Raw genomic sequence first — 56192 nt, forward strand, 5'->3', positions numbered from 1 at the left:
GCGGCCGCCCGCGCCTCCCGCCGCACCGGTGCCGGGCCCGAGGACGGTCACCGTCCCGCGCAGGCCGCCCTCGGCGGTGGCCCGTGTCAGGGGAACGTGCCCGGCCGCGGGGTCGACGGCGTAGCCCGCCGCGTTGGTCGCCTCGAGGGCGTCCTCCAGGGCACGCGCCGCCTCGCGCAGTGGCAGGGTCGTCCAGCGGGCGAGGTCGGCGGCGGTGACCGGACCATGGCTCGTGGCGTAGCGCCGGGCGATCTCCGCCAGCGCCGGACGGTGGGAGTCGGTGTCGTGCGCGCCCCCACCGGCTCCCCCCGGGCCGGTGTCCGCATCCGGCAGGCCGCGGGCATCGACAACGAGGTGCTCGTTGCCGCGCTTGGGCCCTTGGACGAGCACGCCCTCGAGCTGGAGACGCACGAGGAGGTGGCGGCGCCGGTAGGTCGAGACGTCCTCGCCCTTGAAGGGCTCCATGAGGCCTGCCCTCTCCCAGGCCTCGAGGAGGGCCGCCCGGGCAATGCCACCGCCCGCCACCGCTGCCAGGGCGACGTCGGCGGCGCGTTCCAGCATCCGGTCATCCATGCCGAACTGCTCCTGCGACTGCCTGACCCACGTGCGCATCCGGTGCCTGAGGGCCACACGCAGCCAGTGGTGGTCCTCGGCGGTCGTGATATGGACGGTGCCGCGCATCGGCCAGGAGCGCACGAGGAGGCCGGCCTCAAAGGCCTGTTCGACCTCGGCGCGGGTGGCCGAGCCGACCCGGCAGACCAGGGCGTGGGGAACCGCCGAGGGCTGCTGCCCCTGGATGGCCAGCTGACGGCGCACCGCCTCGGCCGGGGTGGGGGCCGTCGTGCCCGGGACCAGGCCCTGGGCGACGATCCGCAGGAGGGACAGCTCGCGGGGGGCGTGGACGGGGCGGGCCGCCGCGGCGGCGCGGGCCGAGGCGTAGGCGGTCGAGGGCATCGGTGTCCTTACTGGTGGGGCGGGGCCGGGTCTGGTGGGGCGGGGCCGGGCGCGGCCTGAGGGCTCAGAACAGGCGGGAGCCCGGGTCGTCCATGCCGCGCATGGCGTCATAGTCGAGCACGACGCAGCGGATGCCGCGGTCCTCGGCCAGGACGCGGGCCTGCGGTTTGATCTGCTGGGCGGCGAAGACGCCCTGCACCGGGGACAGGAGCGGGTCCCGGTTGAGCATGTCGAGGTAGCGCGTCAGCTGCTCGACGCCGTCGATCCCGCCCACCCGCTTGACCTCGACCGCGACGGCCGCCCCCTGGGGGTCCCTGGCCAGGATGTCCACCGGCCCGATCGGGGTGGGGTGCTCCCGCCGGACCAGGCGGTAGCCGGGTCCCAGGACCTCGATCTGCTCGGCGAGCAGCTCCTGGAGGTGGGCCTCGACGCCGTCCTTGGTCAGGCCGGGGTCGGCGCCCAGGTCGACCGAGGAGTCCGAGACGACCTCGAAGAGCCTGATGACAAGGCGGTCCTCGGTCTTGGCCGCGCGGACCTCCCACAGGGCTACGACCCCGGCCTCGCGGGCGTCGTGGTCGGGCTCGAGCTCGGCCAGACGGGCCGGTGGACTCATCCAGTTGAGTGGCTTGTAGGAGCCGCCGTCGGAGTGGACGAGCACCGACCCGTCGGCCTTGACCATGATGAGGCGGGTGGCCCGAGGCAGGTGGGCGTCCAGACGGCCCGAGTAGTCCACGGAGCAGGAGGCGATGACGACGCGCATTCGTGCAGCCTACCGGCCCCGGTCGTGCCCTTCCTGTCGCGCCGGAACCCGGACCCTCGCTCCGGGCGCATCGGCGTCATTCCGGCGGAGGATGCCTGCGCCGTCGTCAACCATCCATCCGGCCCATGCCGCACCGGCGCCCCATGGGCCATGATGGTTCCATGCAGCGCACTGGCCCGATGTCCCCCGACCCGGCTCCCGAGCCCACCGACACCGGATCCTCCCCCACGGCGCCGAGCAACGGGGCGGGGGCGGCGCCGTGGACAACGCCGGACGGTGGCACCGCCGACCGCCTGGCGCAGGAGGTCGCCGAGGCGGCACGGCTACGCGCCGAGGCCGGCGCGGCGCAGCGCGAGCGCCTCATGTACTCCTGGCGCCTGCCGATGCGGCGGGGACCCTACCTGACCGGGACGGCCGGTCCCCGCCGCATGGGTGGGCTCGACGCGGCCCGCGGACTGGCCCTCGTGGGCATGATGGCCGTGCACATGGCGCCGGCGGCCTGCGGGCTGACCTCGCTGCCGGGGATCCTCCACCAGGCGCACGGCCGGGCCTCCATCCTGTTCGCCGTCATCGCCGGCTTCTCCCTGGGCATCATCTCCGGGGGGCGCGAGCCCCACGGCGGTGACCGGCTCGTGCGCACCCGCCTGCGGCTGCTCGTGCGCTCGGCGATGCTCCTGGTCCTGGCGGGCCTCGTGTCCGTCTTGGGGACACCGGTCTCGATCATCCTCGGCTTCTACGCCGCCTGGCTCGCGCTGGCGCTGCCCTTCCTCCGATGGTCCCCGCGCCGCCTGTTCATCCTGGCAGCCGTCACCGCGCTGCTCGGTCAGGCGGTGGTCATCGCCCTGCCCATCGTGCTGACGGCCCTGGGCATGAGCCCTTACCCGGTCATGGTCGACGGCAACGCCGCGATGGTCGACTTCTTCATCATCGGAACCTATCCGGGCGCGGTGTGGATGGCCTTCATCTTCCTGGGACTGGGCCTGTCCCGCCTGGACTGGAGCCGGGCGCGCAACCTGTGGCGGCTCGTGGCGGTCGGCGCACTGTGCGCCGTGCTGGGCTACGCGGGGGGATGGGCCGCCAGCCAGACCAACCCCAACGCCCTGCCCGACCCCTACCACCTCGTCTCCCCCGCCGACCCCCTCGTGTGCAGCGGGGTGACCTGGTCCCAGACCCCCTCGAGCAGCGCCACGGGCCCCGTCCTGCCCGATGCCGTGGCCTCGTCCCTGGCCACGCCGTCGGACTCGCCGTCCGCAGCGTCGTCCCTGCCGCCGTCCTCCATTCCCTCGCCCTCCGCCCCGTCGTCGGAGGCGACGGGCTCGGAGCTGGAGTCCTGGGGGTCCGAGAGCTCCCGGACCTCCGGGGAGGTCGGGAAGGACGAGCCCAGGGTGGTCGAGAGCCTGGCCACGATCCTGCCCTCGCTGTCGACGGCGGCGCCGCACTCGGGCACGCCCTTCGAGGCGCTGGGATCGGCGGGGGTGGCGATGGCCGTCATCGGGCTGTTCCAGCTCATCTCCCGCCGGCTGCGCTACGCCCTGGCCCCGCTGGCCGCCCTGGGCTCGATGTCCCTGACGGTGTACTGCACGCACCTCGCGGCGATCTGGCTGGCGCGGGGCGTCGACTATCAGGCGTCGACGACGTTCTTCCTGTCGGTCACCGCGATTCTGACCGCCTTCGCGATGCTCTGGCTCATCGTCTTCGCCCGCGGCCCCCTCGAGCACCTCGTGCACGTCGTGTCCGTGCGCGCCACCCGGGCCAAGGACTGATCCCCCCTCTCCCTCGAGATCGGGACATATGGCACCTCATATCTACCGATCTCGAGGTGTCACAAGTCCCGATCTCGGCGGGAGGGAGGGTTAGAAGAGGGTCGGTTGGGTGGGGGCGGCGGACTCGAGCCAGGCGACAAGGGCCGAGTGGGAGTCCTCGTGCATGGCCAGCCACACGACGCCGTCACTGTACCGGCACTCGACGTCGACCACGGTCCCGTCCCGCCCACGGCGCCGGACCCGCCCCAGCTCGATCTCGGCGCGCCGGATCCGGTAGCGCGGACGCAGCCCCAGGGAGACCAGCCGCACCCACTCGAGGGAGTCGTTGCCGAAGGTCGCAATACCGCTGGTCCAACGGCGCCTGCCGGGCAGGCGCCGGGCGCACTCGAAGGAGCCGACCCTGCCTGCCAGGTAGCGCACGCGCGCCAGGAAGGCGACCGCCAGGACGACAACGAGGGACACCAGGACCATGACCGTCCAGACCCCCGAGCCACCCATGGTCAGTCCCGCGCCGTCATTCCGGGCAGCTCGACGGCCTCGGCCAGAACGTCGCTGACCTCACCGGTGCCGTCCGCCGCATCGCCCCCGGCGACGTCGGCGGCCACGGTCACCACGTCATGGTCGACCGAACAGAAGCCCCCGGCCACCGGCACGGACACCTCCTGGCCCTCGGTCGCCACAATGCGCACCCGCCCCCGGCCCAGGATCGCCAGGATCGGCTGGCGTCCGGGCAGGACGCCGAGCTCGCCGTCGACCAGCGGCACGGAGACCCGCAGAGCGTCACCGGACCACGCCTCCCCGCCGAAGCGGGAGACGACCTCGACCCTCAGCGCGCCGGCCATGTCAGGAACCCGCGATCTCGGCGGCACGGCGCTCGAGGTCCTCGATGCCGCCGATGTTGAAGAAGGCCTGCTCGGGCAGGTGGTCGTAGTCGCCGTCGGCGATCCTCCGGAAGGCCTCGACCGTCTCGTCCAGGGGCACCGTCGAGCCGGGCACGCCGGTGAACTTCTCCGCCATGTAGGTGTTCTGGCTGAGGAACTGCTCGATGCGCCGGGCACGGTTGACCGTCACCTTGTCCTCCTCGCTCAGCTCGTCGACACCGAGGATCGCGATGATGTCCTGGAGCTCCTTGTTCTTCTGGAGGATGGACTTCACGCGCGTGGCCACGTCGTAGTGCTCCTGGCCGACGTACTGGGGGGCGAGCAGGCGCGAGGTCGAGGCCAGCGGGTCGACCGCCGGGTAGATGCCTCGCGAGGCGATCTCACGGGACAGCTCGGTGGTGGCGTCCAGGTGGGCGAAGGTCGTCGCCGGCGCGGGGTCGGTGTAGTCGTCTGCGGGCACGTAGATCGCCTGGAGGGAGGTGATCGAGTGGCCCCCCGCCGAGGTGATCCGCTCCTGGAGCTGGCCCATCTCATCGGCGAGGTTGGGCTGGTAGCCCACCGCCGAGGGCATGCGTCCCAGGAGGGTGGAGACCTCGGATCCGGCCTGGGTGAAGCGGAAGATGTTGTCGATGAACAGCAGCACGTCCTGGTGCTGGACGTCGCGGAAGTACTCGGCCATCGTCAGGGCGCTCAGGGCCACGCGCAGCCGCGTCCCCGGCGGCTCGTCCATCTGGCCGAAGACGAGGGCGGTCTTGTCGAACACACCCGCCTCCTCCATCTCGACGATGAGGTCGTTGCCCTCACGGGTGCGCTCACCCACGCCGGCGAACACCGACACACCGCCGTGGTTCTGCGCCACGCGCTGGATCATCTCCTGGATGAGCACCGTCTTACCGACGCCGGCGCCGCCGAACAGGCCGATCTTGCCGCCCTGGACGTAGGGGGTGAGCAGGTCGATGACCTTGATGCCCGTCTCGAACATCTGCTCCTTGGACTCCAGCTGGTCGAAGGCGGGGGGCTGGCGGTGGATGGGCCAGCGCTCGGAGACCTCGAGGGTCTCACCCTCCTTGAGGTTGAGCACCTCCCCGGTGACGTTGAAGACGTGCCCCTTGGTCACGTCGCCCACCGGCACCGTGATGGGGCTGCCGGTGTCCCGGACACGCGATCCGCGCACGAGGCCGTCGGTGGGCTTGAGCGAGATCGTGCGCACGATGTTGTCGCCGAGGTGCTGCGCCACCTCAAGGGTGATCTCGTGGGGCTCCTCGTCCCCGCCCGTGGCCTGGATGGTGGTCTTGAGGGCGTTGTACATCGCGGGGATCGCGTCCGGCGGGAACTCGACGTCGACGACGGCGCCGATGATCCGGGTGATGCGACCCGTTCCCTGGGTGGTGGTGTCAGCCATGATGCGTTCTTCCGTGTCCGTGTGGGCCGGTGCCGGTGGGCCCCGGGGTGTGTGCGTGGTCGGTGGCCGAGGGCGGGGCTACTGCGAGCCCAGCGCGTCGGCGCCCGAGACGATCTCGGTGATCTCCTGGGTGATGTCGCCCTGACGCGCGGCGTTGGCCAGGCGGGTGTACGTGGTGATGAGGTCCTCGGCGTTGTCGGTGGCCGTGTGCATCGCCTGCTGGCGGCTGGCCAGCTCGGAGGCGGCCGCCTGGAGCAGGGCGTTGCGGATCCTGGAGCGCACGTAGCGGGTGAGCAGCGCGTCGAGGACGGCGTCGGCGTCGGGCTCGAACTCGTAGACCGGCTGGGCGGCCGCCTTGTCGATGCCCGCACGCAGCTGGTCGGCGGCGATGTCGTCGCGGACGAGCTCTCCGGGGCCCTCGACGTCGACGACTGTCAGCGGCAGCATCCTGCGGACCTCCGGGACCTGGGAGACCATGGAGACGTAGCGGGTGAACACGACGTGCACCTCCGCCACGCCCCCGGCGGAGGCCGGGGCGAGGAAGAACTCGAGGAGGGTGGCCGCCACGGCCTCGATCGAGGCGTCGGTGGGACGGTCGGACTCCCCGGTCCAGGAGAACTCCACGGGCCGGCCCCGGAAGGCGAAGTACGTGGCTGCGCGTCGTCCGAAGGTGAAGATGACCGGGTCCTTGCCCTCCTCGACGAGCTGGTCGAGGAGCTTCTCGGACTCGCGCAGGATCGTGGCCGAGTAGGCACCGGCCATGCCGCGGTCCGAGGTGACGATGAGGACCGCGACGCGGGCGGTGTCGCGGCGCTCGCGGGTCACCGGGTGGTCGAGGTGGCCGTAGGTGCCCACGGCGGCGACCGCCTGGCTCAGGGCGTGGTCGTAGGGGCCCGCCCCCTGCGCGTGGCGGCGCGCGGCACCGATCCGGGAGGAGGCGATCAGCTCCATCGCCTTGAAGACCTTCTGGAGGGTCTGGGTGGACCGGATGCGCTGCTTGTAGACGCGCTGGTTGCCTGCCACGTCAGCCCCTCTTGACGACGATCTGCTCGTGGGTGCGCTCGGCGGTCGTCTCCTCCTCGGCCAGGTCGACCTCGCCCGAGAGGATCCTGCCGCCGGCCAGGTAGGTCGTGCGGAAGGCCTCGACCGCCGAGCGCAGGGCGGCCTCGGTGTCCTCGGTCAGGGCTCCGGTGCGACCGATGGTCGTCAGCACGTCGGTGTTGCGGCGCAGGTGGTCGAGCAGCGCCGCCTCGAAGGGCAGGACGTCGGCGACATCGAGGTCGTCGAGGTAGCCCTGCGTGCCCGTCCACACGGCGGCCACCTGCTCCTGGACGGGGTAGGGGGTGAACTGGGGCTGCTTGAGCAGCTCCATGAGCCTCTCGCCCCGGGTCAGCTGGGCGCGGGTCGCGGCGTCCAGGTCGGAGGCAAACATGGCGAAGGCCTGCATCGAGCGGTACTGGGCCAGCGTGATCTTGAGCGTGCCGGCCACCTGCTTCATCGCCTTGATCTGTGCGGCACCACCGACGCGGGACACCGAGATGCCGACGTCGACGGCGGGCCGCTGGTCGGCGTTGAACAGGTCGGACTGAAGGAAGATCTGGCCGTCGGTGATGGAGATGACGTTGGTGGGGATGTAGGCCGAGACGTCATTGGCCTTCGTCTCGATGATCGGCAGGCCGGTCATCGACCCGGCGCCGAGCTCGTCGGAAAGCTTGGCGCAGCGCTCGAGCAGGCGCGAGTGCAGGTAGAAGACGTCGCCGGGGTAGGCCTCGCGGCCCGGCGGGCGGCGCAGCAGGAGGGAGACCGCGCGGTAGGCCTCGGCCTGCTTGGACAGGTCGTCGAAGACGATGAGGACGTGCTTGCCCCCGTACATCCAGTGCTGGCCGATGGCCGAGCCGGTGTAGGGCGACAGGTACTTGAAGCCGGCGGGGTCGGAGGCCGGGGAGGCGACGATCGTCGTGTACTCCAGGGCGCCGCGCTCCTCCAGGACGGCCCGGACCGCGGCGATCGTCGAGCCCTTCTGGCCGGTGGCGACGTAGATGCAGCGGACCTGCTGGTCGGGGTCGCCGGTGTCCCAGGCGGCCTTCTGGTTGAGGATCGTGTCGAGGGCGATGGCCGTCTTGCCGGTCTTGCGGTCGCCGATGATGAGCTGGCGCTGACCGCGGCCGATCGGGATCATCGAGTCGATGGCCTTGAGCCCGGTCTGGAGGGGCTCGTGGACGGACTTGCGGGCCATGACGCCGGGGGCCTGGAGCTCCAGGGCCCGGCGCCGCTCGGAGGGGATCTCCCCCAGGCCGTCGATCGGACGCCCCAGGGGGTCGACGACCCGTCCCAGGTAGCCGTCGCCGACGGGCACCGACAGCACCTCGCCGGTGCGGCGCACGGTCTGGCCCTCGTCGATCCCGGCGAAGTCACCCAGGACAACGACGCCGATCTGCCGCTCGTCGAGGTTCATCGCCAGTCCGGCGGTACCGTCCTCGAAGGTGAGCAGCTCGTTGGCCATGACGCCGGGCAGACCCTCGACATGGGCGATGCCGTCGGCGGCGAAGACGACGCGCCCAACCTCCTCGGCGGCCACCTGTGCGGGCTTGTAGGACGCGACGAACTCGTCCAGGGCGGAGCGGATGTCCTCCGGCCTGATGGTCAGCTCAGCCATCTGTCGTCTCCTTCGCTTGTGTGTGGCGGGCCCTGCCTGCTGGCTCCCGCCGCGGTGGGGTGGGTCGTGGGGCGGGCTATCCCGCCAGGGCGCTGCGTACCGCGTCGAGACGGTGGCGCACCGTGGAATCGATGACCTGGTCCTGGACGACGACCCTCAGGCCGCCGATGACCTGCGGGTCGAGCTCGGCGTTGATCTCGACATCCGTGCCCAGGCGGGCGACGAGCACCGCGCGCAGGCGGGCGAGCTGGACGTCGGACAGGGGGACGGCCGACACGACGTCGGCCACGACGCGGCCCTGGAGCCGTGCCGCCAGCTCGGCGACCCGGCGCAGGTTGCGCGGGACGCCCCCCTCGGTGCGGTGGCGCACGCACCACACCACCAGGCTCATCGTCGAGGAGGTCAGGTGCGGGCCGAAGACCCGCTGGGCGAGGAGCACCCTGTCCCGGCCGCGGGAGCGCCGCGAGGGCTCGAGCGCCCTGCGCAGCTCGCGGTCCCGCTCGACCGCAGCGCTCACCCCGAAGATCTCCTGCTCGACCTGCTCGAGGGTGCCGGCCGAGCGCGCCCCGGTGAGGATGGCCTCGATGCCCAGGTCGTGGAGGGCCGTGATGAGGTCGACCGGCGCCGACCAGCGTCCCCGCACCAGCGCCTGGAGCAGCTCGACCACCCGGTCGTCGACACGGCCGTCGAAGAGGCGGTGCGCGAGCTCGGCCTTGTCCTGGCCGTCGCGGCCGGGGTCGGTCAACGGCCCGCTCAGGGCGCCGACGGCGATCTGGTGGGCCACGGCGAGGATCTGCTCGCCGAGGTCGAGGCCCTGGGCGCCGGCCAGACCGAGGACCGGTTCCCAGGCGCTGGCCGCGGCGGCGCGGCTGGCGGCGGATCCGGTGCTCACCCGCGCCCCCGCTCGGCGCTCGTCGCCACCGCATCGGCCGGCGCCTGCTCGAGCTCGTCGAGGAACCTGTCGATGACGGAGCTGGACAGCTCGGTGTCGGTCAGCTGGGCGCCGATGATCCTCTCGGCCAGGTCGCTGGCCAGCAGACCGACGTCGGCACGCAGAGAGATCTGCGCGGCCTGCTTGTCGGCGCGTATCTGACGCTCGGCCGCCTCCATGGCGCGGGCGGCCTCACCCGAGGCGGCCTCGCGCGCCTCGGCGAGGATCGCCTTGGCCTCGGCCTGCGCGTTCTCGCGGATCCTGGCCGCCTCGTGGCGGGCGTCCTCGACGAGCCGAGCGGCCTTGAGCTCGGCATCCTTCTGGTCCCCCTTGGCCTTGTCGGCCAGGGCCAGGCCCTCCTCGATCCTCCGGGTGCGCTCATCGAGCACGGCGTTGAAACGCGGCAGGGCGTACTTGATGAGGACGACGGCGATGATGACGAAGCAGACCGTGCCCCACACGAGGTCGGCCAGCTGCGGGATGAACAGGAAGATGCCCTCCGGCGTCGAGGCGGCGGGCATCACCGCGGTGCCCACGGACATGGGAGCCGTCCTCAGAAGGCGAAGCCGGCGGCGAAGCCGAGCAGGCCCAGAGCCTCGATGAGGGCGGCGCCGATGAACATGTTCGTGCGCAGGGCGCCGGCGACCTCGGGCTGGCGCGCCGTGCCCTCCTGGGTCTTGGCGACGAGCAGGCCGATGCCGATCGCGGGACCGAGGGTGGCCAGGCCGTATCCGATCGTGGCGATATTGCCGGTCATGGGGTTCTCCTTGTGGGTGGGCGGCACCGCGTGGACGGGGCCGGTCGGTGCGGACGGTGACGGGCTCCGGCGGCTGCCGGAGCCCTGCGAGGCTCAGTGCATGTGCATCGAGGAGTCGATGTAGACGGCGGTGAGCAGGGCGAAGATGTAGGCCTGGAGGGCGGCGACGAAGGCCTCGAAAAGGACGAAGGCCAGTCCCGCGGCGAGGGTGACGACCCCGATGGCCTTGAACTGGGCGGAGGCGTAGAAGAACAGCGCGTTGGTGGCCACGAAGCACAGGACGAGCAGGAGGTGCCCGGAAATCATGTTGGCCATGAGTCGGATGGTCAGGGTCAGGGGGCGCAGGACGAAGGTCGACAGCAGCTCGATGGGGATGATGAGGGGGTAGAGGAAGCCGGGCACTCCGGCCGGGATGAGGCTGCCCCTGACGAAGCGCAGGGGGCCGTGGGCCCGCACCCCGGCGTAGACGAAGGCGACGTAGGCCACGGCGGCGAAGACCAGCGGCATGCCCACGACACCGGTCGAGGCGATCTGGAGGCCCGGGATGATCCCGGAGATGTTGAGGAAGAAGACGCCCAGGAAGATGGTGGTCAGGATCGGGGCGAACCGGCGGCCGTGGACGGGTCCCAGGATCTCCTCGGCGATGTTGGTGCGCACGAAGTCGAGGATCATCTCCAGGGCGTTCTGGAACCGCCCGGGGACCAGGCGCGCCCGAGCGGCTCCGATCCCGAAGACGACGACGAGTACCACGGTCATGATGATGCGCACCATCATGACGCGATTGATCTCGAAGGGGCTGCCCAGCAAGGCGAAGGCGGGCGGGAAGAAGTCGTCGATGGACGGCGGGTGGAATCCCCCCTCGGAGGACTCCGACGACGCCGGGAGCAGGGCCGACAGGCGTGCCGCCAGGGACGCGCTCGTGATCACCGGATCTCCTTCGGATGAGGAACGACATGGACAGGATGGACAGGACGGACAGGACAATAGTGCCCAGGACAACGGGGCCGGTCGCGGGCACCCGGCACAGGCGCCCAGCCTAGCGCACAGGATGTGTCACGGTGGTTTCTCAGGTCTCCTCCGAACCGCCGGAGGGCTCGATGGTCAGGGCCCGGCCGCGTGCCAGGACGAGGATCTCGGTGATAGTGACGGGGATGAGGACCAGGGCGAGGGTCGCGAGGAACCAGCCCGGGCTGAGGCTGTCCTTGCGCGGGCCCGCCAGGAGGACGACCCCGACCATGGTGATGATCTTGCCGAGGAAGGACAGCATGACCCCGCCGGAGGCGATGAGCGGGTGGCGTTCCCAGGGGTAGGCCAGGGCGGCGACGGTGATGGCGGTGATGAGGGTTCCGGCGCCGGTGCCCCACCGGGCGCCGCTGAGGGCCGGACCCCCGGCCAGCACCCCGGCGGCCAGACCGGCCAGGACCGTGACGGCGCCGACGACGGCGACGCGGGCGGCGGCGCGCCGGAAGACGGCGGCGTGAGTCTCGTGGTTCATCGGCGTGCTCCCTTGGCGTGGCGGGCGCCCGAGCGGGTGACCCAGCCCCGCAGCCCGGGCATGAGGTCGACCGTGGCGGCCACGGCCAGGGCCACGGCCGTCGTCGCCCCCACCAGGACGTAGTGGAGGGGGAAGAAGGCCATTGCGGCCATGGAGAAGGCGGCGACGGCGGCCCACATGTACATGACGAGCACGGCGCGGCGGTGGGAGTGGCCGGCGTCGAGCAGCCGGTGGTGCATGTGCATGCGGTCGGCGTGGAAGGGGCTGTGCCCGGCACGCACCCGCCGGACGATGACCTGGATCATGTCGGCCATCGGCAGGAGGAGGACGGCCAGCGGGATGAGCACGGGCAGGAAGACGGGGATGGCCTGGGACCCGCCGATGCTGCCGGGGTCGATCTGCCCGGTGACGACGATGGTGCCGGCGGCGGAGACCAGGCCGAGCTGCATCGAGCCGGAGTCGCCCATGAAGATCGTCGCCGGGTGGAAGTTGTGGGGCAGGAAGCCCAGGCATATCCCGATGAGGGCTGCCATGACGGTGGCCGCCAGGGAGGTGTAGGACTCCGGGGAGGTGGTGCGGGTCAGGACGTAGACGTAGAGGAAGAAGGCGCTGGCGCCGATGCCGATGACGCCGGCGGCCAGCCCGTCGAGCCCGTCGATCCAGTTGACGGCGTTGATGGCTGCCAGGACGACGACGACGGTGGTGACCAGCGACAGCCGCGAGGAGCCGATGGTCACCCCGGCGATCGGGAAGGTGATGAGCTGGACGCCCTGCCAGGCCATGACAACGGCGGCCAGGGCCTGCCCGGCCAGCTTCGTCATCCAGTCCAGCTCCCACAAGTCGTCGACGACCCCGAGCAGACAGACGAGACCGGCACCCAGGACCACCGCCCAAGCCGAGGAGTCGATGACGTTGGACAGGTAGGGCACGCGGGAGGCCACGCACATGGCCGTGGCCAGGCCCAGGAACATCGCCACCCCGCCCAGCCGGGGGATGGGGGTGGTGTGGACGTCACGTGTGCGCACCGGGGTCAGGGCGTTGGACACGAGCGCGATATGGCGCACGATCGGCACCGAGATGTAGGTGACGGCCGCGGCGACGAGCAGGATCATGAGGTAGACCTTCACCGGCCCACCCCCGTGGGTCGGCGGTGCTCCTTCGCCGGGCGGGTGCCCGGACGCAGCGGGCCGACGATCTTCTCGAGGACCTCGGCGCTCAGGACGCCCTCGCGCAGGAGGCGCGGGGCCTCGTCGTCTCCGGCCACCGACACGATGGTCGAGGGCACCGGGCCGGGCGTCGGTCCGCCGTCGAGAAGGAGGATGTCGCCCCCCGGTTCGGCGCGGTCCCCGAAGGCGGCGGCGGCCTGGGCGGCGTCGGTGGCCGGCGGCCTGCCGGTGCGGTTGGCGCTGGTCACGGCCAACGGGCCGCTGCGCCTCAGCAGCTTCAGGGCCAGGGGGTGGTCGGGCATGCGCACCGCGATGGTGCCCTCGGTCTCCCCCAGGTCCCAGCCCAGTGCCTCGGCAACGGGGAGCACGAGGGTCAGACCTCCCGGCCAGAAGGCCTCGGCCAGGTCCCGCGCGGCGGCGGGGAGACGCGCGACGAGCCCGGTCAGGTCCGCCACCGAGGCGATGAGCACCGGCGGAGGCATCTGCCGACCGCGCCCCTTGGCGGCCAGCAGCCGGGCGACGGCGGCGCTGTCGGCGGCGGCCGCGCCGATGCCGTAGACGGTGTCGGTGGGGAGCAGGAGGAGGCCCCCGTCGTTCAGGTGCGCGACGGCGCGGTCCAGCCCGTCGCCGGGTGTGGCGCCGGGCAGGGGGGCGGGGGGATGCCGATGGGGCTGGTCGGTCACGACCCCCATCCTCGCACGGATCCCACTCGACCCGGCGCGGCGGGCGCCGTAACCGCTTCGAGGCCGAATCGGAACCGCGCGGTGCCCCGGCACCAGTCCCCGGTTCACTACGCTGCTGGGGTGCTGGATCCCCATCCTCGCCTCGGTTCCCTTTCCCTTCCTACCGCCCCCCGCCGCGCGGACAAGCCCCGTCCACGGCGGGGGGCGGCCCGGCTGGCCGTTGTCGTCCTGGCCGTGCTGGCCTGCCTGAGCACCGTCGTCGTCCCGGTCCGGGCGGTGGCGGCGGGGACGGTCGACCTCATCGTCCAGATGTCCGTGCCCGCCACCGCGGGGGCCGGCTCGGCCTTCGAGGCGACGATGACCATCACGAACCGGGGCGCCGACGCCGCCACCGATGTCGGGGTGTCCCTGGCCATGGACGCCGGGACGACCTCCATCGTGGCCACACCGGGCACGGCGACCTCCGGTGCGAGCCCCGCCGAGCAGCTGACGGTCTCGGGGACGACCGTGAGCGGCACGATCCCGACCCTGCCGCCCCTGGGCACGGTCACGGTCGTGGTCACCGGCCGCTACCCGGTCGCCTCCTCGGCCGCCTTCCAGGCCACGGCGACGGCGGGTCCCGCGGACACCGAGCTCGACCCGTCGACGAACTCTGTGACCCAGAACACCGCACTGGACCGGGGGGCCTCGGTGTCGGTGTCCAAGACCCAGGACCTGGCCACCGTCGCCTCCGGCCAGACCCGCACCTACACCGTCACCTACACCAACACCGGCGCCATCGACATCACCGGCCTCCGACTCACCGACTACTACACCCTCGGGGCCGCCCAGACCGGCACCACCTACTCGGTGTCCTGCGCCCCCTCCTCCACCGCCCCCTGCCCCAGCTGGGCCAACGGCACCACTCGAACATCAACCAACTCAACGGTGGTCTACATGTACTCCGACGGCACCGCCGACCTGCCCGTCGGAACCAGCCTCGTGCTGACCATCCCCATCACCACCACCATGGCCTGCCTGCCCACCGGCACCACCACCGCCACCAACTACACCAACTTCACCGCCCCTGCCGATGTGCAGCTCGCCCCCGGCGCCACCTCAGCCCGAGTCACCGGCAATTTGACCGCCCCGGTGTGCCCCACCGCCTCGGTGTCGGTGTCCAAGACCCAGGACCTGGCCACCGTCGCCTCCGGCCAGACCCGCACCTACACCGTCACCTACACCAACACCGGCGCCATCGACATCACCGGCCTCCGACTCACCGACTACTACACCCTCGGGGCCGCCCAGACCGGCACCACCTACTCGGTGTCCTGCGCCCCCTCCTCCACCGCCCCCTGCCCCAGCTGGGCCAACGGCACCACTCGAACATCAACCAACTCAACGGTGGTCTACATGTACTCCGACGGCACCGCCGACCTGCCCGTCGGAACCAGCCTCGTGCTGACCATCCCCATCACCACCACCATGGCCTGCCTGCCCACCGGCACCACCACCGCCACCAACTACACCAACTTCACCGCCCCTGCCGATGTGCAGCTCGCCCCCGGCGCCACCTCAGCCCGAGTCACCGGCAATTTGACCGCCCCGGTGTGCCCCACCGCCTCGGTGTCGGTGTCCAAGACCCAGGACCTGGCCACCGTCGCCTCCGGCCAGACCCGCACCTACACCGTCACCTACACCAACACCGGCGCCATCGACATCACCGGCCTCCGACTCACCGACTACTACACCCTCGGGGCCGCCCAGACCGGCACCACCTACTCGGTGTCCTGCGCCCCCTCCTCCACCGCCCCCTGCCCCAGCTGGGCCAACGGCACCACTCGAACATCAACCAACTCAACGGTGGTCTACATGTACTCCGACGGCACCGCCGACCTGCCCGTCGGAACCAGCCTCGTGCTGACCATCCCCATCACCACCACCATGGCCTGCCTGCCCACCGGCACCACCACCGCCACCAACTACACCAACGTCGTCGCCCCCACCGGCATACAGCTCGCCCCTGGCGCCACCTCAGCCCGAGTCACCGGCAGCTTGCGCACAACGGACATCACGACGACGACAAGGGTCTCGACCAGCTCGCCCGAGCCGGGCGAGGAGCTGACCGTGTCCTCGGAGATCTCCAACCGATGCGGTGCCACGACCAATGTCCCGGTCACCATCACCCTTCCCGAGGGCGGATTGACCGTGGCCGACGGGGCGACCCCCGTGTGCACGGCCGCCGGGGGCGCGACCTGCCCGACGGACCTGCTCTACGATCCCGCAAGCCACACGGTGACCGGGACGGTGCCCTCCGTGCCCGCGGGCGGCTCCGTCGTCATCTCGCTGACGGGTCGGGCGGGGGTCATCCAGTCCCTCGGCTCCTCACAGCTCGTGACGACAAGCGCCCCCGACCCCTGGGACCTCACGCCGACGACGAACACGTCCTCGACGACCTACGCCTACCGCAACACCCGCACCGATGTCACGGTCATCCACCGGGTCGAGGGGCTTCCCGCCACCGGGGCACCCGAGTCGATGACCTTCACCGGAACCCTGTCCTGCCAGGCCTCGGGCACCCATCCCGTGTCCGTGACCATCCCGGCGGGCTCCACCGAGGCCCGCACGACGGTACTGGCCGCGGTGTGGCTCAAGGACACCTGCACGATCACGGTCGAGCACCCCGAGGCCCCGACAGGACTGTCCTGGGTCACGGGCACCCAGGCGAGCGTGACCGAGTCGACCGGGGAGGTGAGCGCTCCGGTGGAACGACGCTACACCTGGGTGCTCACCGACCAGCCGCAGAGCTTCCCCCTCGTGCCGCCCCTGCCGCTGACCGGCGGCACCCCGGCGGACACCCTCACCATCGTGGGGGCGGGCATGGTCTTCCTCGCCCTCGTCCTGGCCGCCCTGCGGCGCCGCGCCCCTCACCGAGATCGGGACTAATGACACCTCGAGATCGGTGGATATGGCACCTCGAGGTGCCATATCCACCGATCTCGGCGAGGGGGTGGGGCCCCGACTCGTGGCGGCGGGCTGGCACGCTCAGCCGACGATGAGCGCAGCCACCCAGGCGGTGGCCGCCACGAGGCACCCGCCGAGCTCCAGGACGATGGCCAGCCCCTGGGCCTTGACCGCCTCCCAGGCGGCGGCACGGGCGGCGCGCTCCTGGCCCAGGCGCTGGAGCTCCCACAGGTAGACCCCGAGGGTGAAGCCCAGGGGCAGGCCGACGACCGGGACGAGGAAGAAGCCGAGGACACCTGCCGCACCGCCCACGAGCAGGGAGCGTCCGGGCACGCCCGCGCGGGTGAGCCGGCGCCCGACCAGCACGTACTTGCCGACGCCCGTCACGATGATCGCGGCTGCCGAGACCGCCAGGGCCGCCCAGGCGGCGCCTCCCCCGGTCAGGACGGCCCACACCGCCACCGCCGCCAGGACGAGCAGGGGGCCGGGGTAGACCTGGGTCAGCGCACCACCCAGCCCCACGAGGATGACGAGTGCGACGACGACGTTGAGCGCAATCTCCACGACCCAAGGCTCCCACACCGGCCAGGGCGATCACACCCGACCGGCACCCGGTTCGTATGCGCCCCGCGACCGGCTCACACGATGCGCCGCGCCGCCGCCCACCGGGTCAGCTCGTTGCGGTTGGACAGCTGGAGCTTGCGCAGCACGGCCGAGACGTGGGTCTCGACGGTCTTGACCGAGATGAAGAGCTCGGAGGCGCACTCCTTGTAGGTGTAGCCGCGGGCGATGAGGCGCATGACCTCGCGCTCCCGCGATGAGAGGCGGTCGAGCTCGGAGTCGGCCACCGCGAGCTCCCCGGCGCCGGTCCCGAAGGCGTCGAGGACGAAGCCCGCCAGGCGCGGGGAGAAGGCGGCGTCACCGGCGGCCACCCGCCGCACGCCCTGGGCGAGGTCCTCGGTCGAGATCGCCTTGGTCACGTAGCCGCGAGCGCCCGCCCGGATGACCCCGACGACGTCCTCGGAGGCGTCGGAGACCGACAGCGCCAGGAAGCGGGTGCCCGGGACGTCGCGGCAGGCGCGGACCACCTCGGCCCCGCCCCCGCCCCCGCCGCCGGGCAGGTGGACGTCGAGCAGAACGACGTCGGGTCTCAGGGCGTGGACCGCGGCGACGGCGCCCTCGACGTCGTCGGCCTCGGCCACGACGTGCAGGTCCGGGGCGTGGGCGGTCAGCTCGGCGCGCACGCCGGCGCGCACGAGGGCGTGGTCGTCGACCACGAGCAGGTTGAGCGGCTCGCTCATCTCACGAAGACCTCCGTGTCCTCAAGGTGGTGACCGGCTGCGGTGTGCCCGGGCGGGGCTCCGGCGGGCAGGGACAGGTGAATCTCAGTGCCCTGCTCGAGGCGTCTGAGGAGGGCGGCGCCGCCGTGGCGCTCCATCCGGCCGATGATCGACTCGCGCACCCCGTGGCGGTCGGGGGCCACCTGCTCGAGGGTGAAGCCCGGACCGCGGTCGCGCACGAAGACCTCGAGGCGCTCGGCGGTGATCTCGGCGTAAACCGACACCGGCGCCCTGCCGTGCCGCACGGCGTTGGACAGCGCCTCGCGGGCGGCCGCGACAATGACCTCCGTGTCGCGGTCCGGGGCGCGGTCCCCCACGATGACGAGGTCGATGGGGACTCCGTGGAGGTCCTCGATCTCCCCGATGAGGTCCCGTAAGGCGTCCCCCACGGAGGTCCCCGCGGCAGGGCGGTCGCTATAGAGCCAGGCGCGCAGCTCGCGCTCCTGGGAGCGGGCCAGACGGGCGACGGTCTCAGGCTCATCGGCCCGCTTGCGGATAAGAGTGAGGGTCTGGAGGACCGAGTCGTGGAGGTGGGCGGCGATGTCGGCGCGCTCGGCCTCGCGCGCCTCGGCGGCCCGTGTCGCGGCCAGGGCGCGGTTGGTGCGCAGCCACAGGGGTGCCAGGACCATGCCGATCCCCGCGACGAGGACACCGCCGATCAGGGCGCCGGTCAGCAGGTACCGCAGGGAGATGTCGGTGCCGATCCAGGCGAGGATGCCCAGGGCGGACAGGGCGACGCCGGCGGCGAGGCGGACCATCGCGCCGCGGTCGCGGTGCGGGCCGGTGACGGCGTCGACCTGCGCCCAGGACAGGGCGGCGCCCGCCGCGACGACCATGGCGGGCAGGAACCATCCCGAGCCCTCGAGCAGTCCCCGGCGCCACAGGACGACCGCGCCGGCGGCCAGGAGCAGGGCGGCCCCCGCCAGCAGGAACCGCAGCCGGGGGGAGGAGGCATTACGCATGTCGATGCTGCCGACCCCGAGCCGGCCGGCGAGGCGGGCGCGCGCCGCGGGGATGGTCCCGGCGGCCTCGGCCCGCGGGTCGCCGACCGGAACGACCAGCCACAGCAACGCGTAAAGCAGGAACCCGCTCGCCCCCACCGCCGAGATCAGGACGAAGGCCAGACGCACCCTGGCCACGGGCAGCCCGAGGTGATCGGCGAGCCCCGCGCACACCCCGGCCAGGACCCTTCCGCCGGGGGGCCCGCCCTCGGGGCGGGTGCGCGCAGGGCGGCGCAGCGGCAGCCGCGGCGCTGCGGGCCGACCGGTCCTCCATGAGGCGGCCTTCGGGGCGCCGGTCGTCACGGTCTGCGGGGTCGTCATGGGGACATCGTGGCACGGGGGCAGGCGCTGCACGCCGGTCCCCGACCCCGCAACCAGGGGCCGTCGCGGTGATAGTCCGGGACCGTTCAGGGGAACCCCTGATCCCGTCGGGACGAGCCCGGGGGCGACCATGGAGGCATGCACGACGCCACACACGACCCCGAGCCCGGCTCCCCCACGGACCCGCCTGCCGGTCCCGGCCCCGCCGAGGTGCCGAGGCCCGCCGAGAGCGGGCCGGCCGGCTCCCACCAGGCGCCGCCGGCTGCGCCACCCGGCTGGCAGGGCACCGCCGGCCCGCCTCCCGTCTCCCCGCCCCCCGGGTGGCAGGGCGCGCCCCGCCAGAGCACCACCGAGGGCTTCTTCGCCTCGATCCGGCGCACGGGCATGGTGCGCACCGATCAGCGCTGGGTCGGGGGCGTGGCCGGCGGTGTGGCCCGCCGCCTCGGGGTCGACCCGGCGCTCGTGCGCTGCGTGTGGGTCGTCGTCACGCTCCTGACCGGCCTGGGTCTCATTGTCTACGGCCTCGGTTGGGCGCTCATGCCCGACGAGCGCGACGGGCGCGTCCACCTCGAGCAGGCGCTGACCGGCGACGTCGACGCCGGACTGGCCGGCGCCATCGCGGCGTTCATCGCAGGTATTGCGCTGCTCGACACCTCCCTCATCCCGCATTGGCCGCTGGTCTTGTGGGACAGCTCGGGCCTCATCGCCGCCTTCTGGGCGGTGCTGTGGACCGGGGTGATCCTGTGCCTCGTGCTCTGGCTCGTCCGACGCTCACGCCGGGCGCGCTCGGGCCGGCACGGAGCCGGTCCGGGGATGCCCCCGCCCGGCACGACGACGGGCGTCCCGGCCTCGACGCCTCCTCCTGCGGGCTGGCAGCATGCCGCCTGGGCCGAGGGTGCGATGGCGGCCGGCGCACGTGGCGCCCAGGGGGCGGCACCCGCCACCGATCCGGCGGCCCCGCCCGCCGAGGGGCCGCCGGCGGCCGACGCGGGAGTCCCCGTGGGCGCCGGGACGACGCCGCGGGCATCGGCGCAACCCGGGTGGGCGCCGCCGGCTCGGCCCGCGCCCTACACCGCCTCCCAGCCGGTCCCGGTCGTCGCGCCGCGCCCCGCCCCGCCCCGCCCCCGCGTGCCCGGGCCCGGCCGCGCCCTCGGCCTCGTTGTGGGCGGTTTGATCTTCTTGACGATCGCGGGCCTGGGGCTCGCCGACCGGCTCTCCCTCATGCACCCCGCTGTCACGGCGTTCCTGTACGTCGCCGGGATCACCGCGCTGCTCGGTCTGGGGGTTATCATCTCGGGGCTGCGCGGCCGCCGGGGAGGCTGGATGACCGGGGCGGGCTGGCTCGCCGCCTCCGTCTGCCTGCCGCTCATCGCCGTCGGCTCCTTCCTTCCTCCCGGCGACATGCCCACCTCGCTGCGTGTGGGGTCGACGACCCTGACCTGGCAGGACATCTCCGCCGAGCTGGCGGAGGCTCCCGCCGACCCCGACGCCGTCGTCGACCTTAAGGACTACGCGGCCGGCGACATCACCCTCGACCTCAGCGACATGCCCGCCCAGGCGCTCGGCACCGACCGGACGGTGCGCCTCCAGGTCGGTGCGGGGACGGTCACCGTCCTGGTCGGCCCCGACCAGCCGGTCGTTGTCGACGCCTCGGTCGGCGCCGGTCAGATCACGACCGCGGTGACCCAGGGGTGGATCCTGGACGGGACGCCCGTGGAGGACGAGGGCGGCGTCATGTCCTGGAACGACGGGACGACCGTGGACGGTGAGGAGGTGATCCGGTACGACACCTCCGTCGATGGCACGAACACGACCGCGCGCCTGGTCTCCCCGGCTGCCCAGGACGCCACGGGCGCCCTGACCGTGAGCGCCGAGGTCGGCACCGGCATGGTGACGGTCAGCTCCCTGCAGGGCGTCGTGACCTGGGAGGGCAACGCCGACGAGACTGTCTGGATCGTCGAGGGCTGGACCAGCGCCTCGGGCCGCTGGTCCGAGGCCGTCGAGGGCATCGCGGCGCCGGGGATGACGCACAGCGTCATCAGCGACGACAGGGTCGAGCAGTGCCTCGAGCGCGCCTGGGCGCAGGAGGATGCCGACCCGGAGGACAACCACGGGCTGTCGTTGAGCACCGAGGAGCGCGCACGCTACGACGAGTGCGTCAACGAGGTCCTGGCCTCCGGGCGGGGAGTGTCCGCCCCAGCCGCCTCGGCGAACCCGACGGCGACCGCGCCCTCGGCGGAGCCCTCGCCGGCGCCCTCAGGCACCCCGACTCCCGCGGCCACCGCCTCGAACAGCCCGGCGACCGCCTCGCCCACCGCGACCAGCTGACACCTCAGGAGGACCCTCATGACCTCGACGAACGACCCGGCTCTCGAGCCGGCTGACAACCCGACCAACGACCCGGCTGAAAACCCGGCTGACAAACCGGCCGACCCCGCCGCATCGGACACCGACCCGGTCGACCGGGTGTGGAGCGCCTCGAGCCTGGAGGCCGAGCCGCCCGGCGCCCCGAGCCGGAGACCCCGCCGCGGCACCGTGACCTGGGGCTTGCTCCTGTGCCTCCTTGCCGGACTGCTGGCCGCCATCAGCCTGGGCATGCGCATCGACATCGTGGCCGTCGGCATCATCGTGCTGGCGGGTGCGGGCATCGCCCTGCTGGCCATGGCGCTGTTGCCCGGCAGCCGGTCTCGGGGCTGAACGACCGGGGGCGCGGGTGAGGCGGTCGGACCCGCCTCACCCGCGCCCCGCTGCACGGTGCGGCGTCTCAGCCCTGGTGGACGATCGCGGCTTTGAGGCGGTCGACCGCCTCCTCGTCGAGCAGCATCCGGACGATCTCGAGGCCGAAGTCGACGGCCGTGGCCATGCCTCGGCTCGTGACGAGGTTGGCGTCCACGACGACGGGCTCCTGGCTCGTCACGGCGCCGTGGGCATCCAGGACGTGGAGGAAACCGGGGTTGGCGGTGGCGCGGCGGTCGGTGAGCAGGCCGAGCTCGGCGAGGATCGAGGGGGCGGCGCAGATGGCCGCCAGCGGGAGGTCGGCGCCCATCCTGCGGGAGACCTCCTCGACGACGACCGGGTTGGAGCGCAGGTTGGGCGTGCCCGGCAGACCCCCGGGCAGGACGAGCATCGTGTAGGAGGCGAGATCAGCCTCCGACAGGAGGGCGTCGCAACGCACCGTGATGCGGTGGGAGGAGGTGATCTCCAGGTCCTCCCCGACGGCGAGCATGTCGACGTCGATCCCCGCGCGGTACAGGACGTCGACAACCGCCAGGGCCTCGACCTCCTCCAGGCCCGGGGCGATGAGAACGGCGACGGTGGCCTCGGTGGACAGCTGGTCGGGGGTGGGCACGGTTCCTCCTGCGGGCTTGCGGGGGCGCCCGGTGCGGGCGCCTGGAACGACCCTACTCGCGCCTGCCACGGCGGGGTAGCGCCGGCCCCGGTGCGGGGAAGGGCGGGCCCGGACTCAGCGCACGGTGGTCAGCAGGTGGAGATCCCGGGCGAGCAGCGGCTCGGCGGCCTGCGGGACGTAGACCGACAGCCCGCCGTCGGACACCGGCAGCTCGAGGGTGCCGTCCTCCTCGACGACGACCGCCCCGTGCCCGCCGATGACGCTCACCCAGGTGCCACCGGCGTGCCTGACGCCGACCTCGACCCGGCAGGTCGCGGCCCTGCGGTCCGAGACGACGACAGCCACGCCCGAGGCGGGGTGGTCCTGGTCGCCCTCGCGGGCGAAGGCGATGAGGTCGGGGGCCGCGAAGGCGTCGTGCTGGGGGCCGTGGGCCAGGCGCCGACGGGCCTGCATGAGCATGGGCAGGTCGGTGACGGCCGGGATGTCCCCGGTCTCGGGGGTCCCGAAAAGGTCGCCCCAGAAGACGCAGGGGGTGCCCTGGGCCCGCAGGAGGATGAGGGCGTAGGCGGCAGGCTTGAACCACGGTGCGACGGCCGACTGGAGGGACTGGCCGGGCTGGGTGTCGTGGTTGTCGACGAAGGTGACCGCGTGGGCGGGGTCCTGCTCAACGAGCGTGCCCTCGAAGAGGCGCGACAGGTCCACCTCTCCCCCCGAGCAGGAGGCCCGGTGGAGCTGGAAGTGCAGCGGGGTGTCGAACAGGCTCATGACCGGGTCCGGGCCGAGGTAGGCGCGCAGCTCGGCGACGTCGCCCGACCAGTACTCCCCGACCGCGGGCAGCGCCGTGCCGGTGGAGCGGCGCATCTCGGGCAGCCAGCTCCGGTAGAAGTCCCAGGACATGTGCTTGAGGGCGTCCAGGCGCACGCCGTCGACCCCGGTGGTCTCCAGGAACCACCGGCCCCAACGGGTCAGCTCGGCGATGACCCGCGGGTCGGCCAGGTCGACATCGACGCCCATGAGGTAGTCGAAGTTGCCGTGCTCGGCGGTGACCTGGTCGTCCCACTCCTTGCCCTCGAAGAGCCACACCCCCGCGCGCCCCTCGATGTCGTCCCAGTCGGCGCCGGTGAAGCAGCGCCAGTCCCAGGTGGCCTCGGAGTAGGCGCCACCGCGGCCGGGAAAGATGAAGCGGGTCCATGCCTTGACCGTCGTGGGTCCGGACAGGCGGCGGGTGCGGTCGGCCGGGTCGACCTCGACCGCCATCACCTCCTCCAGGGCGTCGGCGCCCATGCGGTGGTTGAGGACGATGTCGGCCAGCACTGTCATGCCCGCCTCGTGCAGCGCCCGGACGGCGGCGAGGTACTCATCCCTCGTCCCGTACTTGGTGGCGATGGTTCCCTTCTGGTCGAACTCACCCAGGTCGTACAGGTCGTAGACCCCGTAGCCGACGTCCGCGGCGCCGGCCTGCCCCTTGTAGGCCGGCGGCAGCCAGATGGCGCTCACCCCGGCGCTGGCCAGGAGGTCGGCGTTGTCGGTCAGGAGCCTCCAGTGGGAGGAGTCGGCCGGCAGGTCCCAGGCGAATCCCTGGAGGAGGATGGGGTTGTCGGCCGCCGACGGCGGCGGCAGGGGTCCGGCCGGCGGCTGCGGGGGACCAGAAGGCGGCTGCGTAGATCCGGCTGGCGCGGCTGGGCGGTCGTTCACAGGAACCGATCCTCCCACGCCCTCCTCCCCCGCGAGATCGGGCCTTATGTCACCTCGGGTTCGGGACATATGACACCTCCAGATCGGGAGATATGGCACGCCGGGCACCAGCCACCGATCAGTCCTCGAGGACGCCCGCCCAGGACAGGAACTCGGCCGAGGCCTTGACTGCCGACTCGAAGCGCTCCCCTCCGAAGCCGTGCCCGGCGCCGGGTACGGGGATGAGGCGAGCATCCGGCAGGGCCCGCAGCGCCGCCTCGGAGACCTCGATCGGCACGTCACGGTCGAGCTCGCCGTGGACGAGCAGCACCGGGCGGCGCAGGGCCGACAGCTGGGCATCGACGTCGAGTCCCCACATGTCCTGGGCGTACCGGCGTCCCAGGACCATCTGCCCGTTGTCGACGGCGTGGCTGAAGGTCTGCGGGACCGCCGCGGGGGTGGCGAAACGGGCCCGCAGTCCCGCCGGTGCACGCAGAGCCGGGTACCACAGGACGAGGGCCGCCACCTGGGCGGGGCGACGGGCCGCCGCGAGAGTGGCGACGAGGCCGCCCAGGGAGCGGCCGAACAAGGCGGTACGGCCGGTGTCGACGAACGGCCATGACCAGGCCGTGGCCAGGATCGCCTCGAGGTCGGCCAGCTCGGTGAGCACCGACATCCCGGTGGTGGCCCCGGCGGTGGGGGCGCCCCCGCCGCGAAAGGTGGGGCAGACGGTGACGGCGCCTGCCGCCGCCAACCGTTGGGCAACCGGTGCCACGCGCAGACCGGACTCCCCCAGGCCGTGGCAGCACACGACCAGCGGGGCGCGGGTGCGCCCGGCGGCCGCCGCGCGGGGGACGTAGACGAGGGCCTGGACCGTGGGCCCCAGCACTCCGGGTTCACCGGCCCCGGGCACCGGCGCGCTCATCTCGCGGGTGAGGTAGTCATTCACCCCGGCATTGTGCCCCGCGGCGGGCCCGGGCGCTCACCGCGCTGGGGCCCGGTGGTGCGCGAGGCCGAGGCTGTCGACGGCGACGGTCCGTATTTCGGTACATCGCATCTCAGGGCGCCAAACGACCACCCGGGCCGCCCGGTGTGATGGATCATGGTTGCTGCGGTTGCTCTCATGCGATGGCACCTGGTCGGTGCCTCATCGTGCCCCGCACCCCTGCATCTGTCCACGATCCCAGACATCCGACACCCGCCCTCGTACCCGACCGGGCCCCTGCTCCGGGGACGGGCCAGACCGACCACACCCCGGTACCCCGCCACAACGCTCCGCACCGCTGGGTTTCGTTCATCCCACTGCCACCTCGCTTCCTTGATCAGGAACACCGGCGACCGGTGACACGACCGCACCCCACCCACCCGAGCTATCCGAGATACACCGTCTCAACGAGGAGACCCCATGACCACGCACATCCCGTCGAACCGGGGCACCGCCGCGACCCGGGAAGAGATCGACGAGTACTTCGCGCCGCCGACCAAGGCCGTCCGACCGCATATCGTGGCGGCCTACCTGCTGGCGCAGCTCTTGTTCTTCATCGCCCTCATGGGACCCGCCATCGTGGGAATTCAGGTCAAGGCGATCAATATGTTCCCCGATGACACCGCCGCTCAGGCCTCCGCGATCTCGACGATCGCGGGCCTGGGGGCGCTGGGGGCGGTCGTCGCCAACGTCGTCTTCGGCCAGATCTCGGACCGCACCACCTCGCGGTGGGGACGGCGCCGGCCCTGGTTGGTCATCGGCATCCTGGCGATGACGGTGGGCCTGTGCATCATGGGGCTGTTCAACACGGTGCCGCTCGTGGCCCTCGGCTGGCTCACCGCCCAGATCGGCGCCAACGCCACCCTGGCCCCCTTCGTCGCCGTCCTGTCCGATCAGGTCCCCGCCTTCCAGCGGGCCCGCATCTCTTCGTGGATCTCCATCCGCGGTTCTCGTCGCCACCTTCCTGGCCGAGGTCCTGCGCGACCATCTCACGATCCTGTTCATCGTTCCGGCGATCCCGGCCGTCCTGTTCATGGTCTACTTCGCCTTCGTCCTGCCGGACAAGCCACTGCCCGTGCGCCCCGCGCCCTTCCGCCTCATCGACATGCTCCGGACCTTCTGGGTCAACCCGGTCGCCCACCCCGACTACGCCCTGGCCTGGTGGGGCAGGTTCCTCATCACCTTCTGCTCCTTCGCCTTCACCACCTACCGCCTCATGTACCTCATCCACCGGGTCGATCTCGACATGGCCCAGGCGACCCGGGCAGTGACCATCTCGGTGTTCATCTACTCGATCGCGCTCATCGGAGCGAGCTTCGTCGGCGGGATCCTGTCGGACAGATTCCGCCGTCGTAAGATCTTCGTCCTGCTCGCCTCGGTGCTATTCGGCATCGGCGTCGTCATGCTGGCGCACACGACAACGCTGCCCATGTTCTACGCTGTCGAGGCCGTCATGGGGCTCGCCTACGGCGTCTACATCGCTGTGGACCTCGCCCTCGTCGTCGACGTCCTGCCCAACCCGGACAACGCCGGCAAGGACCTCGGGGTGTTCAACATCGCCAACGCCCTGCCCCAGTCGCTGGCACCCTACCTCGCCCCCTTCTTCCTGGGGATCGGGTCGGCGGACAAGACCAACTACCCTGCCCTGTGCTATATGGCGGGGGTCTGCGCGATCATTGGCGGCCTCCTCGTCATCCCGATCCGTAAGGTCAAGTAGCCCGGGACGGTAGACAAAAGCCGGGAGGCGAAACCCGGGGGCCGAGGGCCAGGAGGGTTCGGGAATGTACCTGGCCCGGGCCCCCGGGACGACAGGCTCAGCGTGCAAGCCTCCAGGACATGCGCACGACGCGGGCCGCCTGCCGTTCGAGACGCTCGCGGGTCAGCCTCGCCCCGGACTCCGAGCCGCCGGCCAGGGCTGCGAGGACGTCCTGGCGGTCCTCCTCGCAGCCGGGCATGAACAGCTCGTTGCCGGCGGCGACGGTGGCGCCCGCGGCGGCGCGCGGGTGCTTGAGGTCGGTGCGGGTCATGGAGTACACCACCCAGTCGGTCATGACCAGGCCCTCGTAGCCCCACTCCTTGCGCAGGATCGTCTCGAGCAGCTCGGCCGACTCCGAGGTGTGGACGCCGTTGATGAGGTTGTAGGAGGTCATGAGGGCGTGCGGCTGGGCCTCGCGGACGCAGATCTCGAAGGAACGCAGGTACAGGTCGCGCGCGGCCCGCTTGGAGATGAGGCTGTTGGAGTTGAGGCGGTTGGTCTCCTGGTTGTTGAAGGCGAAGTGCTTGACGGTGACGCCGCGACCGGGGTGCTGCTGGAGGCCGCGGGTGATGCCGGCGGCGATGCGGCCCGACAGCAGCGGGTCCTCGGAGAAGTACTCGAAGTTGCGTCCGCACAGGATCGAGCGGTGCAGGTTGAAGGCGGGGGCGAGCCACAGGTGGGCGCCGAAATGCTCCATCTCGGCTCCCACGAGGTCGCCGTAGACGGCCGCGAGGGCGGGGTTCCAGGTCTGGGCGATGGCGGTGCCGATGGGGATCGCGGTCGCGTACTGCTCGTAGGTCGAGTCGGGAGTGCGGTCCTCCTCGACGGCGCCCAGGGCCGCCAGGGAGTCATCGTCCATGAGGTCGCCCATGAGGCCGCCAAAGGCGTTGCCGATCGGGAAGGCTCCGCGCTCGTCGACACCGACCTCGGGGGTCAGGCGCAGGCCGGCAGGGCCGTCGGGCATGACCAGCGGCGGGACGCCGTCGACGCGGGTGCTGGTCTGGCCGGCGGCACCGATGAGGGAGGAGGCGGCCTGGCCGATGATCGACTGCTTGTCGGCCGCCTCGGCGTAGTCGCCCAGGACGAGGTAGGACAGCTGGTCGTCGGTGAGCCCGCGCACGAACTCGAGCTCCTCGGCCAGCTCGACGGGGGGCTGGGTGTCCTCGCGGCGCAGGTCGACCGCCGCCACGGCCAGACGGACGGCGTCGGCGGGCAGGTCGACGGCGACGGGCGACTCCGGGCGCCAGTCGGTGAAGCCGGGGTCGCCCAGGACGTCGTGAAGCTCGCGCACGACGGCGGTCTCGGCGAGCTCGACGACTCCGGCAACCGTGGTGGCGCGGCTCGAGCTGCCCACGCGGACCACGTAGTCGCCGGCCTCCAGGACGGTGGCGGCCTTGGCCTCGTCGTAGGAGGCCAGGTCGGTCAGGTCGAAGGAGACCGTGGCCTCGGCGGTGGCGCCGGCGGCGATCTCGGCGGTCTTGGTGAAGCCGGCGAGCGCCTGGTAGGGCTGGTCGAGGTCGCCCGCGGGCACGGAGACGTAGACCTGGACGACCTCCTTGCCGGGGTGCGTGCCGCGGTTGACCACCGGGAGGGTCACGGTGACCGTGGAGCCCTCGATCGAGGCCGTGGCGGTGCCGAGCTCGAAGGAGGTCCAGCCCAGACCGTGGCCGAAGGGGAAGAGAGGCTCGGTGCCGACCGAGTCGAGGTGGCGGTAGCCGACGTAGACGCCCTCGCGGTACTCGGTGTCGTCGGGGTCGCCGAAGGTGCCAACGGCGGGGTAGTCCTCCCAGGCGGCCCAGGTCGTGGCGAGCTTGCCCGAGGGGTAGGCCTTGCCCAGCAGGACGTCGGCGAAGAGATCGCCGGTGGCGGCGCCGAGCTGGGAGACGATGAGGATGTTGGCGACGTCCTTGACGGGGCCCAGATCGACGGGGCCGCCGACGTTGAGCACGAGGAGGAAGGGCTTGTCGGCGGCCTCGAGCGCGCGAATGTCGCGGATCTCGGAGTCGGTGAGCAGGACGTCGCCGGCCTCCGGCCGACGGTCGGCGCCCTCTCCGGAGTCGCGGGACAGGACATAGATCGCGACCTCGCCGTCGCCGTCGAGGGGCAGGTCGACGACGGGCGCCGGGGCCACGGCGCCCATGCCGAAGAAGATGGCCGGTTGGCCGGCCTCCTTGGCCCGAGCCTTGAGGTCGGCGACGAAGTCGGTGTAGACGGCGTCGGCAAGGGCGTCGTAGCCCTCGAGCCAGGCCCCGGTGGTGATCTCGAAGCCGGCGTTCCTCAGCCCCTCCTCGATGGTGACGACGTGGCGGGAGTTGACGTCGCCCGAGCCGGTACCGCCCTTGACAGTGCGGCGCACACCGGCGCCGTAGGCGTCGATGCGGCAGGGCTCCGCCAGTGGAAAGGTCCCGTCACCCTTGAGCAGGACCATGGACTCTGGGGCGCCCGCCCTCACAATCGCGAGGTGGTCGATCTCGAACTGCTTCACGTGTGGCTCCTTGTCAGCCGTTGCTTCTCAACCGCCACGTCGACTGTGCGTCGGTGGAGACGCCGTCCCGATCGTTGGGTCTCCCATGAGGTTGGAGTGATCCTCCTCTCATCTGGCATGCCAGTCAACACCGTGTCCCGGAAGCTGCTGGATCGAGTGCGTCCCAGATCCGGGGCCCAGCCCCAAGCTATCGAGACGAGGACTGCTCCGTGGGCATGACGAGCCTGCTCCCCACCGCCATGAGCACCACCGCGAGGAGGAATGCCGGGCCCGGGGCCGTGCGGAACAAGACCCAGGACAGGCCGGCGCCGATGAACGGGGCTACCGCGTAGAAGGCGGCGGTTCGGGCGGCGCCAAGCCCTCGCTGCGCCGCGACGTACAGGGTGATGGACAGCCCGTAGGCCAGGAATCCGAGCAGCAGACTGATACCGATCGTGCTCGCACCGGGGACCCGCTCACCGGCCAGGGCGGCGACGACCAGCGCCCCACTCCCCGACCCCAGGCCTTTGACGATGACGATCTGGACGGGGTCCTTGTCCGAGATCCGCTGGGTGCAGTTGTTCTCAAGCCCCCAGCAGGAAGCGGCTGCCAGCACGAGCACCGAACCCGTGGAGAAGCGCAGCGCTCCACCGCCGTCGAGCGACAACAGGGCGCAGGCGGCGGTGATCGTGCCGATGCCCACCCACAGCCGCAGGTCGTGACGCTCGCCGAAGAGCAGTGCCGCGATCACCGTCGTCGCTACGATCTCGAAGTTGTTGAGCAGCGCGACGTTGGCCGCCTCGGCGCGATCCAGACCGAACAGGAGGAGGATCGGGGCGAGGATGTCGAGACCGACCATGACGACGACGTAGGGAAGGTCCTGCCTGGACAGGGATCGTGCGCCATGGCCCTGCCGACCTCCTGCGGGCAGGGCACGCAGAAGCGCGATGACCGCCATGCCGCCGCCCGCACCGAGGTAGAGCAACGCGGCCAGGACACCCGGTTCGGCGTCGTCGAGGAGCGTCTTGGCCACCGGAGTGCTCAGGGCGTACAGGGCGGCGGCGAGCAGCGCCCAGACGACATACCGCCGCAAAGACGCAGGACCGGGCGATGAACGCGTGGCGGGCCGACCGTCTGACACCATGGTCTCCATGGACCCGACGGACTCGACCGACTCGACCGACTCGACAGACTCCATGGGCATGGTCTACCGCGCGGCGGCCCTCATCTCCACGCACAGATGTCCCCTGCCGTCCGTCACCGGACACCAGGGGCGTTTTGTCCGCCACGTGCCACCGCTCCACCGCACCACCACCAAGGCGACTCCACGTGACCCCCATCGACAGCCCTAGGCGTCCGGACCGCCGCCGTGCGCGCACACGTCGCGCCGTCGAGCGAGCCTTCATCGAGCTGGTCGGCGAGAAGGGCTACGCCGGACTGACCGTCCAGGAGATCCTCGACCGTGCCGACGTGGGCCGGTCGACCTTCTACACCCACTTCCACTCCAAGGAGGATCTCCTCGGCCTCGTCGTCGTGTCGATCTGCGACCACGTCCTGGCCCCGAGCGCGCCGGAGGTCACCCACGACTTCACCACCCGACGGGCACCGGTGGACATCGTCGAGCACATGCTGACCCACGTGGCCGAGGAGGGCTCGGCCGTGCGCGCGCTCCTGGCCGGAGGGACCGGCGCTCCCCTCGTCCAGCGCCTGCGACAGGCACTGACCGAGCGCGTCGGCACGATCTTCCCCGACGTGCTGTCCTCAGGCGGACCGCGCCCTCCCGGCGAGGACTCCTTCCTGCGCCACCACCTGGCCGGGACGGTGGTCGAGGCGATCCTGTGGTGGTCTGACGAGGGCTTCCGCACCCCGGCGGGCACTGTGGCCAGGCGTTGCCTGGCGGTGACCGAACCGCTCAGGCACCACCGCTGACCGGGCGTCGGCGATCGGCCGCACCCGGCGGCCGGCAGCAGGCGTGCTCGCCCCCGGGAGGCCGCCTCAGACGCCGGCCGGCGCCGCGGAGGCATCCCCGCTCCCGTGGGCGCGGAACTGGCCGACGGTCGTCCCCGCCCAGGTGCGGAAGGCGCGGTGGAAGGAGTTGGGCTCGGCGTAGCCCAGGAGGAAGGCGACGTCCTCGACCCCGCAGTGCCCCGAGGCAAGGAGCTCGACAAGAGCAGCCCCGACGCGGGCCGATGTGGTCTCCCCCGGCCCCATGTCCGCCAGCCGCCGCCGCATCTCGGGCTCGACATAGGCCCACATGGCGTCGTTGCGGGTGATGAAGGGTGCGGACATGTCCTGCTCGGCGAAGGAGACCGTGTCCTCCTGGCCGCGCCGAGCCACGGTGCCGAGGAAGGCCGCGACCTGCCCGTCCGGGGCGCCGGGGTCGCGCATGGTCACGGCCAGCGGGACCACCGGCAGGCCGGTGGCCACGCGCAGGAGGGCGGTCGAAGACGCGTGCCGGCAGCACCGCGTGCACCGCCACGAGCGGCTTGGCTCCGAATCCCACGAGGTAGCGGGTCCGCGGCCTGCGGGAGCGCACCGCCCTGGAGACGGCGGGCCTCGGCCAGCGGCACGTCCTCGATGGCCCCGTAGGAGCCGTAACCGGCGTTGTTGACCAGGATGTCGACTCGGCCCTCGGCGGCGACAATGGTCTCGACGGCCCGGGTGCAGGAGTCCTCGTCGATGACGTCGAGGGCGAGCGGGGTCACCCCGAGGGCGCGCAGCGGCTCCATCCGCTCGACGCGGCGTGCACCGCCGTAGACGCGGTGCCCCTCCCGGGCGAGTCCCGAGGCGATCTCGTAGCCGATGCCGCTGCTCGCCCCGGTGACCAGGACGACCTTGGTGTCCGTTATGTGTTCCTCTCCTGGCCCGTCGCCGGGCCGTGTTGCTGGTGATGGCGATGACGCTATCGGGCACAACGCGCCAGCGGATCACCGCGGATCTCCAAGGCGCCCCACGTCGTCATCCGATCGTGCCACCGGCCGACTCCGTCGGCGCCTCCGCCAGAGGCTCACCGGCCGCCCGCAACCGCCGACCCCTGTGGAACCGATCATCTAGGTTGGAGTCTGACGACGGAGGAGGACCACCGTGATCCACAACATCCATGAGCGCGTCATCGCCGCACCGGCCGACCGCCTCGGCCCGCTCCTGGACGGTCTGGGCCGTCCGGGCGACCGCCTGTGGCCCTCGGAGCGGTGGGATCCGATGGTCCTCGACCGCCCGGTCCAGGTGGGGGCCGACGGCGGGCACGGCGCGATCCGCTACGTTGTCTCCGAGCACGAGCCCGGGCGCCGGGTGCGTTTCACCTTCTGCCAGGCCACCGGTATCGAGGGCTTCCACGAGCTGAGCATCACCGAGCTGGACGCCGGGCGCTGCCGCGTGCGGCACGTGCTGCACGGGCGGCCCACGGGGCGGATGCGACTGCTGTTCCGCCCCGTTGTCGAGCCCCTGCACGACGCGGTGGTCGAGGATCTTCTCGACAACGCCGAGAGGGTGTCGACCGGGACCGTGAGCCGACCCGGCCGCCGGACATGGCGGGCCCGGCTCTGGTCGCGGCTGGTCGAGCGGCCTCGAGGCGGGGGCAACACCCGGGGGTGACGCTCAAGGCCATCGAAGGCCCAGCCGGCACGGCCGCGTTAATAATTCCACCCATACCTCCACGGGCACCGAGCCGCCAGATTACTGGACGGCGACGAAGACCGTGTCCTCCAACAGACCGGGTTCCACCGCGATAACGCCGTCCGTGGCGCGGTCCGAGGGGATGGACAAGACAATATTGCCCTCCACAGTACCACCGGCATAGAGAGTAGTCATCGTGTCAATGGCATCGGGCGCGACCGCCATCGTGTCGAGACCATCAATGGTCACTCCGTCGGGAGACACGTAATTCACCGTGACCCATGCCGGAACCTGACCCTCGGGATCATCTCCGATGTAAGTCACAGTATAATTGATGAGGATGTACTCCTCGCCCGCCGGAGGCTGCTCATTAAACATGTTCTCGGAAAGCACGGCGTCGTTGGCGGCGAAGGTGACGGAGTTGACGACCACCTTCCACTCCGCGCTAGAGATCTCAGTCCCCAACGGCAGTGGGTTCTCGCGGGTGCCGGCCTCAGCCTCAGGCGACGCCTCGACAACGTCCTCCGTCTCCGCCGAGCCCGCAGCAGCGGACCCCACGTCGGCCGCGTCCTTGGTCCGGACGACGGCGACCGATCCCTCGGAGTCACCACCCGCGGCATCGTCGACAGCATCCGCCACGACGACGAGGAACACAACTCCGCCCACGACCGTGCCCAGGACGGACACGATGATGGCAGTCACGCCCTGCCATTGGCTCTCCCCGCGACGGAATAGGGACACGATACCCAAGATGAAGGAGACCGGGAGGAGGATCCATCCGATGATGAGCGCCCCGGGAACGCAAGCGAAGAGGAAGCCGACGGCAGCCATGACCAAGGCGACAACACCGAGGGTATTGCTGCGCCTCCTCATCGCAGGAGGAGCGGGAACGGGGGCATGTAAGGGAACACTCATGTCGAGTCCTAACGATCATCCTTGACGTGGGAACAGCGCTGGGTACGCCACAGGCAATACTACTCCGAATCTCCGGCACGGCGGTCGGAACCGGCTGACCGTTGACGCCTCACTGGTTACAATTCGATATCCCTTGCACAAAGCCCGTCACTCAGCAACAACCGACCACCAGGACGGGGCGCTCGTTCCGTGGACCGGAGGTCAGTGCGCCGGGCAGCCAATCTCCCCGCTGCCCCGGCACACGAGCTCGGTGGGCACGACGAGGTGCTCAGGGCCCTCGGTGGACCCGGCCAGTCTGGCGAACAGCCGCTCGGCGGCCTGGCGCCCCATCGTCCGCGGTTGCTGGCGCACGACCGTCAGGCCCGGGTCGAGCACGTCGGCCAGCGGGAGGTCGTCGAAGCCCACATGGGCGACGGTGCGGCGCAGACCCAGGGCGCTCAGGGCGTGGACGGCTCCCTCGGTCAGGAGGTTCTGCCCGCTGAACACCGCGGTGGGAGGCTGCGGCGAGGCCATGACCTCCTCCAGGGCCGCGCGAGCCGCCTGGGCCCCGACGAGCCCGGACAGGACCAGGGCCCCCGAGGCGTCCAGGCCGGCAGCGGCGTAGGCGTCGAGAAAGCCCCGGCGCCTCTCGACGGCGGTGGCCACGTGAAGCCGCTCGGTGAGCAGGACGATCCGGCGGTGGCCGCGCTGGAGGAGATGGGCGGTCGCCCGCTGCGAGGCCGATCGGGTGTCGGAGGTCACGCAGTCGACGGCGGGGCCGCTCGGGGTCCGGTCGACGAAGACGATGGGCACATCGAGACGGGCGACCCGGCGCAGGGCCGAGCCGTCGGCGGTCGTTGTGTTGACGATGATGCCGTCGACATGACGGCGGATGGAGTCCTCGACCGCCGCGACCTCCCGCTCGGGCTCCTCGTCCAGGCTCGAGGCGAGCACAGCCACGTCGTGGGCGCGCGCGACATCCTCCACCCCGCGGTGGATCTCCCCGGCGAAGGGGTTGTCGACGCTGGCCACGAGCAGGGCGATCGTGCGCGTGGCCCGACCGCAACTGCGGAGCGCCCCACCGCCGACCATCCGCCTGCGCGCCCCGAGGCGCGCCGGCCGGGCCGGCACCGCCACGCAACGGAGCACAGACATGGCACAACAAGCACGACCAGACCCAGGGCCCCCTCGACTCCGGCTCACCGACGTCTCCAAGACCTTCCCAGGGGTCACCGCGTTGATCGGGGTCTCCTTCGATCTGCGACCGGGAGAGGTCCACGCGCTGGTCGGGGAGAACGGCGCAGGCAAATCGGCCCTCGTCAAGATCCTCACCGGCATCCACGCCGACTTCGACGGGACCTACGAGTACGACGGCGTCCCGGCGCGTTTCCGGTCGATCCGGGACGCCCAGCAGGCCGGGATCTCGATCGTCCACCAGGAGCTCAACATGATGGCCGACCTCACGGTCGCCCAGAACATCTTCATCGGCCGGGAGTCCGACTCCCTGCTCATCTCGGACCGGGTACTCAATGAGCGCGCTGGCAGGCTCATCGAGGAGCACGACATCGGGGTCTCGCCCCGGGCGCTGCTGCGCGACCTCAGCGTCTCCAAGGCCCAGCTCGTCGAGATTGCCCGCGCACTGTCCTTCCCGTCCCCCCAAGTGCTCATCCTCGATGAGCCGACCGACTCCCTGTCCGAGGCCGACAGCGCCGAGCTCCTGCGCCGGGTCGGCCGCCTGCGCGACCGGGGGGGGTCTCGATCATCTACATCTCCCACCGCATGCACGAGGTCATGAGCATCGCCGACCGCATCACCGTCCTGCGCGACGGCGCCAACGTCGGGACCCTCACGGCCGGCGACACCAGCCTCGACCAGATCATCGAGCTCATGGTCGGGCGCCAGGTCATCAACGCACCCAAGGCCCGCTCCTCGGTGCCGCCCGACGCCGGGGTCGTGCTCGCCGCCAGCCACCTGACCTCCCGCGTCGTCAAGGACGTGTCCTTCGAGCTACGGGCCGGGGAGGTCCTCGGCTTCGCGGGCCTCGTGGGCGCCGGGCGCACCGAGACGATGCGCCTGGTGGCGGGGGCCGACCCGGTGGCATCGGGCTCGATCACCGTCCACGGACGCCGGGTGTCCTTCCGCAGCCCCCGGGACGCCATCGCCGCCGGCATCGCCTACCTGTCGGAGGACCGCAAGCGCTACGGGCTCGTCACCGGGCTGTCGGTCGCCGACAACACCGCACTGGCCTCCTACGACCGCCTGAGCCTGGGGCCTATCGTGCGCGAGGGCAGGGTCCAGGCCACCGCCCGCCGCTACATCGAGTCCCTGCAGATCCGAACCCCCTCCCCGGGCCAGCTGGTGCGCAACGTCTCCGGAGGCAACCAGCAGAAGGTCGTGCTGGCCAAGTGGCTCCTGCGCGATGTCGAGATCCTCATCTTCGACGAGCCGACGCGGGGGATCGACATCGGCGCCCGCGCCGAGATCTACCAGCTCATCCGCGACCTCGTCGCGGCCGGCAAGTCCATCCTCCTGGTCTCCTCGGACCTCGACGAGGTCCTCCACCTGTCCGACGGTGTCGTCGTCATGCGTGAGGGGCGCAAGACCGGCGAGGTCGACATCTCCCAAGCATCCCCCGTCTCAATCATGGAACTGCCGACCAAGCAGGAAGAAGGTCAGGCCGCATGAGTCTCCACCTCCCCACCATCAGACGCTCCACGCCCCTACCGATGCAGCAGATCATGGCGCTGGCCGCCCTGCTCATCCTCTACGTGTTCTTCTCCATCTTCGGCAGCCACTTCCTGTCCACCGGCACCTTCGTGTCCATCCTCGACTCCTCCTACTACATCGGCTTCCTGGCCATCGGGATGACCTTCGTCATCATCACCGCCGGCATCGACCTGTCCTCGGGCACGGTCATGGTCGGATCGGCCCTCATCGGCGGAGTCGCCTACAACGTCTGAGGCCTGCCGATCCTCCTGTCCCTGCTCATCGTCCTGATCACGGGCACGGCTTTCGGCGCGGCCAACGGCGTGCTCGTCGGATTCTTCCGACTGCCACCCTTCATCGCCACCCTGGGCATGCAGTTCGTCTCGCTGGGGCTGTGCGCGGTCTTCTCTCAGGTCCAGACCTACCCGAGCCTGGGATCCCAGGACGGCTGGTTCAAGACCGTGCTGTACAAGGCGGACAACTTCCCCATCGGGGTCCTGTGGCTCGCCGGATTCTTCGACATCGCCTGGTTCATCCTCACCCACACCTGGCTCGGCCGGTACACCTACGCCATCGGATCCAACGAGGAGGCCGTCGAACTCTCCGGCGTCGTGGTCTCGCGGTGGAAGTTCCTCGTCTATGTCCTCAACGGGTTCTCCTGCGGGCTGGCCGGCGTCATCTACGCCGCCACCTTCTCCTCGATCACGCCCCAGACGGGCAACGGCCAGGAGATGTACGCGATCGCCGCCTGTGTCATCGGCGGCACCTCGCTGGCAGGGGGCATCGGGTCCCTGTGGGGGACCATCATCGGGGTCTTCGTCATCTCCGTACTCAAGACGGGTCTGCTGTCCATGGGACTTCCCGTCCAGTGGCAGCAGGTCCTCATCGGCGTCGTCGTCGTCCTGGCGGTGCTGCTCGACGTCATCCGCTCCCGGCGATCGCGCCGCAGCTGAGGAGCGCGCCATGACACGAACAAGCCTCATGACTCCTGCCCCGGCGACTCCGGCCCCGGCCGCCCCGGCCTCGGCGGCCCTGAGCCGGCGGGGAGCCCTCACGGCGGCACTGACCACGACCGCGGCCCTGGCGCTGGCCGCCTGCTCCCAGGACTCCGGCAGGCGGAAGGTCATCGTCATCTCCAAGAGCTACCAGAACCAGTTCTACCAGGCGGCCTTCAAGGGTGCCCGGGCGGCCGCGGCCGAGCTCGGGGTCGACCTGGAGACCAACGGCCCCGACGCGGAGTCCAATGTCGCCCAGCAGGTCGAGCAGCTCGCGGCGGCCGTCAACCAGCAGCCCGCCGCCATCGCCCTGGCGGCCTGCCAGCCCGTGTCGGTCCAGGACGCCCTGACCCGGGCCAAGGACCAGGGGCTGCCGGTGGTCGGCTTCGACTCGGGCGTGCCCGACGACGCCTCCGGCGCCGTCCTGGCCACCGCAACCACCGACAACACCGTGGCGGGCGGCAATGTCGCGACCAACCTCGCCGGCGACGAGCGCTTCGTGACGGCCGTGTCGGCCGCCGGCACCGACTCCCCGTGGTCATGGGGGTGCTCGCCCAGGACTCGACCTCGGGGTCGATCGTCCAGCGGGTCGACGGGTTCGTCGAGACGATCGTCGCCGAGCTGGAGAAGAACAGCGAGCTGGCCGGGGCGGTGGCCGTCTCGGGCCAGCAGCGCTGGACCGCCCCCTCGTCCTCCCCCGCCAAGGTCAAGGTCGTCGTCACCGTCCCGTCGACGACGAGCCAGGCCGACATCCAGTCGGCGGCCGCCTCGGCGCTGTCGACCTCGGGGATCTTGGCGCTGTTCGCCGCCAACCAGGACGCGGTCAACGGCGTCATCAGCGCCACCAACGACGCCAGCGACCTCGACCGTTCCAAAGGCCGTTACAAGGACCTGCTCGTCGTCGGCTTCGACGCCGGCAAGGCCCAGAAGGACGCAGTGCGGTCGGGGGCCTTCCTGGGGTCGGTGACCCAGGATCCCTACCAGATGGGCTACCAGGCGGTCACCCTGGCGGTCCGGTCGGCCGACGGGCAGGCCGTTGAGGACGTCGACACCGGCTCGCACTGGTACAACGCCGACCACATCGATGACCCGACGATCTCGGAGCTGCTCTATGACTGACCACGACCCCACCGGTGACACTCCGACCAGCCTCCCCCCAGGCGGCCCTCTGCCCGGTGCGGCCGCCCCGGGCAGGCTCGAGCACGTGGCGACCGTCGTGCCCGACCTCGAGCGGGCCATGGCCTTCTACGGCACGCTGCTGGGGCTGGAGCGGGCCGGGACCGTCCGGCTCACCGACCACACGATCGGCTACCTGTCCGACGGCTCCGGAGTCCTGGTCGAGCTCATCGACTTCGACGACGGCGGCCCCGGCACGACCCGGGAGCCCACCATGGAGGGCCTGCACCACATGGCCTGGAGCGTCCCCGACGTCGCCGCTGCTGCCCGCCGGGCGGCCGAGCTGGGGGGCGCCGTGACCTCGGGGCCGACGGTGGTCGACAAGCTCGGCTTCATCTCCGCCCTTGTCGAGGACCCGTTGGGCAGGGAGATCGAGCTCCTCCAGTGGCTGCCGGGCCGGGGTGGCGCGGCTCGGAGCACTCAGCGGTAGGCCTCCGAGGAGGCGTTCTCGTCGTACTGGGCCACGAGCAGCAGGCCGGACAAGGCATAGGGGCCACCGATGTAGGGCATGGCCTGCACCAGCGCTGCGGCGACCTTCTGGCGAGAGTTGCCGGCCTTGATCGCCCCGGCGACGTGCGGGCGCAGCTGGACGGCCGCACCGATCGAGGCGATGGCCACGAGGCACACGAGCTCGCGCATGGCGATGTCCAGGCCGCCTCGGGACTCGAAGTCGCCGAAGGCCACCGAGGTCAGCAGGTGCGGGACGAGCTCGCCGAAGGGCTCGGGCAGGGCGGCGAAGACCTGCTTGACCTCGTCGCCGTACAGGGGCACCTGGATGGCGGCACCGGCGGCCTCCCGCTCCTCGTAGGCCACGGTCCCGGCGTCCTCAAGCGGCAGGGTCACGCCGTGGGCCTCGAAGACCTCGTTGGCCGTGGCCACGGCGTTGAGGGTCTTGGGGAAGCCGATGTAGGGCGCGCACTGGTAGATCGTCTCGCGCACCTGGAGCGGGCTCGCCCCCACGTTGAGGGCGGCCCCCACGTGCGCCGCCAGCTGCGGCAGGGTCTGCATGGAGGCCAGGGCGGTCACGGTGAGGAGCTCGCGCTCAACGTCGGCGAGCACACCCGAGGAGAAGATCTCCCCGAAGATCTCGTTCTGGAGGATCTCGTAGATCTCCGGATCCGTGGCGTGCGGCTGCGGCTCGGCGGCGAACAACCGGGTGAAGGTCTCGTGTGCCTGCGGGGTGAGCGCCATATCGGGTCTCCTTGTCGGGGCTCCTACGTCGGGCTGACGGGTCCGAGCCTGGCACGCCCGACCGGGGCGCGCCAGGCCGCGTCCGGGGCGGGCGGGCTCAGGCAGGGGCCGGCGGGCTCCAGACGGCCCGCACCACCCGGGCCGGAGCCTGCTCCCCGTCCCTAGCTGTACTTCCCTGTGAGGTTGTTGACGTTGGGGTATAGGGGGCGGTGGGGTCGGGCTGGGTCAGGATGGGCGGTGTCGAGTCGATCCAGTCCTTCCCCGAGGAGAACCCCACCGCCATGATCCACCGTAACGCCCCATTGACGCCCCAGAAAGGCCTTCGCCTTGTCCAGCGCGTCCTGGCGGGCCGGCCCGTGGCTCACGTCGCCGCCGAGATGGGCGTCTCACGCGCCACCGCGCACAAGTGGCTCGCCCGCTACCGCGCCGGGGGCCGATGGCGCGCCCACGGGCGCGGGACCGCCAAGGCCAAGGCCTCCAAGCGTGGCCCGGGCAGGCGGGTCGGCTACACCTACGTCCACACCGCTATCGACGGGTATCGACGGGTTCTCGCGCCTGGCCTACACCCAGGCGCTTGACGATGAGACGGCGGCGACCACCATCGCCTTCATCTGCCGCGCCCGCGTCTTGTTCAAGGCCCACGGCATCACCCGCCTGGTGCGGGTGGTCACCGACAACGCGGTGAGCTACCGGGCCAAGGCCTTGACTCGCGCCGTGATGGGCCTGGCGAGCCGTCACCAGCGGATCCGGCCGTACACGCCGCGGCACAACGGCAAGGTCGAGCGCTACAACCGGATCCTTGCCCAAGAGTGCCTCTACGCCCGCCAACACACCTCACAGAACCAGCGGCGCGAGGCGATCGCCATATGGAACAACCACTACAACTACCATCGACCCCACACCGCCTGCCACGACCAGCCACCCGCAACCCAAACCCCCACCACCATCAACAACGTCACGACCTCATACAACTAGGCACAGCCTACGCCGGTGTCGACACCACCTGTCGAGGGCAGTGTCAACAACGACCGCTGAGCTCGGGCCTCACCCGGACCACCCGGGATCACAGGGCGCGGACCCACTCGAAGACCTCGAGCACCTCGGCGCGGGCATCCTCGCGGCACAGCAGGACGAAGGAGAGATGGGCGAAGGCGTCGCGGATGGGAACCACCCGCCTCCCGCGAGCCGGATCGGCGAGGAAGGGGGCGTCGGTGACGAAGCGGGCCAGGTCGGTGCTCTGGGCGAGCTGCGTAAAGACCTCCCGGTCCTCCTGGACGACGAACTCCGAACGGGGGAAGGCCTGGTCGCACAGCTCGCGCCAGAAGCCGATGTCCTCCAGGAGCAGGAAGGTCTCGCCGTCCAGCTCCGCGGCGCTCACGCTCTCGCGGTGGGCCAGCCGGTGGGCCGCGGGCAGGGCGACGGCGAGGTTCTCCTCCATGAGCCCGACCGAGCGCACACCCGGTGTGCCGTGCGGTCGCAGCGAGATGCCCAGGTCGATGGAGCCGTCGAGCACACCGGCCTCGACCTCCTGGACATCGAGCATGCTCGAGGTGATGAGCCGCCCGGGGAAACGCTCGACCATCAGGGCCGTCAGCCGCCACAGGGGAGCCGGCGCCACAGTGCCGACACGCAGCGCCCGCGAGCGCCGGGCGGCGTCGTCGACGGCGAGCCGCAAGGCGGCCTCCTGTCGCAGGACCGCGTGAGCGTGCTCGAGGGCCACCGCGCCAACGCCATTGAGGACGAGTCGGCGTCCGGGCCGGTCGAACAGAGTGTGGCCGAGCTCCTTCTCGAGGCGCGCCAGGGACCGGGACAGGGCGGGCTGGGAGAGGTGGAGCTCGTCGGCGGCGGCACTGACCGTGCCCAGCCGGGCGACGGCGTCGAGGTGGCGGAGCTGATCGAGGTCCATCACCGCATCATATGCGTCATCTGCATGAGCTGAGCCGATATAGGCATTTCACACCGGCCCTTGTTCCGGGCAGACTCATGCACAGAACATTGCAAGATCTCATTCCGCAAGGAGCAGCCCATGACGGCCATTCCGTCCTTGACCATGAACGACGGCCGGTCCATCCCCGCCGTCGGCTACGGCGTCTTCCAGATGACCTCCGCGCAGGTACGCACCCATCTGCCCCAGGCCCTCAAGCTCGGCTACCGTCACATCGACACCGCCAACGCCTACTTCAACGAGGTCGCCGTCGGCGAGGTCGTGCGCCGGGCGGTCGCGGACGGCCTGACCACCCGCGAGGAGCTGTTCGTCACCACCAAGCTCTTCCCGCAGTCCTACCCCTACGACCAGTGCCTCCGGGACATCGACGCGACCCTGGAGCGGCTCGGCCTGGACTACGTCGACCTGCTCCTGTTCCACCAGCCCTACGGCGAGTACGTCTCCGGGTGGAAGGCCATGGAGGAGGCGGTGGCCGCGGGCAAAGTCCGCTCCATCGGCCTGTCGAACTTCTCGGCCGCCAAGTTCGAGGAGATCCTGTCGGTCGCCGCCATCGTCCCGGCGGTCAACCAGGTCGAGGCCCACCCGCGCTGGAACCAGCACGGCCTCAAGGCCGCGATGGCCCGGTCGGCGGGCACGGAGGTCCTCGTCGAGGCCTGGTACCCGCTCGGTCACGGGGACAAGACCCTGCTGGAGGAGCCGGCCGTCGTGGCCGTGGCCGAGCGCACCGGCAAGTCTGCCGCCCAGGTGATCCTGCGGTGGCACCTGCAGGAGGGCAACGTGACCTTCCCCAAGACCCTCAACCCCGCGCATATGGCGGAGAACATCGACATCCTCGACTTCTCCCTGAGCGCCGATGAGGTCGCCGCGATCAACGAGATCCCGCAGCAGCCCTATCACGTGATCCCGGACCAGCCCCCGGCCTTCATCCCGGCGGAGGGCTTCGACTACTCCCAGCAGGCCTGAGCCGGCGCCACCGACCGCACGGAAGGACACCCGATGACGACCACACCCACCATGACCCTCAACAACGGTGTCGAGATGCCGATGCTCGGCTACGGCGTCTTCCAGACCCCGCCCGAGGAGACCGCCGAGCACGTGCGGACTGCCCTCGAGGTCGGCTACCGCCTCATCGACACCGCCCAGTCCTACGGCAACGAGGAGGGCGTCGGCGCCGGCCTGCGCGACTCCGGCCTGGCCCGCGAGGAGGTCTTCATCACCTCCATGATCTGGGTGTCGAACATGAACGAGGAGCGGGCCGCCGCCTCGATCGAGGAGTCCTTGCGCAGGCTCGGCACCGACTACCTCGACCTCATGCTGCTGCACCAGGCCATGGGCGACTACCCGGGTGCCTACCGGGCGATGGAGAAGGCCTACGAGGCAGGGAAGATCCGCGCTATCGGCGTGTCGAACTTCTACCCCGAGCGCCTCATCGACGTCGCCCTCCTGGCACAGGTCCCTCCGGCCGTCAACCAGATCGAGACTCACCCCTTCCGTCAGGCCGACGCCGCCCACGCCGTCATGAAGCGGCTCGGCGTCGCCCACGAGGCCTGGGCACCCTTCGCCGAGGGCCGCAACGACATCTTCACCAACCCGGTACTGACCGCCATCGGCGCGAAGTACGGCAAGACCGCCGGGCAGGTCGTGCTGCGGGCGCTCATGAGCAAGGACGTCATCGTCATCCCCAAGTCGGTCAGGCGCGAGCGCATGGAGGAGAACTTCGACGTCCTGGACTTCGAGCTGACCGCCGATGACCTGGCCGCCTTCGCCTCGCTGGACGACCCGTCCTTCCCGCCCATCTTCAACCACTACGATCCCGACACCATCTCCTGGCTGCTCGGCGACTACGTCAAGAAGAGCGGGCTGGGCGGCGGCACGTTGTACTGAGGCTCACTGAGGCTCACTGTACTGAGCGGTCCACCCGCCACCGTCTGGGGAGCATCGGCACAGGAGGATCTGTGTCCGCACCGGTCAGGTCCGATGTCATGCTGACGCGCAGGGGCTTCGGCCTGGCGTCGAGCAGCGCCGTGGCGGCCGCCACGGGCTGCTCGGGCACGCTGCCACCCGGGCCCGCGACCGCAACGGAGACGGGAGGCGAAACAGCCGTGGACAGCGACACGCTCATCGCAGACGTGATCGGCAACCCGCTGCTCGAGGACTACGGACGTCTCCTGTTCCCCATCACCTTCAACCCGCCCCGCCCCGGCCACACGCTGGCCGACGTGCCCGACCTTCTGACCTGGTACCACCACGTCGACGACGCCACCACGGTCGACGTCGTCAGCGACCTGCTGGAGCGGCGCGGTCGCGGGGAGACGGTCTTCCACCACATCTACACCGAGGCCGAGAGGGCCGGGGACCCCACGCTGGCCGACACCGGGCTGTTCGTCTTCCCTGCGCGACGGCCGACGCCGGCCTCGCCAACCCGCGGGGCCGACCGGCCCACACCGGAGGGGGCGGTGCCAGGCGACCGTCCGCGCGTGGCCGTGTGCAGCGCCGGCGGCGGCTTCGCCTACGTGGCCTCCATCCACGACTCGATGCCGCACGCCCTGTGGTTGTCCCGCCACGGATACACCGCCTTCGCGCTGCACTACCGCTCGAGCGCTCAGACCGGCTGCCAGGACCTGGCCCGCGCCATCTCCTTCATCCACGCCCACGCCGAGGAGCTCGGCGTCAACCCCGAGCGCTACTCGCTGTGGGGAGGCTCTGCCGGAGCCCGCTTGGCCGCCTACCTGGGGTCCTACGGCCCGGCCCGGTTCGGCGGCGACGACGTGCCCGGCCCCGGCACCGTCGTCATGCAGTACACGGGGCACTCCGACCTGTCGGGCACGGAGCCGCCGACCTACGCCTGCGTCGGCACCGCCGACGGGATCGCCTCCTGGCGGACTATGCGTGCGCGCACCGACGCCATCGCCGCTGCGGGCGTGCCGTCGGAGCTCCACGTCTACGACGGCCTGCCCCACGGCTTCGGGCTCAGCATCGGGACCGTCGCCGAGGGGTGGATCGAGGATGCCGCCGCCTTCTGGCAGGCGCAGATCGACCGACCATGAGGAAAGGCCCGATGAGGACGGCAATGCCCCAACCGTCACGACCGCGACAGCAGGCGGCTACGACCCCGCCGGCTTTCGCCCCACCGTGACCAGCGCGCCTGCCGCGGCGGGCACGGTCAGTGGCGCCGTGCTGCTGTGCGCCGGCGGGGCATTCGCCCTTCGCGGGGACGACTCCGACTGCTACCCGACGGCCAGGCGGTTGTCGACACGCGGCTACCACTGTTTTGTCGTGGATTACCGGGTGCATCCGTACACGCAGGCCGAGTCCGGGGTGGACCTGGCCCACGGCCTGACCGTGCGCGCGCAGTCCCGCAACGCCGCCCGCGCGAGGGCCGCCCTGCCCGCCGGGACTCAGGTCGTCGAGGCCTCCCCCACCGACGCCGCCGCGCTGGCGGACATCGTCGACGGCGTGGACGTCGTCATCCTCACCCACGGCGGCGACGCCGACCTGGAGCACAACTACTACGCCGTCATCCCCGCGCTCCTCGAGGCGCTCACCAACCGGCAGGAGGTCCATATCGGCCTTATGACCTCCATGTACGTCTCGACGCCCAACCGCGAGCGGCCCCAGGGGGACTGGAAGCGCCGCGCCGAGCGCCTGGTGCGCGCCTGCGGCCACCCTTACACGATCGTGCGCCCCGGCTGGTTCGACTACCAGGGCCCCGAGGACACGCAGATCGACCTCAAGCAGGGCGGCCGTATCGGCGGGCAGCCCGGCGTGGACCGCCACCACATCGCCCAGGTGCTCATCGAGGGCGCACTCAACCCCTCCGGCGAGCACCGCACCGTCGAGGTCTTCTCCCAGCCGGGCGAGCCGGTCACCGACTTCGAGGCGCTCTTCGCCACCACCCGGCCCGACGTCGAGACCGGCCGCGGCATCCTCGACCGGGTCCTCGTGCCGCTCGAGGACGAACCTGCCCGCCTGCGAGCCGATATCGCCCGCTTCGGTTCCTGACCGGACCGGCGCGCCACCCCACCGAACCGGAACCAACAACCAAGGAGTGCAGGAGCACAATGAGCACCACGACCGCACCCGACATCCCCACCCGCACCCTGGCCAACGGTGTCAAGATGCCGGTCCTCGGCTACGGCGTCTTCCAGACCCCGCCCGAGGAGACCGCCGAGCACGTGCGGACTGCCCTCGAGGTCGGCTACCGCCTCATCGACACCGCCCAGTCCTACGGCAACGAGGAGGGCGTCGGCGCCGGCCTGCGCGACTCCGGCCTGGACCGCCAGGACGTTTTCCTGACCACGAAGATCGCCCCGGTCAACCTCACGCACGACCGGGCCGCCACCTCCATCGACGAGTCCCTTCGCCTGCTCGGCACGGACTACATCGATCTCATGCTCATCCACCAGCCGATCGCCGACTACCCCGGCGCGTACCGCGCCCTGGAGGAGGCCTACCGGGCGGGCAGGTTGCGCGCCATCGGGGTGTCCAACTTCTACCCGGACCGCCTGGCGGACATCGCCCTGCTGACCGAGGTCCCGCCGATGGTCAACCAGGTCGAGACCCACCCCTTCCGCCAGAACGCCGAGGCGCATGAGTTCATGAACTCGCTCGGTGTCGTCCATGAGGCCTGGGCGCCCTTCGCCGAAGGCCGCAACAACATCTTCACCAACCCGGTACTGACCGCCATCGGCGCGAAGTACGGCAAGACGCCCGGGCAGGTGACGCTGCGCGCCCTGATTCAGCAGGACGTGATCGTCATCCCCAAGTCGGTGCGCCGGGCCCGCATGGAGGAGAATATCGACGTGGTCGACTTCGAGCTGGACGAGGAGGACATGGCAGCCTTCGCCGCCCTCGACGACAGTTCCTTCCCGCCCATCTTCGACCACCGCGATCCTCAGATGATCGCCTGGTTGGTCAGCGAGCGCGTCCGCAAGGCCGACCCCTCCGGCGCGGCCTTGTACTGAGCGGCACTGTGCGCACGGGGCGTGTCCTCAGGCGGGGTGTGGTTACCTTCTTCCCCGTCCGAGGACGCGCCCTCGCTCGCGGGCTAGCCCCGGGCACAAGCTCGCCCTCGCCCCGCTCGTAGGCCGCCTTGGCCGCCTCGACCTCGTCGGTGGGCTTGAAGAAGCCGGCCATGGCCGACTTGGAGATGTCGGAGATCGCGGGGACGACGGCGGTGACCACTTTCAGGCGCGGCTCCTTGACGCCGGCGACGGACATGTAGGAGCCGGATCCGCAGATGCCCAGCCCACCGATGCGGTCGTTGTCCACGAAGGGCAGGGACTGGAGGAAGTCGACCGCTCCCTCGATGGCAGTCTCCTTGACAGCGGGCAGCTCCTGCTGGCGCGGCGCGCCCTCGCTCTCACCGAAGTAGGACCCGTCGAAGACGAGAGTGACGTCGCCGAGCTCGGTCAGGCGCTCGGCGTACACACTCTGCGCCTGCTCCTTGACGGAGAGCATCGGGCCGGTGACGACGACGGCCGGGTAGTTCTTGCTGAGGTTGAAGTCGGTGGGCAGACGAAGCAGCCCCGCCAGGCGTAGGCCCAGGTTCTTGTTGATGAATACAACCTTCTGAGTGTCCATAGCGGTCTCCGTTCTCTGTGTTCTTGGTTCGCTGTGTACTTGCAGTTCCGCACGGACGATCCGTACAACAAATTACGATCCGTCACCTGCTGGTTATGGAACCTACGTGACGAACCGGCGCTTGGCAATGTGCAACTGGGCCGATAGGCGGCTACTGTGAGGCCGGCAGCGAACGAACCGAGGTAAGAGGATGTGGGCAGAACATGGCCACCTACCAGCGCACCCACAGTGCCAAGCACAGGGCTGAACGCCTTGAGGAGATCAATGCCGCCAAAGACAGTCTCCTTGCCACCCGAGGATTCCACCGCATTACCCTAGCGGCCATCGCCCACACCGTCCCCGAGCTCTCTGACGCCGGTGCTGGAGCACTGGCCGTCGAGGTCCTCGCGCGCCAGTGGCGGTGCTGGACGATGTCGAACGGGTGCGGGAGTCAGTACACCAGTGCGGTGAAGGAGAGCTGAAGCAGGCGCCATGTCTCGTCGTCGGCGCTGCTCACATACACCTCGGTAACAGCGAAGTGGTGAGTCGTCTCCTCGCCATTCAGGAGCAGGGAGTAGTCGATGTCGGAGATAACGACGGCGGCGGCGCCGTGGACGGTGACATCCTGGCTGTGGAAAGTGATGCCAGCGGGCTGGAAGGTGCCGTCGTCGTAGAACTGGAGCTCGCGGTCCAGGTCGCAGGTGACGCCGATGTGAACGAACCTGCATTCGGGCGTCGCTGCCGCACGCATGGCGGTCGTGTCGGAGGCCTCCATCGCCGCCCAGAAATGCTTCGACGTCTCTAGGACCCTGGTGGCGGTTGTATCGGTGGTCGTCATTATTGCTGTGTCTTTCTTGTTGCTTCTTGCCAGACGGGAGTCGCGGTTGCGAGGTGAGGCCGTGGCGGGCTCGGCGAGCGCAGTTGCCGCTTCCCTTCCACCACCATCTCGATCAGTAATCGTAATCGGTTTCCAGCACTGCCATGAGCTCCCGATCGTGGTGGTTGACGAGTTCTGCGTCATCGTCCAACCGCATAGTGGCTCCGCCCTCGCGCGTCTACGGATCCCACGCGACCAAGCCATCCGCGGTCGGCGCCCCAGCACGCGCAAAGCCGGCCCACGCGGACGGAATCCAATCGCCGAGCACCCCCCTCGCCCCGCCCGAACACGTAGGGGATCTCTGCCCCGTGGTAGGGATCGTCACCCTGGTTGAACAGGTAGGCGTGCACGTCCGCCCCGCCCTGGTCAGCCTTGTGCGACATGATCTTGAGCATGGGCAGACGGATGAAGGTGTCAACATAGGTCACGTCCGAGGCGGGGCGATCGGGATACGCCGCCTCGAAGGCCTCCGTCTGCTCGACCGCTGCGTCCGTCTGCTGAGTGAGTTCGGAGAAGTGCGTCCACTCCGAGAAGTTGCTTCCAATCAGCAACGCCACGTCGCGCCCCGGCTCGGCGAAGCCCGCATCGGTCACCGGCGCCGTGGGCAGGTAACCGTCGGCGTCCACCACCAGCCCCCACTCGACGCCGTAATCGGTTGACAGCGCCTGAAACACGCCGAATTCTCGTCCTGCCTGCTGCCGCGCCGCGTCCGAGGCGGCGAGCAGCTCGTCCACGCCGACGTCCTGGATCCCCTCGATGTCGTCGGACGCGATGCCCAGCTCCTGCAAAGCGAGTTCGCCGATACGCTCGCTTACCTCATTGGAGGAGAAGGAGACGCCCATCTCCTCGAACGCCGCACCCTGCGGGTCGCCGCGGTGGCCCCGGCCCCGGCGTGGCACCTCACCGCCAGAGTCGTCGAGCGCTTCGGCGGCGTCGTGCCTGAGCCTGAGTTGGCCTCTGATACCGAGGTGGAGCGACGGCTGCAGGAGCGGACGGCTGACCTGGCCATCACCCGACGCCCGGTCACGCTCCCCGGCCGACGCTGCCTTCCCCTCATGACCGAGGCGCTGGCCCTGCTGGCCCCTGACCGCCATCCGCTGGCGGCGCACCATGAGGTGAGCTTTGCCGACATGGCCGGCGAGACCTTCCTCGTCCGGGATCGCGTCGGGTTCTGGAAGGACGTGTGCGAGCGATCCATTCCCGATGCGCGATTCATCATTCAGAGCGACGTCGAGGTGTTCTTCCAGACGGTCCGGACTTCTGACTTGCTGTGCTTCACGACTGATGCCCCGCAGCATCGCGGTCGCGTCGAGGGCCGCGTGGCCGTGCCCATTTCGGACGCCTCTGCTCGGGCGGCATTCTACCTGGTCTCGCTCGTCGACGCTCCGTCCCGGGTGACCGAGGTCGTCGACTGGATGGCCGCGTCGCAGGGCGCCTGACGGAGCGGTACGTGCCTTTTCATGGGACATACCCCCGGTGCATGGATTGTCGAGGGGACACCCAACGGCGGCCCGGCGCGACGAAGGCACCGAGCATGGACACACCGAGCATGGACAAGGGACCGGCGGTGACTCTCGTCCACTCGTAGGTCACCTTCGCCAGACGCTCGGCGGCGTCTCAGCTCCGCTTCGTGTCCGTTCCGGGCAACCCATTCCACGTGACAGCGATCTGCTTCTCGCCGGGCCTAGCCAGTGGTCCGACGACATCGTGCGGCAGGTAGGGCTCCTCGAGGTAGGCGAGCTCCTCGGGGGTAAGCGTCAGGTCGAGGGCGCGCACGGCGTCGTCCACCCGGCTCGGCCGCGAGCAGCCTACGATCGGCGCGGCCACGCCCCGTGCCCAGTGCCAGGCCAGCGCGACGTCGGCCATCGGCACGCCGTGACGCTCAGCGACCTCGGCGACCCGGACGATGACCGGCATGTCGAGTTCGCGGGCCCGATCGTACTTGGCCTTCATTGTCCCGTCGGTCGTCGAGCGCACGGACTGCGACTCCCAGGTGGGGCGGGTCAGGTGCCCCGAGGCCAGAGGGCTGTAGGGGGTCAGGGACATGCCGTACTGCTCGCACACGGGGATGAGCTCACGCTCGTCCTCGCGGTAGAGCAGGTTGTAGTGGTTCTGCATCGAGGCGAAGCGCGTCCAGCCGTGCTCGTCGGCGACGACCTGCAGGTTGTGCAGCTGGTAGCCGTACATCGCCGAGGCCCCCAGGGCACGCACCCGCCCGTCCTTGACGAGGCGGTCGAGGGCCTCCATCGTCTCGGCCATCGGTGTGCCGTAGTCGAAGCGGTGAATGATGTACAGGTCGAGGTAGTCAGTTCCCAGGCGCTCCAGGGTCCCGGTGATCTCCCGCTCGATGGCCGCCGCAGACAGGTTGCCCTCATTGAAGTAGACCTTCGAGGCCAGGACGACGTCCTCGCGGGCCACCCCCAGGTTCCTCAAGGACTGGCCGATGTACTCCTCGCTCGTGCCGTGGGCGTAGGCATTGGCGGTGTCGATGAAGTTGACGCCGAGCTCCAGGGCCCGGGCGATGACCTCCTGAGTGGCCGGCTGGTCGATGACCCACTGCTGGAAGTCCGGGAAGACCTTCCCGAAGCTCATCCCCCCGATGCACAGTCTCGGGATCCTGATGTCGGTCGGTCCAAGGTTCGTGTACCTCATGGCGGTGTCCTCCCTCGTGGCGCGCTGCCCGTCGGCCTGCCGGCGTGGGCGGCCGGTGCGCATACGGGTCCTACGCTCCCCCGCGCACGCCGGCGTGCGCAAGGCCCTGTCAGTCCCCCGCCGGCAGCAGCCGGCGCGGCCCCCTCGCCGAGATCGGGACATATGACACCTCGAGATCGCCGCATCGTGCATACCCACGCCGCAACCACCACAGGCACCCCCACCCGCCTACAGACCTTCCCCCAGAGTCACGGTGGGCGCAGGCCCGCGCCGCGCACCGGCGACGGGCGGAGAGATGGGGGCGCACCCGGGGCGGGTGGGGGCGAGCCCGGCCGGCCCCTCCCGGCGGGTCTTCCCAGTCGGCCCTCCCGACCGGCCCCGGCACCTCTTCCCGCTCCCGGGACCGGCTTGGTAAAGTACCTGCCGTGTGGATCTGAGTGCTGACCCGCCCTGCGCCCGCGGCGTACCGCCCGGCAGGGCCCCGTCTCATCCCGAGGGACACTCATGTCACGCCTCCAGCACACCTCCTCTTTCATCCACACCGGCGCACACCTGCGCCTCGACGGCGTCTCCTTCTCCTACCCCGGCCACCGGGTCCTGACCGACGTGTCCTTCACCGTCTCCGCCGGGCAGCGGGTGGGACTGATCGGCTCCAATGGCTCGGGGAAGACCACCCTCCTGCGGCTCGTGGCCGGCCGCCTCACGCCGTCGGCCGGCACGATCGGCCTCAGCGCCCCCGGCGGTCAGGAGGTGCACATCGGGCTGCTCCACCAGGAGCCGCCCTTCGCCCCGTCGTGCTCGGTCGCCCAGGCTCTGGAGGCCGCGGTCAGCCCGGCGCGGCGGGCGGCGCGGACACTCGACGCCGCTGCACAGGCCCTGGCCGAGCATCCCGAGAGCCCCGAGGCCGCCGATGGCTACTCCTGTGCCCTGAAGGTCGCCGAGGCGCTTGGCGCCTGGGACGCCGATGTCCGGATCAACGCGACCGTCTCGGGGCTCGGGCTCGACACTGTCGACCGGGCCCGGCCCGCGGGATCCTTGTCCGGCGGGCAGCGGGCACGCCTCGCCCTTGCCTGGCTACTCCTGTCGGCCCCGGACGTCCTGGCCCTCGATGAGCCGACGAACCACCTCGACGACACCGCCGCAGCCTTCCTCGTCAGGACCCTGACCTCCTGGAGGGGACCGGTGCTCATGGCAAGCCATGACCGGGCCTTCCTCGATGAGACCGCGACCGTCCTGGTTGACCTCGACCCCGCACCGATCCCCGACGCGGTCGCAGGCCCGCTGCTGGAGGACGGGACCGGGACTGGGATCGGCGTCGTGCGCCACACGGGCTCGTTCAGCGACTATGTGGCCGCGCGCGCCCAGGCCCGGAGCCGCTGGCAGCGGCGCTACCAGGAGGAGCAGGCCGAGATCGCGCGCCTGCGGGCAGCCGTGCGCGACCAGCACACCGTCGGTCACCTCGAGTGGAGTCCCCGCACCGAGATCCGGAAGGCGCAACGCTACTACGCCGACCGCAACAGCAAGGCGGTCTCGCGACGGGTCAGTGACGCACGCTCTCGCCTGGAGGCCAAGGTGGCCGCACAGATCCGCAGGCCCCCGGAGGAGCTGCGGTTCCGTGTGCCAGAGGGGCGGCTCATCACCCCCGCGGGACAACCCGCCGGCTCGGCTGAGCCCTCCGTCATCCTGTCCCAGCGGCCCACCGCCCCGGCCGAGCGGGGGATCATCCCAGCCGACGCCTCACCGGTCCTGCTCGACAGGAGCCCGGATGCAGAGCCGGCACTCGTTGCGACCCAGGTCGGTGTCGCCGGTCGGCTGGCGCCGACCTCGCTGGCCGTCCGGCGCGGAGAGAGGCTGCTCATCACCGGCCCCAACGGCTCGGGCAAGTCGACCCTGCTGGCCCTCCTCGCCGGGAGGCTGACCCCCTCCGTCGGCCTGGTGCGACGTGCGGACGGCGACCGGATAGGGCTGCTGGCCCAGGACGCCCGCCTGGACGACCCTCGCGGGCGCGGGCCGGGGCGCACGGCAGCGCAGAGTTACGTCGACCTTGTCGGCCAAGACCGGGCGCGGGAGGTGCCGCTGGCCTCCCTCGGGCTTCTGGAGGCCCGGGACCTGGAGCGTCCCGTGGCCACACTCAGTGTCGGCCAACAGCAGCGCTTGGCCCTGGCGGTTGTCCTAGCGGACCCGCCCGAGATCCTGCTCCTCGACGAGCCGACGAATCACCTGTCCCTCGACCTGGTCACTGCCCTGGAGGATGCTGTCGCCACCTACCCGGGCACGGTCGTGGTCGCCTCGCACGACCGCTGGCTCAGAACCCGTTGGCCCGGCAGGCGCCACGTCATGGGAACCGGGGCCAGTGCCATGACCGGGCACCGGCCCGCGACCGCCCCGGAGTCTGGCCCCTCCCCCAGCCTCCCACCCCACCCGCGAGATCGGGACATATGACACCTCGAGATCGGGACTCCGCGCACACGCCGGGCGCCGCCGCGTGTGCGCGGACAGGCCCCTGCGCGCCCCCGAGGACCCGCCTTGCACATTTGTCGTCCCGCCGATCGGAGAATATCCTTGATGTTCCGCCGTTTGATGATCGTTTTGTAGCACCCGGCCCGCATCTCCATGTGCATCGAGACACCCGACGCACATTTTAAACCTCGCCGACTCGCACGGCCGCGACCACCGGTCGAAGACAACGGCGAAATTCCGCGGATCATCGCCGAGGTGATCTGACTACCAGATCGCAATAGTGTGCATCACGTCATCATGGGCCGGTACAGGCCCGACCAGGGCTCCCGATCACCTGCCCTGGACCCGTCCGGGCGCCCCCGGCCACCCCCGTTGCCCTACCGGCCCGTGGTCGACCCCTCGTGCACGAACTCGATGGTGTACCCCTGCGCGGTGACCTCGGGCTCACCCCAGGCGGCGTACACGACGCCCGCCCCGAAACCCGCGCCCACCAGCAGCACCGCGAGGAGTCCGACCCCCAGACGCCCGGCCGCACGGCCCACCCGACCAGCCATTGACGACACACCCTTTTCCACAAGGACCGAATACGGACGCGGGAGAGTCTACGGAACCCGGGCGCAGTGCGGAGGCGGTCATCGGGACCAGGAGGGTGTAGGACGTTGCAACTCGATCACGGGCGCAACCTCGGGAGAGGAGACGTCAGGACGCCTGACGTTGGTCGATGGGAGTGTACGGGGGCGACTGAAAACGGCGGACCTTGGCCACAAGCTCTACGGTCGCCGGGACAGCGACGTAGGCACCCTCGGTAGTCTACCCGCAGGACAGCGTCTGTTAGCGTCCCCATCATGACGCAGCGTATCGTCCCGTCCCTCTGGTTCGACCACACGGCCCTGGAGGGCGCCCGCTTCCACGTCGAGGTCTTCCGCGCGGCCTTGGGCGGACTGGCCGGCGGGGAGTCGAGCACCGGCGTGACCCAGGTGTCCCGCTACCCCCGTCAGGGGCTGGCGGACTTCCAGCAGGAGTTCGCCGGCGACGTCCTGGAGGTGCGCTACCGGCTGGCCGGGTTCGAGCTGTCGGCGATCAACGCCGGCGACGAGTTCGCCATGGACCCCTCCCTGTCGCTGGCCATCACGCTCGACCCCGCCCTGGTCGAGGACGCCCCGACGCGCCTGCACGCCTTGCACGACGGGCTCCTGGCCGACGGTGGCCGCGAGCTCATGGCGCTCCAGGAGTACGACTTCGCCCCGCTGTACACCTGGGTGCAGGACCGCTACGGCATGACCTGGCAGCTCGCCGTCGGCTCCCACGAGGCACAGGATGGATCGGCCGAGGCCTGCGGCGCGGTGAGGATCGTGCCGTCACTGCTCTTCGACGGCGAGGACTCCCGGGCCGCCGAGGCGCTGCGGACCTGGGTGGAGGTCCTGGACCGCGCCTTCGGCGCCTCCCGCCTCGGGCCGATGCGCTTCTACCAGCGCCAGGGCCGGCAGCACGCGGACTCCCTCCTGCACGGCAGCGCCGTCCTGGCCGGCGTGCCGGTCAGCGCCATGGACAACGGGGGCGAGCAGGACTTCGGGTTCTCCTGCGCCCTGTCCCTGCAGGTCATGTGCGACACCCAGGAGCAGGTCGACACCGTCTGGGACGGGCTGTCGGCCGTCCCAGAAGCCGAGATCTGCGGCTGGTTGCGGGACCGCTTCGGCCTGTCCTGGCAGGTGTGTCCGGCCAATGTCACCGAGCTGATGACCCGGCCGGGGGCCTTCGAGGTGATGACGACGATGGCCAGGCCCGATCTGTCCCGCTACGAGGCGCTGCGCGACCGCACCACCGGAGGGCCCGGCAACCCGGTCGGTGACGAGGGCTCCGAGCAGGCCGAGGAGACGACGACGCTGGAGTGACCGCTCCCGCCTGTCGCCCGGCTCCCGGCAGTCCGACGGCGCCGGTCCAGTAGCATCGCCCTGCACAACCCACTCCGGCTCTGAGGGAGGACATACGAGCGGACAGAACCGGACTGCGCCGGCTGCGGGCGGCCAGACCCTGGCCGATCCAGCGCTCCTCGAGGACCTGGCCGAGGCCCTGGGGCGGCCCGGGAGCACACCGTCATCACCACCAATGTCGACCACCAGTTCCAGCTGGCGGGCACCGACCGGACACGGCTGTTTGCCACCCAGGGCGACTACGGCCTGTGGCAGTGCTCGGTGCCCTGCCACGACACGACCTCCAGCAACGAGGAGACCGTGCGGCAGATGGTGCTCCGCCAGCGCGGCATGCGGGTGCCCGGCGAGCTCGTCCCGCACTGCCCGGTCTACGGCGAGCCCATGGCCATGAACCTGCGGGTCGACGCGACCTTCGGAGAGGACAAGGCCTGGCACGAGGCCGCCGCGCACTACCGGGACTTCCTGCGCGCCCACCTGGGCGGACGGGTCGTCTTCCTCGAGCTCGGCGTCGGCGCCACCACGCCGGCGATCATCAAGTACCCCTTCTGGGCGATGACGGCCGACAACCCGAACGCCACCTACGCCTGCCTCAACCTCGGTCAGGCCGGCGCGCCGTCCGCGATCGCCGACAGGAGCATCCTCCTTAACGCCGACATCGACGCCACCCTGCGCGCCCTCGAGCCGCTGCTCGACCTCAGAGGCCGGCCGTGACCCCGCAGCGGCGGAGACAGCTGCTCACCGAGCTACTCACTCTGCTGTCGACCGAGCGCTACGGCCGACCGGTGACGATCCCGGCCCAGGCGGAGCCCGAGCAGCTGTGGACCGCCGTGCGCGCCCTGCTCAACACCCGCCCGCCCCTGCCCTGCCCCGCCCCGCTCCTGGAGGCGCAGGACGAGCTCCTCCA

At 70.8% G+C, this 56192-nt stretch carries 57 protein-coding genes and 3 pseudogenes (1 of these 60 cut by a window edge); 27 read left to right on the forward strand and 33 right to left on the reverse strand.

From position 1 onward, the window contains the following. Together Q4C85_RS01350 and nucS are read right to left on the reverse strand one after the other, a co-directional pair. On the reverse strand, positions 1-954 hold a 954-nt coding region (locus Q4C85_RS01350; RefSeq protein ID WP_303138845.1), incomplete at its 3' end, for a crosslink repair DNA glycosylase YcaQ family protein. Between the two features lie 64 nt (positions 955-1018). Next, on the reverse strand, positions 1019-1714 hold the full coding sequence (gene nucS, locus Q4C85_RS01355) for an endonuclease NucS (protein WP_303138847.1): 696 nt from the start codon (positions 1712-1714) through the stop codon (positions 1019-1021). A gap of 161 nt (positions 1715-1875) precedes the next feature. On the opposite strand from nucS, the gene Q4C85_RS01360 reads away from it, so the two are divergent. Next, positions 1876-3477, forward strand: coding sequence for a DUF418 domain-containing protein (locus tag Q4C85_RS01360; protein ID WP_303138848.1), 1602 nt, complete (start codon positions 1876-1878; stop codon positions 3475-3477). 90 nt (positions 3478-3567) lie between these two features. Here the strand turns inward: Q4C85_RS01360 and Q4C85_RS01365 are convergent, their stop codons facing one another. The 12 genes from Q4C85_RS01365 to Q4C85_RS01420 form a co-directional block, all read right to left on the reverse strand. Continuing rightward, a complete protein-coding gene (locus Q4C85_RS01365) occupies positions 3568-3948 on the reverse strand; it encodes a DUF2550 family protein (protein WP_303138849.1) in 381 nt (126 codons plus the stop codon). A gap of 29 nt (positions 3949-3977) precedes the next feature. After that, entirely contained in the window at positions 3978-4319 is a 342-nt protein-coding gene (locus Q4C85_RS01370) for a F0F1 ATP synthase subunit epsilon (protein WP_303138851.1), read from the reverse strand. 1 nt (position 4320) lies between these two features. Then, complete coding sequence (atpD, locus tag Q4C85_RS01375) at positions 4321-5760, reverse strand: F0F1 ATP synthase subunit beta (protein WP_303138852.1); 1440 nt, start codon at positions 5758-5760, stop codon at positions 4321-4323. Positions 5761-5838: 78 nt separating this feature from the next. Beyond that, complete coding sequence (locus tag Q4C85_RS01380) at positions 5839-6783, reverse strand: F0F1 ATP synthase subunit gamma (RefSeq protein WP_303138854.1); 945 nt, start codon at positions 6781-6783, stop codon at positions 5839-5841. A gap of 1 nt (position 6784) precedes the next feature. Next, positions 6785-8416, reverse strand: coding sequence for a F0F1 ATP synthase subunit alpha (gene atpA / locus Q4C85_RS01385; RefSeq protein WP_303138856.1), 1632 nt, complete (start codon positions 8414-8416; stop codon positions 6785-6787). 76 nt (positions 8417-8492) lie between these two features. Next, positions 8493-9308, reverse strand: coding sequence for an ATP synthase F1 subunit delta (atpH, locus tag Q4C85_RS01390; RefSeq protein ID WP_303138858.1), 816 nt, complete (start codon positions 9306-9308; stop codon positions 8493-8495). Further along, complete coding sequence (locus Q4C85_RS01395) at positions 9305-9889, reverse strand: F0F1 ATP synthase subunit B (RefSeq protein ID WP_303138859.1); 585 nt, start codon at positions 9887-9889, stop codon at positions 9305-9307. Before Q4C85_RS01395 ends, atpH begins: the two co-directional genes overlap by 4 nt. Positions 9890-9900: 11 nt before the next feature. Then, the gene (gene atpE, locus Q4C85_RS01400; protein ID WP_126382151.1) at positions 9901-10104 is read right to left on the reverse strand and encodes an ATP synthase F0 subunit C; all 204 of its coding nucleotides are present in this window, start codon (positions 10102-10104) and stop codon (positions 9901-9903) included. A 93-nt stretch (positions 10105-10197) separates the two neighbouring features. Continuing rightward, positions 10198-11031 (reverse strand): F0F1 ATP synthase subunit A, encoded by an 834-nt coding sequence (atpB, locus tag Q4C85_RS01405; RefSeq protein ID WP_303138861.1) that lies wholly within the window; start codon positions 11029-11031, stop codon positions 10198-10200. 139 nt (positions 11032-11170) lie between these two features. Beyond that, entirely contained in the window at positions 11171-11599 is a 429-nt protein-coding gene (locus tag Q4C85_RS01410; protein WP_303138863.1) for a hypothetical protein, read from the reverse strand. Then, complete coding sequence (locus Q4C85_RS01415) at positions 11596-12726, reverse strand: MraY family glycosyltransferase (protein ID WP_303138865.1); 1131 nt, start codon at positions 12724-12726, stop codon at positions 11596-11598. The genes Q4C85_RS01410 and Q4C85_RS01415 overlap by 4 nt, the downstream gene beginning before the upstream one ends. After that, positions 12723-13412: an L-threonylcarbamoyladenylate synthase gene (locus tag Q4C85_RS01420; RefSeq protein ID WP_303139059.1), complete on the reverse strand. Its 690-nt coding sequence runs from the start codon at positions 13410-13412 to the stop codon at positions 12723-12725. The genes Q4C85_RS01415 and Q4C85_RS01420 overlap by 4 nt, the downstream gene beginning before the upstream one ends. A gap of 156 nt (positions 13413-13568) precedes the next feature. On the opposite strand from Q4C85_RS01420, the gene Q4C85_RS01425 reads away from it, so the two are divergent. Next, positions 13569-16376, forward strand: coding sequence for a hypothetical protein (locus Q4C85_RS01425; RefSeq protein ID WP_303138867.1), 2808 nt, complete (start codon positions 13569-13571; stop codon positions 16374-16376). Between the two features lie 99 nt (positions 16377-16475). On the opposite strand, the gene Q4C85_RS01430 is transcribed toward Q4C85_RS01425, so the two are convergent. The 3 genes from Q4C85_RS01430 to Q4C85_RS01440 form a co-directional block, all read right to left on the reverse strand. Then, complete coding sequence (locus tag Q4C85_RS01430; protein WP_303138868.1) at positions 16476-16958, reverse strand: DUF456 domain-containing protein; 483 nt, start codon at positions 16956-16958, stop codon at positions 16476-16478. Positions 16959-17032: 74 nt separating this feature from the next. After that, positions 17033-17695, reverse strand: coding sequence for a response regulator transcription factor (locus Q4C85_RS01435; RefSeq protein ID WP_303138869.1), 663 nt, complete (start codon positions 17693-17695; stop codon positions 17033-17035). Beyond that, the gene (locus Q4C85_RS01440; protein WP_303138871.1) at positions 17692-19056 is read right to left on the reverse strand and encodes an ATP-binding protein; all 1365 of its coding nucleotides are present in this window, start codon (positions 19054-19056) and stop codon (positions 17692-17694) included. Before Q4C85_RS01440 ends, Q4C85_RS01435 begins: the two co-directional genes overlap by 4 nt. Positions 19057-19194: 138 nt before the next feature. Here Q4C85_RS01440 and Q4C85_RS01445 point away from each other — a divergent pair, with 138 nt between their 5' ends. Continuing rightward, positions 19195-21384, forward strand: coding sequence for a PspC domain-containing protein (locus tag Q4C85_RS01445; RefSeq protein ID WP_303138873.1), 2190 nt, complete (start codon positions 19195-19197; stop codon positions 21382-21384). Positions 21385-21402: 18 nt separating this feature from the next. Beyond that, positions 21403-21753, forward strand: a complete 351-nt coding sequence (locus tag Q4C85_RS01450; RefSeq protein ID WP_303138875.1) for a hypothetical protein — start codon at positions 21403-21405, stop codon at positions 21751-21753. 67 nt (positions 21754-21820) lie between these two features. Here the strand turns inward: Q4C85_RS01450 and Q4C85_RS01455 are convergent, their stop codons facing one another. The 3 genes from Q4C85_RS01455 to Q4C85_RS01465 all read right to left on the reverse strand — a co-directional run bounded on the left by Q4C85_RS01455 (position 21821) and on the right by Q4C85_RS01465 (position 25028). Beyond that, entirely contained in the window at positions 21821-22405 is a 585-nt protein-coding gene (locus Q4C85_RS01455) for a DJ-1 family glyoxalase III (RefSeq protein WP_303138877.1), read from the reverse strand. A gap of 114 nt (positions 22406-22519) precedes the next feature. Continuing rightward, positions 22520-24025 carry an alpha-amylase gene (locus Q4C85_RS01460; RefSeq protein WP_303139061.1) on the reverse strand — a complete coding sequence of 502 codons (1506 nt, stop codon included), beginning with the start codon at positions 24023-24025 and terminating at the stop codon, positions 22520-22522. A gap of 193 nt (positions 24026-24218) precedes the next feature. Beyond that, complete coding sequence (locus Q4C85_RS01465) at positions 24219-25028, reverse strand: S9 family peptidase (protein ID WP_303138879.1); 810 nt, start codon at positions 25026-25028, stop codon at positions 24219-24221. Between the two features lie 642 nt (positions 25029-25670). On the opposite strand from Q4C85_RS01465, the pseudogene Q4C85_RS11715 reads away from it, so the two are divergent. Next, positions 25671-25943 (forward strand): annotated as a pseudogene (locus Q4C85_RS11715) (MFS transporter); the annotation flags it as partial. A gap of 154 nt (positions 25944-26097) precedes the next feature. After that, complete coding sequence (locus Q4C85_RS01475; protein WP_368501394.1) at positions 26098-26781, forward strand: MFS transporter; 684 nt, start codon at positions 26098-26100, stop codon at positions 26779-26781. A gap of 97 nt (positions 26782-26878) precedes the next feature. Here the strand turns inward: Q4C85_RS01475 and Q4C85_RS01480 are convergent, their stop codons facing one another. Further along, a complete protein-coding gene (locus Q4C85_RS01480) occupies positions 26879-29305 on the reverse strand; it encodes a glycoside hydrolase family 3 protein (RefSeq protein WP_303138882.1) in 2427 nt (808 codons plus the stop codon). 187 nt (positions 29306-29492) lie between these two features. Then, on the reverse strand, positions 29493-30482 hold the full coding sequence (locus Q4C85_RS01485; RefSeq protein WP_303138883.1) for a DMT family transporter: 990 nt from the start codon (positions 30480-30482) through the stop codon (positions 29493-29495). Between the two features lie 131 nt (positions 30483-30613). On the opposite strand from Q4C85_RS01485, the gene Q4C85_RS01490 reads away from it, so the two are divergent. Next, entirely contained in the window at positions 30614-31213 is a 600-nt protein-coding gene (locus Q4C85_RS01490) for a TetR/AcrR family transcriptional regulator (protein ID WP_303138885.1), read from the forward strand. 66 nt (positions 31214-31279) lie between these two features. Here Q4C85_RS01490 and Q4C85_RS01495 read toward each other — a convergent pair whose 3' ends face one another. Together Q4C85_RS01495 and Q4C85_RS01500 are read right to left on the reverse strand one after the other, a co-directional pair. Further along, a complete protein-coding gene (locus Q4C85_RS01495) occupies positions 31280-31711 on the reverse strand; it encodes an AraC family transcriptional regulator (protein ID WP_303138887.1) in 432 nt (143 codons plus the stop codon). After that, positions 31675-32199, reverse strand: a complete 525-nt coding sequence (locus Q4C85_RS01500; protein ID WP_303138889.1) for an SDR family NAD(P)-dependent oxidoreductase — start codon at positions 32197-32199, stop codon at positions 31675-31677. Before Q4C85_RS01500 ends, Q4C85_RS01495 begins: the two co-directional genes overlap by 37 nt. Positions 32200-32368: 169 nt before the next feature. Between Q4C85_RS01500 and Q4C85_RS01505 the strand changes: the two genes are divergently transcribed. Next, on the forward strand, positions 32369-32878 hold the full coding sequence (locus Q4C85_RS01505; protein WP_303138891.1) for an SRPBCC family protein: 510 nt from the start codon (positions 32369-32371) through the stop codon (positions 32876-32878). An 81-nt stretch (positions 32879-32959) separates the two neighbouring features. Here Q4C85_RS01505 and Q4C85_RS01510 read toward each other — a convergent pair whose 3' ends face one another. Further along, positions 32960-33814 (reverse strand): hypothetical protein, encoded by an 855-nt coding sequence (locus tag Q4C85_RS01510; RefSeq protein WP_303138893.1) that lies wholly within the window; start codon positions 33812-33814, stop codon positions 32960-32962. A 201-nt stretch (positions 33815-34015) separates the two neighbouring features. After that, on the reverse strand, positions 34016-34948 hold the full coding sequence (locus tag Q4C85_RS01515) for a substrate-binding domain-containing protein (RefSeq protein WP_303138895.1): 933 nt from the start codon (positions 34946-34948) through the stop codon (positions 34016-34018). Between Q4C85_RS01515 and Q4C85_RS01520 the strand changes: the two genes are divergently transcribed. The 7 genes and pseudogenes from Q4C85_RS01520 to Q4C85_RS01545 all read left to right on the forward strand — a co-directional run bounded on the left by Q4C85_RS01520 (position 34947) and on the right by Q4C85_RS01545 (position 39100). Then, positions 34947-35588, forward strand: coding sequence for an ATP-binding cassette domain-containing protein (locus Q4C85_RS01520; protein ID WP_303138896.1), 642 nt, complete (start codon positions 34947-34949; stop codon positions 35586-35588). The genes Q4C85_RS01515 and Q4C85_RS01520 overlap by 2 nt on opposite strands. Beyond that, positions 35585-36478: an ATP-binding cassette domain-containing protein gene (locus tag Q4C85_RS01525; protein WP_303138898.1), complete on the forward strand. Its 894-nt coding sequence runs from the start codon at positions 35585-35587 to the stop codon at positions 36476-36478. The genes Q4C85_RS01520 and Q4C85_RS01525 overlap by 4 nt, the downstream gene beginning before the upstream one ends. After that, a complete protein-coding gene (locus tag Q4C85_RS01530) occupies positions 36475-36753 on the forward strand; it encodes a hypothetical protein (protein WP_303138900.1) in 279 nt (92 codons plus the stop codon). Before Q4C85_RS01525 ends, Q4C85_RS01530 begins: the two co-directional genes overlap by 4 nt. 21 nt (positions 36754-36774) lie before the next feature. Next, positions 36775-37452 (forward strand): ABC transporter permease, encoded by a 678-nt coding sequence (locus Q4C85_RS01535; RefSeq protein ID WP_368501399.1) that lies wholly within the window; start codon positions 36775-36777, stop codon positions 37450-37452. Between the two features lie 28 nt (positions 37453-37480). Continuing rightward, positions 37481-37963: pseudogene (locus Q4C85_RS11720) on the forward strand (substrate-binding domain-containing protein); the annotation flags it as partial. A gap of 71 nt (positions 37964-38034) precedes the next feature. Next, positions 38035-38613, forward strand: coding sequence for a substrate-binding domain-containing protein (locus tag Q4C85_RS01540; RefSeq protein ID WP_303139067.1), 579 nt, complete (start codon positions 38035-38037; stop codon positions 38611-38613). Beyond that, the gene (locus Q4C85_RS01545; protein WP_303138902.1) at positions 38606-39100 is read left to right on the forward strand and encodes a VOC family protein; all 495 of its coding nucleotides are present in this window, start codon (positions 38606-38608) and stop codon (positions 39098-39100) included. The genes Q4C85_RS01540 and Q4C85_RS01545 overlap by 8 nt, the downstream gene beginning before the upstream one ends. Here the strand turns inward: Q4C85_RS01545 and Q4C85_RS01550 are convergent. Further along, positions 39091-39861, reverse strand: a complete 771-nt coding sequence (locus Q4C85_RS01550) for a carboxymuconolactone decarboxylase family protein (protein WP_303138904.1) — start codon at positions 39859-39861, stop codon at positions 39091-39093. The genes Q4C85_RS01545 and Q4C85_RS01550 overlap by 10 nt on opposite strands. 281 nt (positions 39862-40142) lie before the next feature. Here Q4C85_RS01550 and Q4C85_RS01555 point away from each other — a divergent pair. Next, positions 40143-40836, forward strand: a pseudogene (locus Q4C85_RS01555) (integrase core domain-containing protein). An 88-nt stretch (positions 40837-40924) separates the two neighbouring features. Here the strand turns inward: Q4C85_RS01555 and Q4C85_RS01560 are convergent. Then, on the reverse strand, positions 40925-41767 hold the full coding sequence (locus Q4C85_RS01560) for a LysR family transcriptional regulator (protein WP_303138906.1): 843 nt from the start codon (positions 41765-41767) through the stop codon (positions 40925-40927). Between the two features lie 120 nt (positions 41768-41887). Here Q4C85_RS01560 and Q4C85_RS01565 point away from each other — a divergent pair, with 120 nt between their 5' ends. The 5 genes from Q4C85_RS01565 (at position 41888) to Q4C85_RS01585 (ending at position 46770) form a co-directional block, all read left to right on the forward strand. Next, complete coding sequence (locus tag Q4C85_RS01565; protein ID WP_303138907.1) at positions 41888-42769, forward strand: aldo/keto reductase; 882 nt, start codon at positions 41888-41890, stop codon at positions 42767-42769. A gap of 33 nt (positions 42770-42802) precedes the next feature. Further along, positions 42803-43690: an aldo/keto reductase gene (locus Q4C85_RS01570; protein ID WP_303138908.1), complete on the forward strand. Its 888-nt coding sequence runs from the start codon at positions 42803-42805 to the stop codon at positions 43688-43690. A gap of 218 nt (positions 43691-43908) precedes the next feature. Further along, complete coding sequence (locus Q4C85_RS01575; RefSeq protein ID WP_303138910.1) at positions 43909-44853, forward strand: alpha/beta hydrolase; 945 nt, start codon at positions 43909-43911, stop codon at positions 44851-44853. An 85-nt stretch (positions 44854-44938) separates the two neighbouring features. Then, positions 44939-45808 carry an NAD(P)H-binding protein gene (locus Q4C85_RS01580; RefSeq protein WP_303138912.1) on the forward strand — a complete coding sequence of 290 codons (870 nt, stop codon included), beginning with the start codon at positions 44939-44941 and terminating at the stop codon, positions 45806-45808. Between the two features lie 59 nt (positions 45809-45867). Further along, on the forward strand, positions 45868-46770 hold the full coding sequence (locus Q4C85_RS01585; RefSeq protein ID WP_303138914.1) for an aldo/keto reductase: 903 nt from the start codon (positions 45868-45870) through the stop codon (positions 46768-46770). Here Q4C85_RS01585 and Q4C85_RS01590 read toward each other — a convergent pair. After that, the gene (locus Q4C85_RS01590; protein ID WP_303138917.1) at positions 46721-47389 is read right to left on the reverse strand and encodes an alpha/beta hydrolase; all 669 of its coding nucleotides are present in this window, start codon (positions 47387-47389) and stop codon (positions 46721-46723) included. The genes Q4C85_RS01585 and Q4C85_RS01590 overlap by 50 nt on opposite strands. A gap of 203 nt (positions 47390-47592) precedes the next feature. On the opposite strand from Q4C85_RS01590, the gene Q4C85_RS01595 reads away from it, so the two are divergent. Beyond that, positions 47593-47850: a hypothetical protein gene (locus tag Q4C85_RS01595; RefSeq protein WP_303138919.1), complete on the forward strand. Its 258-nt coding sequence runs from the start codon at positions 47593-47595 to the stop codon at positions 47848-47850. Here Q4C85_RS01595 and Q4C85_RS01600 read toward each other — a convergent pair. Together Q4C85_RS01600 and Q4C85_RS01605 are read right to left on the reverse strand one after the other, a co-directional pair. Beyond that, positions 47820-48389, reverse strand: coding sequence for a nuclear transport factor 2 family protein (locus Q4C85_RS01600; RefSeq protein ID WP_303138920.1), 570 nt, complete (start codon positions 48387-48389; stop codon positions 47820-47822). The genes Q4C85_RS01595 and Q4C85_RS01600 overlap by 31 nt on opposite strands. Beyond that, positions 48386-49087 (reverse strand): hypothetical protein, encoded by a 702-nt coding sequence (locus Q4C85_RS01605; RefSeq protein ID WP_303138922.1) that lies wholly within the window; start codon positions 49085-49087, stop codon positions 48386-48388. Before Q4C85_RS01605 ends, Q4C85_RS01600 begins: the two co-directional genes overlap by 4 nt. Positions 49088-49105: 18 nt before the next feature. On the opposite strand from Q4C85_RS01605, the gene Q4C85_RS01610 reads away from it, so the two are divergent. After that, complete coding sequence (locus Q4C85_RS01610) at positions 49106-49684, forward strand: substrate-binding domain-containing protein (RefSeq protein ID WP_303139068.1); 579 nt, start codon at positions 49106-49108, stop codon at positions 49682-49684. A gap of 178 nt (positions 49685-49862) precedes the next feature. On the opposite strand, the gene Q4C85_RS01615 is transcribed toward Q4C85_RS01610, so the two are convergent. Then, entirely contained in the window at positions 49863-50897 is a 1035-nt protein-coding gene (locus tag Q4C85_RS01615) for an aldo/keto reductase (protein ID WP_303138923.1), read from the reverse strand. A 504-nt stretch (positions 50898-51401) separates the two neighbouring features. Between Q4C85_RS01615 and Q4C85_RS01620 the strand changes: the two genes are divergently transcribed. Further along, positions 51402-53339, forward strand: a complete 1938-nt coding sequence (locus Q4C85_RS01620) for an ABC-F family ATP-binding cassette domain-containing protein (protein ID WP_303138925.1) — start codon at positions 51402-51404, stop codon at positions 53337-53339. Between the two features lie 395 nt (positions 53340-53734). Here Q4C85_RS01620 and Q4C85_RS01625 read toward each other — a convergent pair whose 3' ends face one another. Further along, entirely contained in the window at positions 53735-53911 is a 177-nt protein-coding gene (locus Q4C85_RS01625; RefSeq protein WP_303138927.1) for a hypothetical protein, read from the reverse strand. Between the two features lie 291 nt (positions 53912-54202). Here Q4C85_RS01625 and Q4C85_RS01630 point away from each other — a divergent pair, with 291 nt between their 5' ends. The 3 genes from Q4C85_RS01630 to Q4C85_RS01640 all read left to right on the forward strand — a co-directional run. Then, positions 54203-55249, forward strand: coding sequence for a VOC family protein (locus tag Q4C85_RS01630; protein ID WP_303138929.1), 1047 nt, complete (start codon positions 54203-54205; stop codon positions 55247-55249). A 300-nt stretch (positions 55250-55549) separates the two neighbouring features. Continuing rightward, positions 55550-55999, forward strand: a complete 450-nt coding sequence (locus Q4C85_RS01635) for a hypothetical protein (RefSeq protein WP_303138931.1) — start codon at positions 55550-55552, stop codon at positions 55997-55999. Next, positions 55996-56192: the start of a protein-ADP-ribose hydrolase gene (locus Q4C85_RS01640; RefSeq protein ID WP_303138932.1), read on the forward strand. 610 nt of this gene lie beyond the right edge of the window; 197 of the gene's 807 nt are visible here — the first part of the coding sequence; it begins with the start codon at positions 55996-55998; its stop codon lies beyond the right edge, outside the window. The genes Q4C85_RS01635 and Q4C85_RS01640 overlap by 4 nt, the downstream gene beginning before the upstream one ends.

Origin of the sequence: Actinomyces sp. (genome assembly GCF_030524025.1) — a bacterium.
Lineage (GTDB): Bacteria > Actinomycetota > Actinomycetes > Actinomycetales > Actinomycetaceae > Actinomyces.

What these genes read in the sequence shown, in the direction of transcription:
- Q4C85_RS01440 (WP_303138871.1), bottom strand. Translation starts at nt 19,056, where the DNA reads ATGACGACCCCGCAGACCGTGACGACCGGCGCCCCGAAGGCCGCCTCA.
- nucS (WP_303138847.1), bottom strand. Translation starts at nt 1,714, where the DNA reads ATGCGCGTCGTCATCGCCTCCTGCTCCGTGGACTACTCGGGCCGTCTG.
- Q4C85_RS01360 (WP_303138848.1), top strand. Translation starts at nt 1,876, where the DNA reads ATGCAGCGCACTGGCCCGATGTCCCCCGACCCGGCTCCCGAGCCCACC.
- Q4C85_RS01365 (WP_303138849.1), bottom strand. Translation starts at nt 3,948, where the DNA reads ATGGTCCTGGTGTCCCTCGTTGTCGTCCTGGCGGTCGCCTTCCTGGCG.
- Q4C85_RS01395 (WP_303138859.1), bottom strand. Translation starts at nt 9,889, where the DNA reads ATGTCCGTGGGCACCGCGGTGATGCCCGCCGCCTCGACGCCGGAGGGC.
- Q4C85_RS01590 (WP_303138917.1), bottom strand. Translation starts at nt 47,389, where the DNA reads ATGGACACTCAGAAGGTTGTATTCATCAACAAGAACCTGGGCCTACGC.
- Q4C85_RS01370 (WP_303138851.1), bottom strand. Translation starts at nt 4,319, where the DNA reads ATGGCCGGCGCGCTGAGGGTCGAGGTCGTCTCCCGCTTCGGCGGGGAG.
- Q4C85_RS01545 (WP_303138902.1), top strand. Translation starts at nt 38,606, where the DNA reads ATGACTGACCACGACCCCACCGGTGACACTCCGACCAGCCTCCCCCCA.
- Q4C85_RS01570 (WP_303138908.1), top strand. Translation starts at nt 42,803, where the DNA reads ATGACGACCACACCCACCATGACCCTCAACAACGGTGTCGAGATGCCG.
- Q4C85_RS01585 (WP_303138914.1), top strand. Translation starts at nt 45,868, where the DNA reads ATGAGCACCACGACCGCACCCGACATCCCCACCCGCACCCTGGCCAAC.
- Q4C85_RS01530 (WP_303138900.1), top strand. Translation starts at nt 36,475, where the DNA reads ATGAGTCTCCACCTCCCCACCATCAGACGCTCCACGCCCCTACCGATG.
- Q4C85_RS01615 (WP_303138923.1), bottom strand. Translation starts at nt 50,897, where the DNA reads ATGAGGTACACGAACCTTGGACCGACCGACATCAGGATCCCGAGACTG.
- Q4C85_RS01525 (WP_303138898.1), top strand. Translation starts at nt 35,585, where the DNA reads ATGAGCATCGCCGACCGCATCACCGTCCTGCGCGACGGCGCCAACGTC.
- Q4C85_RS01565 (WP_303138907.1), top strand. Translation starts at nt 41,888, where the DNA reads ATGACGGCCATTCCGTCCTTGACCATGAACGACGGCCGGTCCATCCCC.
- Q4C85_RS01515 (WP_303138895.1), bottom strand. Translation starts at nt 34,948, where the DNA reads ATGTCTGTGCTCCGTTGCGTGGCGGTGCCGGCCCGGCCGGCGCGCCTC.
- Q4C85_RS01410 (WP_303138863.1), bottom strand. Translation starts at nt 11,599, where the DNA reads ATGAACCACGAGACTCACGCCGCCGTCTTCCGGCGCGCCGCCGCCCGC.
- Q4C85_RS01435 (WP_303138869.1), bottom strand. Translation starts at nt 17,695, where the DNA reads ATGAGCGAGCCGCTCAACCTGCTCGTGGTCGACGACCACGCCCTCGTG.
- Q4C85_RS01605 (WP_303138922.1), bottom strand. Translation starts at nt 49,087, where the DNA reads ATGGGCGTCTCCTTCTCCTCCAATGAGGTAAGCGAGCGTATCGGCGAA.
- Q4C85_RS01625 (WP_303138927.1), bottom strand. Translation starts at nt 53,911, where the DNA reads ATGGCTGGTCGGGTGGGCCGTGCGGCCGGGCGTCTGGGGGTCGGACTC.
- atpD (WP_303138852.1), bottom strand. Translation starts at nt 5,760, where the DNA reads ATGGCTGACACCACCACCCAGGGAACGGGTCGCATCACCCGGATCATC.
- Q4C85_RS01560 (WP_303138906.1), bottom strand. Translation starts at nt 41,767, where the DNA reads ATGGACCTCGATCAGCTCCGCCACCTCGACGCCGTCGCCCGGCTGGGC.
- Q4C85_RS01520 (WP_303138896.1), top strand. Translation starts at nt 34,947, where the DNA reads ATGGCACAACAAGCACGACCAGACCCAGGGCCCCCTCGACTCCGGCTC.
- Q4C85_RS01450 (WP_303138875.1), top strand. Translation starts at nt 21,403, where the DNA reads ATGACCTCGACGAACGACCCGGCTCTCGAGCCGGCTGACAACCCGACC.
- Q4C85_RS01630 (WP_303138929.1), top strand. Translation starts at nt 54,203, where the DNA reads ATGACGCAGCGTATCGTCCCGTCCCTCTGGTTCGACCACACGGCCCTG.
- Q4C85_RS01540 (WP_303139067.1), top strand. Translation starts at nt 38,035, where the DNA reads ATGGGGGTGCTCGCCCAGGACTCGACCTCGGGGTCGATCGTCCAGCGG.
- Q4C85_RS01620 (WP_303138925.1), top strand. Translation starts at nt 51,402, where the DNA reads ATGTCACGCCTCCAGCACACCTCCTCTTTCATCCACACCGGCGCACAC.
- atpA (WP_303138856.1), bottom strand. Translation starts at nt 8,416, where the DNA reads ATGGCTGAGCTGACCATCAGGCCGGAGGACATCCGCTCCGCCCTGGAC.
- Q4C85_RS01550 (WP_303138904.1), bottom strand. Translation starts at nt 39,861, where the DNA reads ATGGCGCTCACCCCGCAGGCACACGAGACCTTCACCCGGTTGTTCGCC.
- Q4C85_RS01475 (WP_368501394.1), top strand. Translation starts at nt 26,098, where the DNA reads ATGGTCTACTTCGCCTTCGTCCTGCCGGACAAGCCACTGCCCGTGCGC.
- Q4C85_RS01600 (WP_303138920.1), bottom strand. Translation starts at nt 48,389, where the DNA reads ATGACGCAGAACTCGTCAACCACCACGATCGGGAGCTCATGGCAGTGC.
- Q4C85_RS01485 (WP_303138883.1), bottom strand. Translation starts at nt 30,482, where the DNA reads ATGGAGTCTGTCGAGTCGGTCGAGTCGGTCGAGTCCGTCGGGTCCATG.
- Q4C85_RS01445 (WP_303138873.1), top strand. Translation starts at nt 19,195, where the DNA reads ATGCACGACGCCACACACGACCCCGAGCCCGGCTCCCCCACGGACCCG.
- Q4C85_RS01510 (WP_303138893.1), bottom strand. Translation starts at nt 33,814, where the DNA reads ATGAGTGTTCCCTTACATGCCCCCGTTCCCGCTCCTCCTGCGATGAGG.
- Q4C85_RS01595 (WP_303138919.1), top strand. Translation starts at nt 47,593, where the DNA reads ATGGCCACCTACCAGCGCACCCACAGTGCCAAGCACAGGGCTGAACGC.
- atpE (WP_126382151.1), bottom strand. Translation starts at nt 10,104, where the DNA reads ATGACCGGCAATATCGCCACGATCGGATACGGCCTGGCCACCCTCGGT.